Source organism: Pseudoalteromonas sp. Ps84H-4 (assembly GCF_024124645.1).
GTDB lineage: Bacteria > Pseudomonadota > Gammaproteobacteria > Enterobacterales > Alteromonadaceae > Pseudoalteromonas > Pseudoalteromonas lipolytica_C.
Genome location: NZ_JAMXSK010000014.1, coordinates 57,672 through 115,342 on the forward strand (window position 1 = coordinate 57,672; position 57,671 = coordinate 115,342).

The 57,671-nt window shown below is 40.1% G+C and carries 47 protein-coding genes (2 of these 47 cut by a window edge); 19 read left to right on the top strand and 28 right to left on the bottom strand.

The genetic code is table 11. The annotated features are described in order from the left end of the window. The 3 genes from rimM to ffh all read right to left on the bottom strand — a co-directional run. Positions 1-75, bottom strand: the beginning of a protein-coding gene (rimM, locus tag NH454_RS13180; protein ID WP_135925538.1) for a ribosome maturation factor RimM. Its footprint begins 459 nt before the window's first position; only the first 75 of its 534 coding nucleotides appear in the window; its start codon is at positions 73-75; its stop codon lies off the left edge, out of view. A gap of 17 nt (positions 76-92) precedes the next feature. Further along, on the bottom strand, positions 93-341 hold the full coding sequence (rpsP, locus tag NH454_RS13185; RefSeq protein WP_036967110.1) for a 30S ribosomal protein S16: 249 nt from the start codon (positions 339-341) through the stop codon (positions 93-95). A gap of 243 nt (positions 342-584) precedes the next feature. After that, a complete protein-coding gene (ffh, locus tag NH454_RS13190; RefSeq protein ID WP_135925540.1) occupies positions 585-1,961 on the bottom strand; it encodes a signal recognition particle protein in 1,377 nt (458 codons plus the stop codon). Between the two features lie 242 nt (positions 1,962-2,203). On the opposite strand from ffh, the gene ccsA reads away from it, so the two are divergent. From ccsA to NH454_RS13205, 3 genes are all read left to right on the top strand, one after another. Then, positions 2,204-3,007 (top strand): cytochrome c biogenesis protein CcsA, encoded by an 804-nt coding sequence (gene ccsA, locus NH454_RS13195; RefSeq protein ID WP_135925543.1) that lies wholly within the window; start codon positions 2,204-2,206, stop codon positions 3,005-3,007. 61 nt (positions 3,008-3,068) lie between these two features. Next, positions 3,069-4,337 carry a CNNM domain-containing protein gene (locus NH454_RS13200; protein WP_135925545.1) on the top strand — a complete coding sequence of 423 codons (1,269 nt, stop codon included), beginning with the start codon at positions 3,069-3,071 and terminating at the stop codon, positions 4,335-4,337. Positions 4,338-4,504: 167 nt separating this feature from the next. After that, on the top strand, positions 4,505-5,344 hold the full coding sequence (locus NH454_RS13205; RefSeq protein ID WP_135925547.1) for a mechanosensitive ion channel domain-containing protein: 840 nt from the start codon (positions 4,505-4,507) through the stop codon (positions 5,342-5,344). Positions 5,345-5,391: 47 nt separating this feature from the next. Here NH454_RS13205 and NH454_RS13210 read toward each other — a convergent pair whose 3' ends face one another. Both NH454_RS13210 and gshA read right to left on the bottom strand, forming a co-directional pair. Then, complete coding sequence (locus NH454_RS13210; protein ID WP_135925550.1) at positions 5,392-6,000, bottom strand: hypothetical protein; 609 nt, start codon at positions 5,998-6,000, stop codon at positions 5,392-5,394. 136 nt (positions 6,001-6,136) lie between these two features. Continuing rightward, on the bottom strand, positions 6,137-7,711 hold the full coding sequence (gene gshA / locus NH454_RS13215; protein ID WP_138556841.1) for a glutamate--cysteine ligase: 1,575 nt from the start codon (positions 7,709-7,711) through the stop codon (positions 6,137-6,139). A gap of 393 nt (positions 7,712-8,104) precedes the next feature. On the opposite strand from gshA, the gene NH454_RS13220 reads away from it, so the two are divergent. Next, positions 8,105-9,652 carry a PAS domain-containing methyl-accepting chemotaxis protein gene (locus NH454_RS13220; protein WP_135925554.1) on the top strand — a complete coding sequence of 516 codons (1,548 nt, stop codon included), beginning with the start codon at positions 8,105-8,107 and terminating at the stop codon, positions 9,650-9,652. 59 nt (positions 9,653-9,711) lie between these two features. Here NH454_RS13220 and clpB read toward each other — a convergent pair whose 3' ends face one another. From clpB to rluD, 3 genes are all read right to left on the bottom strand, one after another. After that, complete coding sequence (gene clpB / locus NH454_RS13225) at positions 9,712-12,288, bottom strand: ATP-dependent chaperone ClpB (protein WP_138556840.1); 2,577 nt, start codon at positions 12,286-12,288, stop codon at positions 9,712-9,714. A gap of 97 nt (positions 12,289-12,385) precedes the next feature. After that, positions 12,386-13,108: a peptidoglycan editing factor PgeF gene (pgeF, locus tag NH454_RS13230; RefSeq protein ID WP_138556839.1), complete on the bottom strand. Its 723-nt coding sequence runs from the start codon at positions 13,106-13,108 to the stop codon at positions 12,386-12,388. 5 nt (positions 13,109-13,113) lie between these two features. Then, entirely contained in the window at positions 13,114-14,091 is a 978-nt protein-coding gene (rluD, locus tag NH454_RS13235) for a 23S rRNA pseudouridine(1911/1915/1917) synthase RluD (protein ID WP_138556838.1), read from the bottom strand. A 138-nt stretch (positions 14,092-14,229) separates the two neighbouring features. On the opposite strand from rluD, the gene NH454_RS13240 reads away from it, so the two are divergent. Continuing rightward, on the top strand, positions 14,230-14,988 hold the full coding sequence (locus tag NH454_RS13240) for an outer membrane protein assembly factor BamD (protein WP_135925563.1): 759 nt from the start codon (positions 14,230-14,232) through the stop codon (positions 14,986-14,988). Between the two features lie 328 nt (positions 14,989-15,316). Here the strand turns inward: NH454_RS13240 and NH454_RS13245 are convergent, their stop codons facing one another. Beyond that, on the bottom strand, positions 15,317-15,655 hold the full coding sequence (locus NH454_RS13245; protein WP_135925568.1) for a P-II family nitrogen regulator: 339 nt from the start codon (positions 15,653-15,655) through the stop codon (positions 15,317-15,319). A 138-nt stretch (positions 15,656-15,793) separates the two neighbouring features. Between NH454_RS13245 and NH454_RS13250 the strand changes: the two genes are divergently transcribed. Together NH454_RS13250 and NH454_RS13255 are read left to right on the top strand one after the other, a co-directional pair. After that, a complete protein-coding gene (locus tag NH454_RS13250) occupies positions 15,794-16,378 on the top strand; it encodes a GspH/FimT family pseudopilin (protein WP_253039323.1) in 585 nt (194 codons plus the stop codon). Between the two features lie 69 nt (positions 16,379-16,447). Continuing rightward, complete coding sequence (locus NH454_RS13255) at positions 16,448-16,984, top strand: GspH/FimT family pseudopilin (RefSeq protein ID WP_135926297.1); 537 nt, start codon at positions 16,448-16,450, stop codon at positions 16,982-16,984. A gap of 5 nt (positions 16,985-16,989) precedes the next feature. Here NH454_RS13255 and NH454_RS13260 read toward each other — a convergent pair whose 3' ends face one another. From NH454_RS13260 to murJ, 14 genes are all read right to left on the bottom strand, one after another. Further along, positions 16,990-17,439 carry a type IV pilin protein gene (locus NH454_RS13260; RefSeq protein WP_253039324.1) on the bottom strand — a complete coding sequence of 150 codons (450 nt, stop codon included), beginning with the start codon at positions 17,437-17,439 and terminating at the stop codon, positions 16,990-16,992. Positions 17,440-17,605: 166 nt separating this feature from the next. After that, positions 17,606-20,779, bottom strand: a complete 3,174-nt coding sequence (locus tag NH454_RS13265) for a PilC/PilY family type IV pilus protein (protein ID WP_253039325.1) — start codon at positions 20,777-20,779, stop codon at positions 17,606-17,608. 518 nt (positions 20,780-21,297) lie between these two features. Further along, the gene (locus tag NH454_RS13270) at positions 21,298-24,354 is read right to left on the bottom strand and encodes a PilC/PilY family type IV pilus protein (protein ID WP_253039326.1); all 3,057 of its coding nucleotides are present in this window, start codon (positions 24,352-24,354) and stop codon (positions 21,298-21,300) included. A 13-nt stretch (positions 24,355-24,367) separates the two neighbouring features. Beyond that, entirely contained in the window at positions 24,368-24,850 is a 483-nt protein-coding gene (locus NH454_RS13275) for a pilus assembly PilX N-terminal domain-containing protein (protein ID WP_253039328.1), read from the bottom strand. After that, complete coding sequence (locus NH454_RS13280; RefSeq protein WP_253039330.1) at positions 24,838-25,833, bottom strand: PilW family protein; 996 nt, start codon at positions 25,831-25,833, stop codon at positions 24,838-24,840. Before NH454_RS13280 ends, NH454_RS13275 begins: the two co-directional genes overlap by 13 nt. Before the next feature lies 1 nt (position 25,834). Beyond that, positions 25,835-26,389 carry a type IV pilus modification protein PilV gene (gene pilV / locus NH454_RS13285; RefSeq protein WP_253039332.1) on the bottom strand — a complete coding sequence of 185 codons (555 nt, stop codon included), beginning with the start codon at positions 26,387-26,389 and terminating at the stop codon, positions 25,835-25,837. Positions 26,390-26,506: 117 nt separating this feature from the next. Next, positions 26,507-27,217, bottom strand: coding sequence for a LytTR family DNA-binding domain-containing protein (locus tag NH454_RS13290; protein ID WP_268842577.1), 711 nt, complete (start codon positions 27,215-27,217; stop codon positions 26,507-26,509). Then, entirely contained in the window at positions 27,214-28,239 is a 1,026-nt protein-coding gene (locus NH454_RS13295; protein ID WP_135925589.1) for a histidine kinase, read from the bottom strand. Before NH454_RS13295 ends, NH454_RS13290 begins: the two co-directional genes overlap by 4 nt. A gap of 38 nt (positions 28,240-28,277) precedes the next feature. Continuing rightward, entirely contained in the window at positions 28,278-29,207 is a 930-nt protein-coding gene (gene ispH / locus NH454_RS13300; RefSeq protein WP_138556832.1) for a 4-hydroxy-3-methylbut-2-enyl diphosphate reductase, read from the bottom strand. Continuing rightward, positions 29,207-29,647: an FKBP-type peptidyl-prolyl cis-trans isomerase gene (gene fkpB / locus NH454_RS13305; protein ID WP_135925593.1), complete on the bottom strand. Its 441-nt coding sequence runs from the start codon at positions 29,645-29,647 to the stop codon at positions 29,207-29,209. The genes ispH and fkpB overlap by 1 nt, the downstream gene beginning before the upstream one ends. Continuing rightward, complete coding sequence (gene lspA / locus NH454_RS13310; protein ID WP_135925595.1) at positions 29,644-30,144, bottom strand: signal peptidase II; 501 nt, start codon at positions 30,142-30,144, stop codon at positions 29,644-29,646. The genes fkpB and lspA overlap by 4 nt, the downstream gene beginning before the upstream one ends. Before the next feature lie 9 nt (positions 30,145-30,153). Next, a complete protein-coding gene (gene ileS / locus NH454_RS13315; protein WP_253039333.1) occupies positions 30,154-32,979 on the bottom strand; it encodes an isoleucine--tRNA ligase in 2,826 nt (941 codons plus the stop codon). Positions 32,980-33,004: 25 nt separating this feature from the next. Continuing rightward, positions 33,005-33,931 (bottom strand): bifunctional riboflavin kinase/FAD synthetase, encoded by a 927-nt coding sequence (gene ribF, locus NH454_RS13320; protein WP_135925600.1) that lies wholly within the window; start codon positions 33,929-33,931, stop codon positions 33,005-33,007. 73 nt (positions 33,932-34,004) lie between these two features. Beyond that, entirely contained in the window at positions 34,005-35,585 is a 1,581-nt protein-coding gene (murJ, locus tag NH454_RS13325; RefSeq protein WP_328256168.1) for a murein biosynthesis integral membrane protein MurJ, read from the bottom strand. Between the two features lie 243 nt (positions 35,586-35,828). On the opposite strand from murJ, the gene rpsT reads away from it, so the two are divergent. Further along, the gene (gene rpsT, locus NH454_RS13330) at positions 35,829-36,089 is read left to right on the top strand and encodes a 30S ribosomal protein S20 (RefSeq protein ID WP_036967030.1); all 261 of its coding nucleotides are present in this window, start codon (positions 35,829-35,831) and stop codon (positions 36,087-36,089) included. A 72-nt stretch (positions 36,090-36,161) separates the two neighbouring features. Here the strand turns inward: rpsT and NH454_RS13335 are convergent, their stop codons facing one another. Further along, positions 36,162-36,545, bottom strand: coding sequence for a response regulator (locus NH454_RS13335; RefSeq protein WP_135925605.1), 384 nt, complete (start codon positions 36,543-36,545; stop codon positions 36,162-36,164). 149 nt (positions 36,546-36,694) lie between these two features. On the opposite strand from NH454_RS13335, the gene NH454_RS13340 reads away from it, so the two are divergent. From NH454_RS13340 to smrA, 3 genes are all read left to right on the top strand, one after another. Continuing rightward, positions 36,695-37,138: a hypothetical protein gene (locus NH454_RS13340; RefSeq protein ID WP_135925608.1), complete on the top strand. Its 444-nt coding sequence runs from the start codon at positions 36,695-36,697 to the stop codon at positions 37,136-37,138. 100 nt (positions 37,139-37,238) lie between these two features. Then, complete coding sequence (locus tag NH454_RS13345; protein WP_135925610.1) at positions 37,239-37,484, top strand: hypothetical protein; 246 nt, start codon at positions 37,239-37,241, stop codon at positions 37,482-37,484. A 148-nt stretch (positions 37,485-37,632) separates the two neighbouring features. Then, the gene (gene smrA, locus NH454_RS13350) at positions 37,633-38,214 is read left to right on the top strand and encodes a DNA endonuclease SmrA (protein ID WP_253039334.1); all 582 of its coding nucleotides are present in this window, start codon (positions 37,633-37,635) and stop codon (positions 38,212-38,214) included. Positions 38,215-38,276: 62 nt separating this feature from the next. On the opposite strand, the gene NH454_RS22365 is transcribed toward smrA, so the two are convergent. Both NH454_RS22365 and NH454_RS13355 read right to left on the bottom strand, forming a co-directional pair. Further along, on the bottom strand, positions 38,277-38,411 hold the full coding sequence (locus NH454_RS22365; protein WP_290442620.1) for a hypothetical protein: 135 nt from the start codon (positions 38,409-38,411) through the stop codon (positions 38,277-38,279). Positions 38,412-38,508: 97 nt separating this feature from the next. Then, positions 38,509-39,429: a glyoxylate/hydroxypyruvate reductase A gene (locus NH454_RS13355; protein WP_253039335.1), complete on the bottom strand. Its 921-nt coding sequence runs from the start codon at positions 39,427-39,429 to the stop codon at positions 38,509-38,511. Positions 39,430-39,552: 123 nt separating this feature from the next. Here NH454_RS13355 and NH454_RS13360 point away from each other — a divergent pair, with 123 nt between their 5' ends. After that, on the top strand, positions 39,553-41,268 hold the full coding sequence (locus NH454_RS13360) for a lysophospholipid acyltransferase family protein (protein WP_253039336.1): 1,716 nt from the start codon (positions 39,553-39,555) through the stop codon (positions 41,266-41,268). Between the two features lie 45 nt (positions 41,269-41,313). Here the strand turns inward: NH454_RS13360 and dapE are convergent, their stop codons facing one another. Both dapE and NH454_RS13370 read right to left on the bottom strand, forming a co-directional pair. Beyond that, positions 41,314-42,492, bottom strand: coding sequence for a succinyl-diaminopimelate desuccinylase (gene dapE, locus NH454_RS13365; RefSeq protein WP_253039337.1), 1,179 nt, complete (start codon positions 42,490-42,492; stop codon positions 41,314-41,316). 70 nt (positions 42,493-42,562) lie between these two features. Continuing rightward, the gene (locus tag NH454_RS13370) at positions 42,563-43,981 is read right to left on the bottom strand and encodes an MATE family efflux transporter (RefSeq protein ID WP_253039338.1); all 1,419 of its coding nucleotides are present in this window, start codon (positions 43,979-43,981) and stop codon (positions 42,563-42,565) included. Between the two features lie 234 nt (positions 43,982-44,215). Between NH454_RS13370 and NH454_RS13375 the strand changes: the two genes are divergently transcribed. The 7 genes from NH454_RS13375 to NH454_RS13405 all read left to right on the top strand — a co-directional run. After that, a complete protein-coding gene (locus NH454_RS13375; protein WP_135925623.1) occupies positions 44,216-44,869 on the top strand; it encodes an OmpW family outer membrane protein in 654 nt (217 codons plus the stop codon). A 330-nt stretch (positions 44,870-45,199) separates the two neighbouring features. Continuing rightward, entirely contained in the window at positions 45,200-47,413 is a 2,214-nt protein-coding gene (locus tag NH454_RS13380; RefSeq protein WP_253039339.1) for a CapA family protein, read from the top strand. Positions 47,414-47,422: 9 nt separating this feature from the next. Continuing rightward, positions 47,423-49,318 carry a hypothetical protein gene (locus NH454_RS13385; RefSeq protein WP_253039341.1) on the top strand — a complete coding sequence of 632 codons (1,896 nt, stop codon included), beginning with the start codon at positions 47,423-47,425 and terminating at the stop codon, positions 49,316-49,318. Then, positions 49,318-52,431 carry a poly-gamma-glutamate biosynthesis protein PgsC/CapC gene (locus NH454_RS13390; protein WP_253039343.1) on the top strand — a complete coding sequence of 1,038 codons (3,114 nt, stop codon included), beginning with the start codon at positions 49,318-49,320 and terminating at the stop codon, positions 52,429-52,431. Before NH454_RS13385 ends, NH454_RS13390 begins: the two co-directional genes overlap by 1 nt. Continuing rightward, a complete protein-coding gene (locus tag NH454_RS13395; protein WP_253039345.1) occupies positions 52,418-54,691 on the top strand; it encodes a hypothetical protein in 2,274 nt (757 codons plus the stop codon). The genes NH454_RS13390 and NH454_RS13395 overlap by 14 nt, the downstream gene beginning before the upstream one ends. Next, entirely contained in the window at positions 54,681-55,424 is a 744-nt protein-coding gene (locus NH454_RS13400) for a hypothetical protein (protein WP_199526997.1), read from the top strand. Before NH454_RS13395 ends, NH454_RS13400 begins: the two co-directional genes overlap by 11 nt. After that, on the top strand, positions 55,409-57,671 hold the 5' portion of the coding sequence (locus tag NH454_RS13405; protein WP_253039347.1) for a hypothetical protein. The gene runs 2,012 nt beyond the window's last position; the window shows 2,263 of its 4,275 coding nt (coding positions 1-2,263); the start codon lies at positions 55,409-55,411; its stop codon lies off the right edge, out of view. The genes NH454_RS13400 and NH454_RS13405 overlap by 16 nt, the downstream gene beginning before the upstream one ends.

The following is a 57,671-nucleotide window of genomic DNA, read 5'->3' on the forward strand; positions in this document are numbered from 1 at the left end:
CTTAAGCCAGCCCTTTATACCATACGGGGCACCGAGCTTTCCTACTGTAATATACGAGGTGTTCTCTTGACTCATGGTTACTCTTACGCCTATTAAGCCGCTTTACGAGCGTCTTTAACTAATTTAGCTACGCGATCTGAAAGAGATGCACCTTGACCTACCCAGTGTTCAACACGAGATAAATCTAAACGTACTTTTTCTTCCTGACCAGAAGCGATTGGGTTAAAGAAACCTACTTTCTCGATGAAGCGACCGTCACGCGAGAAACGGCTATCCGCAACCACAATTTGATAGAAAGGGCGTTTTTTAGCGCCACCACGTTGCAAACGAATAGTTACCATACCGTCCTCTACATTAGATTGACTGTTTTCATTAATAAGATTTACTCCCCAGTACGGGAAGCTGGGGAATTGTACGAGTTTTTTGCAACATTGCAAGTAAGAACTGCTGCAAAATGTAAGTTTAGTTGATTAAACACTGATCTGGGCTTTAAATCTTACACTCAGCTAACAACTACGCATAATTTATCTACAAAAAAAGGAGCTATATGCCCCTTTTTTGTACACGCTCAATGATAAGCTCAATTAAAATTTTGGACCGCCACCCATCATACCCGGTGGTAACATACCTTTCATACCGCGCATCATTTTCTTCATGCCGCCCTTGCCTTTCATCTTCTTCATCATTTTTTGCATTTGCGTAAATTGCTTAAGCAGTTTATTGATCTCTTGTACTTGGGTACCAGAACCAGCAGCAATACGTTTTTTACGAGAGCCTTTAATGATTTCAGGACGTGCACGCTCTTTTGGTGTCATTGAGTTAATGATCGCTTCCATTTGCACGAAAGTTTTATCGCCCATTTGACCTTTTACAGCATCTGGAAGGTTTTGCATACCCGGCAGCTTATCAAGCATCGACATCATGCCGCCCATGTTCTTCATCTGACGAAGTTGCTCTGCAAAATCATCTAATGTGAAACCGTCACCTTTAAATACTTTCTCGGCAACTTTAGCAGCTTTCTCTTTATCTACTTTCATCTCGACTTCTTCGATTAATGAAAGTACATCACCCATACCTAGGATACGAGAAGCAATTCGGTCAGGGTGGAATGGTTCAAGTGCATCTGTACGCTCACCCACACCCATAAACTTAATTGGTTTACCGGTAATATGACGAATCGATAAGGCAGCACCACCACGAGCATCACCATCGGTCTTGGTTAAGATCACACCACTTAAAGGCAGTGCTTCATCAAATGCTTTTGCAGTATTTGCCGCATCTTGACCTGTCATCGCATCAACAACGAATAAGGTTTCAATTGGATTAATTGCACTATGAAGTGCTTTGATCTCGTCCATCATGTCGTTATCGACGTGTAAACGACCCGCGGTATCAACTAATACCACATCAATGAATTTCTTCTTCGCGTGCGAAATAGCGCTGTTGGCAATATCTACAGGCTTTTGTGAAATGTCACTTGGGAAGAACTCAACACCCACTTCATCAGCCAGTGTTTCAAGCTGTTTGATTGCTGCCGGACGATAAACGTCGGCACTCACAACTAATACAGATTTCTTTTTACGCTCTTTTAAGAATTTAGCTAGTTTACCAACACTGGTTGTTTTACCCGCACCTTGCAAGCCTGCCATCATCACTACTGCTGGCGGCTGTGCATTAAGGCTAAGCTCTTCGTTGGCTTCGCCCATGGCTTTTTCAAGTTCTTCACGAACAATCTTAATAAAGACTTGGCCTGGGCTTAAGCTTTTCGTTACTTCAACACCAACGGCACGTTCTTTAACTTGCTTAACGAACTCACGAACAACAGGTAAGGCAACGTCCGCTTCCAAAAATGCCATACGGACTTCGCGTAATGTATCTTTAATATTGTCTTCAGTTAGGCGTCCGCGGCCACTGATATTTTTTAAGGTTTTACCTAAGCGTTCTTGGAGATTCTCAAACATGTAAAGTTTCCGATAAAACGAGTTTCACCTAAATTGCTTGTAAAACGTACAGTTTATTCGGCAATAAAGGCAATATTAAAATTTAATTCCTAGCAGTATACCGTAAATGATGGCCGACAATACAGTATTCAAGTGCGCTGTTTGAGTTTCTTTTTACAAACTCTATGCTTTTGCCTTGCTATAAAATACAATGGCATCAATGAGACAAGGATTTATCGAATAAATTAAGTGGCCATAATACGATGATTATTAGTTTAACAATTATTGCTAGTTTGTTTTATGTGTTAGCGACATCGCATGTGCTTTCACGCCTTTTTCACAAACAAGGTCCAAGCCAGAAACTCACCGTGATTTTGAGCACCGTTGCTATTCTTGCTCATATGCTACTGTTGGTGAACTCTGTTTTTCGCGCTGATGGCCAAGACCTAAGCATTGTAAACGTTGCCTTATTGACCTGCTGGGTCATTGTGGTGTCGGTAACGGCCGTGTCACTTAAATTTCCTGCGACCCTTTTATTACCTGTAGTCTACGGTTTTGCAGCCATACTAACGCTCGCCAGCTTATTTATTCCACATCACGTTATTTTACAATCAATAAATGTTGAGCTCGGCTTGGTAACACATATTTCGTTATCTCTATTAGCTTACTGTGTACTAATCATCGCCACTTTATATGCTGTGCAGTTTTATTTTATCGACAAGCGTTTAAAACGCAAAGACTTGGCGATTGTACATAGCCATCTTCCCCCATTAATGGTGGTTGAGCGTCAGCTGTACCAGTTACTGACGTTAGGCACTATCTTACTTACCTTTGCACTGCTTTCTGGGTTTATCTTCTTAGAGGGGATGTTTGCAAGTGAGTTTATCCATAAAACAGTGTTATCGTTAGTAGCCTGGTTGATTTTTACTGTGGTCACTGTTGGACATTTGCGTAAAGGCTGGCGTGGTAAGCCTGTTGTGTTTTCGATCATGATAGCCGCATTTGTCTTGTCACTTGCTTATTTTGGCAGCCGTTTCATTCAAGAAGTGATTCTAAATAAGTTTTAACTTGACTCAGCAAGCTGTCTCTAGCTTAATATGCACTGATTTATAAAAAAAGGATCCATCGTTGGACGACATATCGACTAGTACCCTGTTTATTGTATTGGGATTATTGATACTTATTTCTGCTTATTTTTCTGGTTCTGAAACTGGGATTATGTCAATTAACCGCATTCGCCTGCGTCATCTTGCTAAAGAAGATCACCGTGCAGCGAAGCGCGTCAGCAAACTGTTAAGTCGCCCTGACAGACTTATTGGTCTGATCTTGATTGGTAACAACTTAGTTAATATTGCCGCAGCACAGGTTGCAACAATCATTGGTATTCGCCTGTATGGTGATCTTGGTATCGCAATAGCTACCGGCGCGCTAACGCTGGTTGTTTTAATCTTTGCCGAAGTAACACCAAAGACACTTGCCGCGCTTTATCCAGAGAAAGTCGCTTTTCCAAGCTCAATCGTGCTCAAAGGGCTGTTAAAAATACTTTTCCCATTTGTGGTTATCGTTAACTGGATGACCAACGGCATGTTGCGTTTGTTTGGTATTACCACAGCACAAATTGAAGAACATAGCCTAAGTAAAGAAGAATTAAAAACCGTGGTGAACGAATCAGGTGCTCTTTTACCTGCCCGCCACCAAAGCATGCTAACTTCAATTTTAGATTTAGAACAAGTTACGGTTGAAGATATCATGATCCCACGCAACGAAATCGTTGCGATTGATATTAATGACGATTGGAAACTTATCAGCCGCCAGCTTACTCATGCACAGCACACACGCGTACTGTTATATCGTGACCAAATTGATGATGCTGTTGGCTTTATTCACTCACGTGATGCACTGCGCCTATTAACTAAAGAACAATTTGATAAACCGTCATTGTTACGTGCAGTTCGTGAAATTTACTTCATTCCTGAAGGCACATCACTAAACACGCAACTACTTAAGTTCCAGCAATCGAAAGAACGTATTGGTTTAGTGGTTGATGAATATGGCGATATTCAAGGCTTAGTAACACTTGAAGATATCTTAGAAGAAGTAGTGGGTGATTTCACAACAACGCAAACGCGTACACCAAGTGAGGAAGTCACCGAGCAAGATGATGGCTCAGTACTTGTAGATGGCGGTGCTAATATTCGCGATTTAAATAAAGAAATGGGTTGGGAGCTACCAATTGATGGGCCGAAGACCCTGAGTGGTTTAATAGTTGAATATTTAGAAGATATCCCAGACTCAAACCTCAGTTTGCGTATTGCTGGCTATCCAATCGAAGTTCTCGAAGTTAAAGAAAACATGGTTAAACTTGTTAAAGTACTGCCAAGTAAGCGTACTACTTAATCATCATTAATTTTCAACAAAAAGGAGTGGTCATCCACTCCTTTTTTGTATCTAAATTCTTATTTCCTTTCTGAAGTTTCATATTTACAACGTACGCTCCCGCAAACCGCTAGTGTTTCGGCTACTATTAGTAGCTATTTAACTGCCGCATTTAATAAGGAGCAATCATGGACGAAATATCGATCGAAAACATTTATAATCAAGCAATTGAGCTACTGCTACTCTATGGACCTAAATTCATTCTCGCTATTGTTGTTTTAATAGTTGGGTGGTGGCTTATCGGTCGTATCTCAAATATGGCTGAAAAATCAATGACCAAGGTTAAGTTTGAAGTGGGACTTACACACTTTTTGGTGTCATTTATTTCGGTCATTTTAAAAGTACTTCTGCTAATTTCAGTTGCGTCAATGATAGGAATTGAAACGACTTCATTTATTGCAATGCTTGGTGCAGCCGGTTTGGCCGTTGGAATGGCCTTACAAGGCAGTCTTGCTAACTTTGCAGGTGGTGTGCTTATCCTGTTCTTTAAGCCTTTTAAAGTGGGTGATGTTATTGAAGCCCAAGGCTATATGGGCACAGTAGTTGAAATTCAAATTTTTGTTACCGTTTTACTTACCTATGATAATGAAAAAATTATTATTCCTAATGGCACTCTTTCAAATGGTTGCGTTAAGAATAAGTTCTCAGAGCCATTACACCGGGTTGCGATTGAATTTGGTATCAGCTACGGCGATGACGTACATAAAGCCCGTGATGTGTTAATGAAGGTATTAAATGACTATGATCTAGTTTTGAAAAATATCGAAGAGAAAAAGCCGGTTGTACATGTCAGTCAACATGGTGAGAGCCATATTGGTATGCTCGTTTGGGCTTGGGTTGAAACAGACAATTATTGGCCAGTCTATTTTGGTTTATACGAACGTGTGAAAATAGCATTTGATGCTGAAGATATTACCATTCCGTTCCCACAACGCGATGTGCATATACACCAGTTCCCTGGTAAATAACCATTAAAAAGCCCGCATATTGATGCGGGCTTTTTAATATGAAAACCTTAACTAAATAAGCGTTCAAACCAGTTTTTATCTAGATCAGCTTCGCACTTTTTAAGTTGTGCGCCATACCGGCTAGCTCGGTGTTTTACTTTATTGGCAACACTCATCAACCACTTTTTACTTTTATAAGTACCGCGTTTATAGCCGCCCCACCCTTCATGGTAATTCAAGTACTGCGCGTAGGCGTCCCATTTTGATATTCCGTTTACTTTATGAGTTTTATAAACAAACCAAGCCATAAAGTCTATCGCATCATCAAAATCGTCTCTGTCTGCCCCACTATTACCAGTTTCGCGAATGTAATCTGACCAAGTTGGCGTTTTTGCTTGCGAGTATCCATACGCTGAACTGGCTCGGCCAATAGGAATGACCCATAAGAAATATTCCATAGGTGGCGCTGCATCATGACGAAATGAGCTTTCTTGATACATCATACTCATGAGTACGTGTTTAGGTGAGCCCCACTTTTCTTGCGCATCACGCGCATCGTAGTACCAGTCAGGCTTTTCCTCAAAAATCTTACAAATATCATGAGGTTGCTCTGGAGGAGCCGTTGCGCAACCCGCCATTAAAGCGGCCAGCGATAAAATAATTAAACTTTTTTTCATTTTTTTATGTATCTCGCTGAACTTTTTCTCATCAGGTCAGTCTGAACTTATGAATGCAGCAGTATAGCATTGTTTCATCCCTGAAGAATCTTTGACGCAGCCTCCCTAGGCTGCGTTTTTTTATGTACTCACCTTATTAAGCTTTAGCAAAATAATCATCTAAAAACGCAGTAAAAGATAGCTTGTCTGCTGCTTTTACTTCTCGCTCTTTAAGCACTGAATCAGATGCCTGTTTAGTCAAAAATGCATGATCATAAAATTGATAATCAGCCTCGACATGGTTTTGCTTATATTTTTGCGCAAGTGTTAAGGCAAAAAGACCATTATCTTGATTTTCTTTTGCAAGTGCACTGACATATCGACCAGAGAAAGTTTTATTAGGGTTTTTGACCCAACTTGCAAGCTCTGCGATTGTTTCGCTGTAATAGCTCACACCATATGCGTTATCCATATAGTTAGCCACAGCAGCTAGATTAGTAAATATAGATTCAGCCCAGTCAACAAGCAGAACCTTTTCACCTTGCTTATTCAACGTAAGCTCAGGGTCTCGGCCTTCATTTACAACCGCATCAAGATTAGCTGTACTTAACTTTTGTTCCTGCCAATCCATTTCTGGAGACTCAGACAATAAACAATAGGTCAAAAATACGTCTAAAAAGCGAATTTGCTGTAAATCAATACCGGTTTCACTGAATGGGTTAACATCTAGCGCGCGTACTTCTATATACTCGATCCCACCTCGTAACAAGGCATCAGTAGGTGTTTCTCCTGAGGCTGCATTACGTTTAGGACGTATCGGTGAGTAAAATTCATTTTCAATTTGTAGAATATTTTTGTTCAGTTGTTTTGGCTGCTCACTACGGTAGTCATCAAGGTGACCATATAGGTCTGATGGCGTATGAATCGCTTCTTTTAAACCTGCTACATATTCTTCTAATGAATTGTACATAACTCGTAAAGACGATTGTGCGCTATTAGTATAACCAAGGTTGCCTAATCGCAGTGCCGTACCGACTTCTAAATAAAGTGTGCCTTTACCTAGTTTCTTAAACGGTAAGTCTGTTTGACGACCCTGCAAGAAAGAATTACACAACGCAGGCGAAGCGCCAAATAAGAAACTAATTAACCATAACTCGCGCTTAAAGTTGCGAATGAGCCCTAAGTAACCATTCGAAATTGAATCTGCAAGTGTGCCTTGGCTGCCGTTTAAACTATACAGGCTTTGCCATAAGCTTTCAGGAAAGGAAATATTGAAATGAACACCCGCAATCGCTTGCATCATACTACCATAGCGATTTTTCAACCCTTCTCGGTAAAGAGTTTTCATACGGCCGATATTTGAATCACCAAACTGAGCTAGTACGATATCATCTTGGTGCTCAATAAAGCATGGCATACTAATCGGCCACAGTAGTTCGTCACCCATTTGAGATAAGGTGAACTTTTGTAAGTCTTTAAGTTGAGCTAGGGTTTCCTCAGCTGAGGTGCTCACTGGAGTAATAAATTCTAATAACGATTCTGAAAAGTCAGTGGTGACATGATCATTGGTTAAAGCGCTACCAACGCCTTGTGGATGACCTTGCCCTGAGATAACACCATTTGGTTTGATCCTTAATGCTTCTCGCTCGATACCACGTTTAATCCCATTAATTGCGTTAGGAAATTGTGCCGTTAACGCTTCTAGCGTTTTATTTAAATCATGTTTTATCAAAAATGCTTCCTCGAGCCGCGTGGCTGTAATCCTAAGGGTATGGGGGCAAAAAATAATTACTCAAGTGCGAAAAATAACATTCAATTACCACCTCACCACTTGAAGCACAATCTTGCCATTGTGAATAGCATTATACAATTGCTTTAGTGGCACTTAATTAATGCTAAATCTATTCATCTGTATAATTTTTATCACTAACTTGTGAACATTAGACCTTTTGCCTAATATGAAAAGGTGAGGCTAAACACAATAATTCTCGCAAGATATTGTTTTAGATCAAGGGAAAGGTGAAATTTTTAAAACTTTAACAGTTATCAATATGTTCCCCCTTCCCTTACATTTTTCTGAGACTATAATCCGCACACCATAAAAAAGTACATTTCAAGGACTCATATGCGTCGTGGGCAAGAAATAATCAATCAAGAAGTGACATACTCCGAACATCAAGAGCTTGTCTCTACAACAGATTTACGCGGCATCATCACATACGTAAATAAGGAATTTTGTACCATTGCTGGTTATACCGAAGAGGAGTTACTCGGGAAAAACCACAATATAGTACGCCACCCAGATATGCCAAAAGCGGCATTTAAAGAGATGTGGGAAAAACTAAAGCAAGGCCATTCATGGCGTGGCATGGTAAAAAACCTCTGTAAAGATGGTCGCTACTATTGGGTTGATGCGTTTGTAACACCTATATACGAACACGGTCAGCTCGTTGGCTATCAGTCAGTGCGAACAAAACCATCTGAACAGTTAAAAACTCGTGCAATGGCGCTTTACACTAAAATTAATAATGGCAAGTCTGTCGCGTCATTTCGTGAAAATATTTCGCTAAGACAAACATTTTCTACGGTATTATTAGTTGCTGGCATTGTTGCTTTAGCGCTTACTACGTCATGGATTGTTGCCTTAGCTGCAGCTGCCCTCATTGCAGCACTTTTTGCACTCAATTATGACGAACTCATTGTAACGCCTAGCCATTTAAAACAGCAGCGTGCTGAGTTTGACTCGGTATCTCGTTATGTGTATTCGGGCTCCCACCCATTTAGTATTGCGACTTATAATCAGCAAATGTTATTTGCTAAGCTACGTACCGTACTTGGCCGTGTTAAAGACTCTACTTACTCATTTAAAGATATTGCCACCAACCTAGATAAGCAATCATCGCTAACAGAGCAAGGAATTGCTGCACAGGGTCATCGTTTAAGTGATATTGCCGCTGCGATGAGTCAGATGAGTACAACTATTGGTGAAATATCTGCAAACACTCACCACACTGCTGAGAAAGTCAATACAACGTACCAAAGCTGTAATGATATAAAACTTCACATTGAAGAAAATAGCTCTATGGTGTCTGATCTGGCTAACCAAGTTGAGCAAGCAGCGAGCACCGCTAACTCTCTTGCCAGCGAAGCAGACAAAATTGGCCAAGTAATGAGTGAGATTGAAGGTATTGCTGAACAAACAAATTTATTAGCGCTCAACGCAGCAATTGAAGCAGCTCGCGCCGGTGAACATGGTCGTGGTTTTGCGGTTGTAGCTGATGAGGTACGTGCGCTTTCATCACGCACTCAAAATGCTACATCACAAATTCACAGCTCAATAAAAGAAATTCAAGATACCTTGTTTAGCTGGTCGAAAGTAATGCAGTCAACTAAAACGCAAGCTGATAGTTGTGTTAATACAACGGCCCATACTAAAACTGAGTTAGCGAGTATTTTTGCGCAAATAAATGAAATTTCAGGTCTTGCTGCAGAAATTTCGACAGCAGCTGAAGAGCAACAAGTTGTGAGCGCTGATATTCGCGAAAATGTCGACAGCATCAAAGAACACAGTGAGGAAAACTTAAAACTTAGCTACAACGTCGCTAAAGACGCTGCAGGGCTGGTTGAAGGTTCACGCAAAGTAAATGATATGCTGTTAACGTTTAAGGTTTAAACTTAGTTAATACAAAAAAGCCGCATTGTATTAATGCGGCTTTTTGCTTTTAAAGCATATTAACGACTTGAGAAAACAAGGCCATTTTCATCGGCGTCAATATGAATAATGGCACCAGGTTGATAATCGCCCCCTAACAAGCGCTGTGCTAATGGGTTTTCAATGGTGTGTTGAATAGCACGTTTTAGCGGTCTTGCACCATAAACAGGATCAAAGCCACTTTCAGCGATACGATCTAATGCTGCATCCGTTACTTCAAGAATGTAGCCTTTTTCTGTTAAGCGCTCGCGTAGCTTGCTTAATTGAATATCGGCGATTTCTTTAATATGCTCATTAGCAAGCGGGTGGAATACCACAGTTTCGTCGATTCGGTTAATAAACTCAGGACGGAACTGACTCACCAATACGCCCATTACTTTTTCTTTTAACGTCGCATAATCATTTGAACCGGCTTGCTCTTGAATAATATCTGAGCCTAAGTTAGAGGTCATAATGATCACCGTATTTTTAAAATCAACGGTACGACCCTGACCATCCGTTAAGCGACCATCATCAAGGACTTGCAGCAAAATGTTAAATACATCTGGGTGCGCTTTTTCGACCTCATCCAATAAAATAACTGAATACGGACGACGGCGTACAGCTTCAGTTAAATAGCCACCCTCTTCGTAGCCGACATAACCAGGAGGCGCACCCACTAAACGTGCAACCGAGTGCTTTTCCATAAACTCCGACATATCAATGCGCACCATGGCATCTTCGGTGTCAAACATAAAGCTAGCAAGAGCTTTAGTCAGCTCTGTTTTACCCACCCCTGTTGGACCTAAGAATAAGAATGAACCGATTGGGCGATTTGGATCAGCAAGTCCTGCGCGAGAGCGACGTATTGCATTAGCAACAGCCACAACGGCTTCATCTTGACCAATCACTTTGTGGTGTAATTGATCTTCCATTTGCAGTAGCTTTTCGCGTTCACCTTGCAGCATTTTCGATACTGGAATACCTGTCCAACGCGATAAAATTTCCGCAATTTCATCTTCACCGACTTGATTTTTAAGCAAACTCATTTCTTGCATTTCGGCTTGTGAAGCAAGGTCAAGTTTGCGTTCAAGCTCAGGGATACGACCATATTGCAGCTCAGACATGCGTTGTAAGTCGCTGGCACGACGTGCCACTTCTAAATCAAGACGCGCCTGTTCAAGCTCAGCTTTGATTACTTGCGTGCCTTGCAATGAGGCCTTCTCAGCATTCCACACTTCGTCTAATTCACGGTATTGAGCTTCAAGTTCAGTGATCAACTCTTGCATTTCGGTGCGGCGTTTTTGGCTCGCTTCATCTTTTTCTTTCGCCAACGCATTGTCTTCAAGCTTTAACTGAATAATACGTCGCTCAAGTTTATCTAAAGACTCTGGTTTTGAGTCAATTTGCAAACGAATTGAAGAACCCGCTTCATCAATTAAATCAATCGCCTTATCTGGTAATTGGCGATCGCTGATGTAACGATGCGACAGCTGCGCCGCAGCAACAATAGCGGGATCGGTAATATCAACTGAATGATGCAGCTCATAACGCTCCTTTAAACCACGTAAAATTGCGATGGTGTCTTCAACCGACGGTTCATCAACAAATACTTTTTGGAAGCGGCGTTCAAGTGCAGCATCTTTTTCGATGTATTGACGATACTCATCAAGTGTTGTGGCACCAACGCAATGTAACTCACCACGGGCAAGTGCAGGCTTTAACATATTACCCGCATCCATCGCGCCATCTGTTTTCCCAGCGCCTACCATAGTATGGATTTCATCGATAAAGAGGATGACTTGGCCTTCTTCTTTGGCAAGTTCATTCAAAACTGATTTTAAACGCTCTTCAAATTCACCACGGTATTTAGCACCGGCAACCAACGCACCTAAATCGAGCGATAATACTCGCTTGTTTTTTAAGCCCTCAGGTACTTCACCGTTGATAATTCGCTGCGCAAGACCTTCAGCAATCGCCGTTTTACCTACACCCGGCTCACCAATTAACACCGGATTATTTTTAGTGCGGCGTTGTAATACTTGAATAGTGCGACGAATTTCGTCATCACGGCCAATAACAGGGTCAAGCTTGCCTTGCTCTGCTCGCTCAGTTAAATCGATGGTGAACTTTTTTAATGCCTGACGGGTTTCTTCAGCATTGGGATCATCAACTTTTTGGCCACCACGAATAGCTTCGATTGCGGCTTCAATTTTGCTAGAAGTAATATTCAGTGCTTTGAAAATATCCCCAAGTGGACCTTTATCGTCACACGCAGCAAGGACAAATAACTCACTCGAAATGAATTTATCTTTGCGCTTTTGGGCATATTTATCACACAAGTTGATTAACGAAATCAGGTTATTTGACAGCTGAACATCACCACCAATACCTTCAACTTTAAACAGCTTCTCAATTTCTTGGGATAACTTGGTGTTTAACTCATCAGCACTCACACCTGCTTGCGCAAGTAGTGCACGCACACTTGAACCATTTTGCTGAAGCAATGAATACATTAAATGCACAGGCTCAATAAATTGATGATCGCGCCCAAGTGCTAATGACTGCGCATCTGAAAGCGCAGATTGAAATTTACTTGTAAATCTATCTAAACGCATGAGGGTTTACCTATTAAAAAATCTAATTGCTTAATTAATGGGTATGCTTAGTGATTTGTTCAAGTAAAGAAGAAAATTTAATCGCAAAAAAGGCGTATTAATTGCGCCAGATCAAGCTAGCCATGCGGCCAGTTTGCCCGTCGCGGCGATAAGAGAAAAACTGTGATTTATCAGTGACGGTACAATGCTCACCACCGTAAACGTTTATTACACCTAATTGTGTTAATTGTTGACGTGCGAGCAGGTAAATATCCGCTAAATACTTATTGCCCTTAACTTTAAATGCGCTTTGATGCTCAGGATTCAATTCACAAAAGCATTCTTTTACTTCTGGGCCCACTTCAAATTGTGATGGGCCAATAGCAGGGCCAAGCCAAACAATTATCTCGCTTGGTTTTGCTTTAAAATGTGCCACTGTGTTAGCTAAAATGCCCTGAGCTAAGCCTCGCCATCCGCCGTGTGCTGCAGCAACTTCATTACCCGAAGCCGAGCAAAATAGTACGGGTAAGCAATCTGCGGTCATTATCGCAAGCGGTTGTTTTACTAAACGAGTATAAAGTGCGTCAGCAGAGCGCAACTCACTTAGCTCAGACCTTTCATCAATCACCACCACTTCGCTGCTATGTGTTTGGTTCAACCACACAGCAGGGTTTGGCAGCTGATTTGTAAGTAACGCGCGATTTGCAAGTACGGCTTGCTCATCATCACCAACATGTAAACCCATATTAAAACTATCAAAGGGTGCAACGGATACACCGCCCTGTCGGGTGGTACTCAGTGCGCTAACAGTTTTTGGGGCTGTCCATGCTGGTGTGATCATAATGCTTAAAACTCGATATTTGGGTTTGCTTTAGTATCAGCACGAAGAGCTTCTGTCATCGCTGCCATATCATCTGGAATTGGCGCTTGCCATGTCATTAACTCACCCGTTATAGGATGCGCGATAGAAAGCTTAACTGCATGTAATGCTTGGCGTTTAAAGTCGCGTAGCATTTGGAACAGTTCAGGTGTTGCGCCCTTAGGCGGACGCGGACGACCACCATAAAGTTGATCGCCAACTAATGGGTGATTCAAATAAGCCATGTGCACACGAATTTGGTGAGTACGACCTGTTTCTAAGCGTAAACGTAAGCGCGTGTGAGCACGGAATTTTTCTGCAACACGGTAGTGCGTTATCGCTGGTTTGCCCATTTCATGAACAGCCATATGAGTACGCTTTGTTGCATGACGGCCAATTGGTTTTTCAACCATACCACCTGCAGTCATAGTGCCATTACAAATTGCTTCGTATTCACGGGTAAAGTTTTCGCGCTTTTGCAATGCCGTCACTAAATGTGTTTGCGCGGGAATAGTTTTAGCAACCACCATTAAACCTGTGGTGTCTTTATCTAGACGATGGACAATACCGGCACGTGGCACATTGATAATGTCTGGGTAATGATGAAGTAAAGCATTTAAAACAGTACCATCAGGGTTACCTGCACCAGGGTGAACAACTAGCCCCATCGGTTTATTTATAACTAATATATCATCGTCTTCATAAACGATGTTTAATTTGATATTTTGTGCCTCATATTCTCGAGGAGCCTCAATGGTTGTTTCTACACTGACCATTTCGCCACCGAGTAATTTTTCGCGAGGCGTGTTCAATATTTCGCCGTTTACCGTGATTTTGTCATCCAAAATCCATGTTTTTATCCGTGAACGCGAATAATCAGGGAACAATTGCGCCAATACTTGGTCTAGACGTTTACCGCCAAGGTCTATTGGAACCTCGGCTTGGAGAGAAATTTGCTCTGACATTAGTAACTTTACCCAATTTACCAGTGCAAGCTGTGCTCGACTGGGTTAGAATCGCTTTATTAAGCATTGTATAATACGTATAGTTTACTCGGTTTTCCTCTGTTGGCCTAGCCGAAGACATCGAAGGTAATAAATAAAATGATAAATAAAATAGGGAAACGTGCGTTCGCCATTGTTTTTTCAGTTACAGTACTTGGTTTAGGGGCTTGCTCGTCAGCACCAGATCAAGAAGATATCCAACGCGTTCCTAATAAATCTGCGCAAGCTTTATATGAAGATGCGAAACAAACATTAGATTCAGGCTTATACGCTCGAGCAATTGAGTTGTTGAGTGCTATTGACTCTCGCTATCCTTTTGGTCCGCTATCAAAGCAAGTACAAATGGACCTAGTGTATGCTCACTATCAAGCAGGTAATACTGAACAAGCACTTGCAACTATTGACCGCTTTATTCGCTTGAACCCAAACCACAAAGATTTAGATTACATGTACTACATGCGTGGCTTAGTGAACATTAAAGCAGACCAAAATGCTTTCCAAGAGTATTTTGGCGTAGACCGTGCGGATAGAGATGCAAATCGTACCCGTGTTGCTTTCACTGACTTATCAACATTATTAAAACGCTATCCTAATAGCGCTTATGCGCCAGAAGCAAAAAAACGTTTAGTGTGGCTTCTCAACAAAATGGCGCGCTACGAGTTAAAAGTGGCTGAATATTACTATGAACGCGAAGCATATCTTGCTGCCGCTAACCGTGGCAAATATGTAGTTGAGCATTACTCACAAAGCAGCTACTTAGATCAAGCTTTAGAAATCATGGAAAAAAGTTACGACAAACTCGGCTTACCTGAGCTAAGCGCGCATGCTAAAGCAACGCGTGAAGCGAATAAACGTTAATCCATCACATTTACATTAAAAAAGGCGCCATAGGCGCCTTTTTTAATGTTTGCGATCGAATATACCCAAACCACCTCAAGGTGCGAGTTTCAGTTGGAGTTAAAAGCGATTTAGGCAAGGCATTGATTGCAAGTAATAGTGGTTCTATTGTTAAAATCAATAACGCAGTATAAATCGCTTTTAAACCAACCCTTTGGGCGCTCACAGGCACTTACTCTCATCGTTGTTACTTCTTAAAAGGGACTACCATTCTTGCAAAGTAACGCCTTGATATTAAGCACCTGTGAATCGCTGAATTCTGCATCTTGAGGTGGCTTGGGTATACTAATTAAATCGCATCTTCATCTTCTTCGGCGGTACGAATACGTACTACACGTTCCACATCAGTGACAAAGATTTTACCATCGCCAATTTTACCTGTTTGCGATGTTTTAACGATCACTTCAATCGCTCTATCAACATCTTCATCGCTAAGTACAATATCAAGTTTAACTTTCGGTAAAAAATCAACCATGTACTCAGCACCGCGGTAAAGCTCAGTGTGCCCCTTTTGACGGCCAAAGCCCTTAACTTCGCTAACCGTCATTCCTGTGATACCCACATCTGACAACGCTTCACGAACATCATCAAGCTTAAAGGGTTTTATAATTGCTTCTATTTTTTTCATAGTAACCAGTTAGTTTAAAACATATTTGCCTCGATTTTAGACAATCCATGTCAGCATAGCAAACAAACTGAACAAATAGGTGCACTATAAACAAAGCGTGATATTATTATTAAACTACTTGTAAGTGAGGTACAAGCAATGAAAAACAACAGGAAACATAAAGGCTTCACGCTTTTAGAATTAATGATAGCAGTTGCGATTGTCGGCATTGTTGCCACAATTGCGTTATGGGACAGCTCAGATACATTAGAAAGAAATAGAGCAGAAAATTACTTACTCGACTTGCAGCGGATAATTAGTTTTGCCCGGGCTAAAGCTGTTAGTACAGATACCCAAGTAACTGTATGTAAGGGCTGGGAAAGCCGCATAAAAAGCGACCAAGTGAGTATCTGCCACCCTCTGTCAAAAAATAACGCACAAGAACAAGTTATCTTTATGTTTAGTAACGATAAAGAAAGATTTCCACGTAATGTAATTCAATGGTACGAACCTTATTATGGTGACGAGGTCTACAGGATGCTTCCTCCGCCTAGCAATAAGGATGTGATCACTTATAATGGTGGCGAACAAATTATTTTCGATACCAGTGGTAGTATACTTACTCAAGTGGGAACTTTTGTATACTGTCCAAATCCTAATAATAATGACAATAATAAAGCCCTTCTAATAAACAAATCAGGTAGTGCGTTTTATCTTGGTGATACAAACCTCAAATGTAATTAAATAAGCACTTGACATGATTTTAGGTACATCTATATTTAAATAAAATATATCAATAGGGAGTCTTCAAGGATGAAGACACATCTCTTTTATCGTCGAGTACTTGGCGCAACACTCATTGAGGTTTTAATAGTGGTATCGATCATTTCGATACTTTTAAACCTTGCATTGTTCGATTTAAAACCTTTCTTAGCGCAAAACCGTCTAGATAATCAAATACATCTTATTAAACGCGCAGTCGCTATTAGCCGCTTAAATGCACAAGCAAACAATGCGTATGTCACGTTTTGTGCATTACACAATAACCAGTGTAACTATCAATTCTGGCATAAAAAACTCACTGTCTTTATCGATCATGGACAGATTGGCGTGTTTGATAGTAATGACACTAAAATAGTACAGTTTGAGGCAATCAATAAGCTTGATATGCTCACTTATAACAAACGCAATGCACTAACCTTTTTACCTAATGGAAGACTGATGGGACTCAATAATGGGACTTTTGTTTATTGTCCTGAATACAAAGAAGCAAGCCTAAGTGGGCTTGCTATATCGGTAAATAATGTTGGCAGGGTGAAAGTAATAGATACTGATAAATGTCAGCAATAAGCTAATTAGCGACCCCAGCAAACATCAGTAGACGCTGCAGAGCCTCCATGACGCTGAATACCACGGTCGTCTATTATTAATCTTGTACATTCAGTATCTTTGGCAGGGGGGCCTGCAATTGCAATAGCTGATGCATAGAAAACTGCGCGGCCGACAGTGTTATTAACTTCCAGCCTTAACCGGTAATAACCATTTTCCGTGGTATCGTTTAAGCCAAGTTGATCAAATGTGGTAGCGTATTGACGATTATCCGCAAAGTATTGCTCCTGCTTATTTGCTATATCTAATAAAGCAGTAACAGCTTCACTTCTTGCTACACGCTTAACATATTCGAAATAATTAGGTAGCGCAATACTTGCTATAATTCCTAAAATAGCAACCGTAATCATTAGTTCAATTAAGGTAAAACCTAACTGCTTATTTTTCTTTCTTGATCTTATATATTTTATACCCATCAAATATTTCTCAAAGACTCGCTATACATTTGATTATAATAGGTTCAGTTTTTTATGATTGCAATTAACTTTATTTTTATACCTTTCTAAAAGGTAAAAAAATGTAGCAATAAAACCATAATCAAACTTTAGCACTGCAGCGAATAATCAAATTAATTAATTTTTACTAGTAAGTTAGATCACGTTTTTCTTGTTTATAAATATACATCTGTTGGGTTTTAAAACCAAAACCAATTGGCACTTTATCACTAACAAGTTTTATTTTACCGTTTTCAATTGTTAACCCAGGGCCTAAGATTTCTTGTACTTTGAATGGGTTTTGAGCGCCCTTAACTCCAGGTCCAATCGATAAAAACTGGCTTTGTTCTCTCACTTTTTCGCTAGTATTGTCATCACAAAAACCATCGCTATTTCCATCGACACAACTATCACCAACGCCAAAATAAAGTTGAGGCGTGTCTGGAACATCGTTCGAAGTTGTGAATTTTAAACTGTCATAGACTTTGGTGCCATAATGTAAATGAAAAGCATAAAGACCGCCAGACCCACCAGTCAGTGAACATTGATTTGCAGTGGCTGTCGCAGGAGAAAAGCTAGTAAAATAAGCTACACCACCAATAACCGTACTTGCAGCTAGTGACTTTTCTCCCGAAGCCGGCAAGTTATAGTACCAACCTTTAAACTCCCCGAGCGTTACTTCTAGTTCTGTGAATTTTTCGACATCGTCAATAGCTTTGCCAAAAGGATCCGAATCTACATTCATTAAGTCTGCTTGAGTGATCACGTCAGGTACATCAGCACCTTTAAATGATTTTGTCACGGTATTAATATCACGGATCATAAAAAGTTGATCGTTGGCTGTCGAAGAAAGAGGCTTAGCGCGGTTTCCGCTACCAATTAATACTGCGTCAAATGGCGTATCAATTCGCGTTTTAATCGTTTTCCCTTCAAAAGTGGTTTCTGATACTTTGCTGAACATTGTACGAGCAATCATTGGTTTATAGAAAAAACGACGATCTTGAGTAGACAAAGCACCACCTAGGCTCGCTAATTTAAAATGCGTCCATGGTTTTTGTGAATCATTAGGGTTATTTGAGGGCATATCAACACGCCATATATCTCCACCTGTATCCGCTGCATACAATCTATCTACATAGCCATCATAATCTGAATCAAGAATGCTAATATCAGAAGCAATGCTGTGCTTTCCTAAAAAGCCATTTTCAGTTGGAGTCAGAGCCCAAACTTTCTTACCTGTTTGCGCATCAACAATAAATATACCCCGCCCTTTACTATCATTGGAGCGCGAAACATTATCTTTATTTGTGTCATATCCGCCCCCAAAAACTAATACAGGGCGGTCCTCATAACCTGCTAAATTAATGTAGGTTACGATTGGCTTTGACCAGGTTTGACCAAGCTCTAAAAAGTCACCAGCCCCCCCTTTGATAGGCTCATCCCACAATAATTTAGGAGAATTAGGATTTGTAATATCAAGGCCATAATAATAATTACCGCCTCGTCTTAAACCAAAGAATGCCCAAACACGATCACTATCATTAACAACACCGTCTCCATTTTTATCATCAAAGAAAACAGAGATAGGTCCGTCTACACCATAGACTTTTGTGTCTGCTTGATTATCACGTAGCGGCTTAATAATTTTATATAGACTTCTAGGTATAAATGCCCAACTTTCGCTTAATACATCATTTTTATCTTGGAACATATGCAAGTACCCAGCATTAGTGCCAATTAAAATTCGGATATCATCATTACCGTAATCAATCGTTACAGGTTTTGAATGCAATGGATCACCGAATATGTCATTACGCGAATCACTGGTAGATCCATCTTTATCTTCATCATCTACATCTACACCACGCGACCAGAAAGCAAGATCATACAACTCTTGTCTGGTTGCCCCACTAACACCGAATGCTTCAGCTGCCTTTTCAACACTACCGTAGTAATCTATTGCATTCCAACCAGAAAAATGACGTAGTAGATTCCCTTTTAGATTTGATAATATAACCCGCCTTCCCTGTGCATAAGGAACGCTATCTTGAAGTGCCAAATATGCATTCACCCCACCGAGTTCTACTGAGCTACCATCTGCTCCTTCGCCACTTGGTAACCAAAATGTTTTCGCATTTTTATCAATTAGGCCATCTTCATTTAAAGCAGGTTTTCCATCTTTATCAGTGATTTTGTCGCCAGACACTTTTAATTTTTTCAAATTTCCGCGCCAACGAGCCCCAGTTTTAGGATAAAACATCGCATAATAAATCGACTCTCTGCTACGTGTTTGGTCAACATTGTTACTCGCAACAGAAGGAGAGGTAAAACTATCGTTCACTTCCCTAATTTGAGTTATCGTATTTTTTAGTGCATCAGAAAGCTGATCAGCAGTATTTGCGTGAAGGTATTTCCCCCCCCCTAACTTTGCTGTCTCAGACAGTAAACGCTTACCGTTTTCGCTCATACCACTTCCAAATCCGATAGTATAAACGCGGCCTGTCTCATGGATCTCACTAGTCGAAGGAAATAAGTCAACTTTAACATTTTCCGAGCCATGAATTATTTGCGCAAGCTTGTGGAGGTATACACCCGCGATACGATCTGAGTCGCCTAAATAGCGGCCAAAATACGATTGATACAGATTACTGATAGTGCCATCTTGTTCATTATCCGAACCTGAGCTAGGATCGCCATCAGTCATGTAGATGACATTTACAGAATGGTCACAGCGTTTAACTTCTTCTGTATTATCAAAGGGAGAGATGTATGAATAGGTATAGTAACGATTCCACCATGGACCTGAAACCGTTTTGTTCTCAATTGAATTATCACGTAGCGCCTCAGCCACCTTTGCACCGTAGTAAAGGCTTTTCCCAGTGATATACAAATAAGCTTCCCAGAGTGTTTCGGTTAAGGGCGTCCCTCCATTAGCAGGTAATGTAGCAATCGTTTGCTTTAGAAAAGAGTTAGAAGAACCGATACCCGCAAGAACATATCCCCCATCAAGTCCATTAAAACGCATTAAGCCAAAATCTATATCGTCATTTCCATCAATTAAATTAGTTATAGCATCTTGAGCGATACCTAACCGGCTATCAGGGCAAAGAATATATCGCCCATACGAAAAACCACAGTTAAAACCTGAGCTTGTTGAGAATGCCATACTACCTGAGGTATCGAAAACTATCAGAACACGGGGTTTCTCATCGAGCTTTACATTATGATTAACGTACAGTTCAATGTCTTCAGCATGGGCCATTGAGCTGAAAATAACAGCACTACCAAGCAAGATTTTGCTGATTAATTTTCCTATATTCATTACAACCCCCACTAAACACCAACGTTCAAAACCAATAACCTAATTGAAAAAAGTTATCTCGAAAGCCCAAGAGTAAGTTACCTTCTAACAACACGATGACTAAATACTTGTAGCTGACGTAATGCAAATAAATTTAAAATTGATACAAGTTAAATTATAACTAATTATTTTGAATTAAAACATAAGTGCTACAAATAAATTAATTATTTGCACCATTTTTTCTTAGAATTTCACTAAAAATAACTAGAGCTTTGGCTATTCACTGAATTCAATACATATTTTGCAGTGTATTGCTTTAACTATTAACAAAAATAATAAAAAAGAGCCAACTTTAAAAGAAAGGTAAGCGAAAGGGATTACTTTCTACGAAGTAAAGTAACACATTGAATCTTAATGGAAATTTATGGACTTGCAATTATAAAAAGGACACCGCTTTAAAATTGGCGCCCTTATTACAGCTGCATTATACAAGTATAAAGCTGCGACTAAATAATATGATAAAAACATTGCATATACTATTATTGAGTTCGGTCATACTTCTCTTGTTTATATATATAAGTTTGTTGAACTTTAAATCCAAGAACCTCATCACTCAGTAATTTAATTTTACCATTTACGGTATGTAAGCCAGGGCCCAATACCCCTTTGGCAACAAACGGATCTTTTTGGCCAACAATCCCGGTACCAATCAACATAAACTGACTTTCACCTTTATCCGATTCACCAAAGAATAATTGCGGAGTATCAGGTACATCATTCCCTGTTTGGAACTTAAGTTCATCATATACTTTGGTTCCATAATGTAGGTGAAAAGCATAAAGACCACCAGTACCGCTACCTAGACTACACTGGTCGACAACATTGGTTGTCGAGCCTGGTGCAAAACTTGTAAAGTAAGCAACACCTCCTACAACGGTACTCGCAGCTAATGATTTCTCACCTTGAAGCGGCAAGTTATAGTACCAACCATTAAAGCGCGCTAATTCAACCTCAAGCTTGACAAAGCCATCAACATTATCAAGTTTCTTAGCAAAAGGATCAGAACTTACATTCATCAAATCTGATTGTGTGATAGTGTTCGGGACTTTACTCCCTGTAAAAGACTTAGTCACAGTATTTATATCGCGGATCATAAATAACTGATCATTCACCGCTGATGAAAGCGGATTTGCTCTATTCCCGCTGCCAACTAATACGGCATCAAACGGAGTATCAACGCGAGTTACTGTGGATTTACCATTTACAACAACTTCAGATACTTTGCTATATACACTTCTCGCAATAGTCGGTTTATAAAAAAAGCGCCGGTCATTGTTAGCCCGAGCGCCCCCGAGACTAGCAAGTTTAAAGTGCGTCCAGTTTCGTGAGTTTTGCGTAGGCATGTCCACTCGCCAAACATCACCACCTGTATCAGTGGCATACAAACGATCTATATACCCGTCGTAATCAGAGTCTAAAAGAGCAATATCAGATGCGATACTGTGTTTACCTTGAAAACCATTTTCAGAAGGAGTCAATGCCCAGACTTTTTTACCTGTCTCAGCATCAACAATGTAAATTCCTCGCCCCTTAGAGTCATTAGTTCGTCGACTATTATCTTTATTAGTATCATAGCCAGCTCCAAAGATAAGCACAGGGCGATCTTTATATCCAGCTAAATTAATATAGGATACTTGTGCTTTTGACCAGCTTTGTGCCAACTCTTTGAAATCACCTGAGCCACCAACGATAGGTGCTACCCACAATAATTTGGGTGAATTAGGGTTAGTAATATCTAAAGCGTAATACTCATTTCCACCACGTCTTAAGCCAAAAAATGCCCAAACCCTGTCTTTTCCTGCATCTACAACACCATTTTTGTTTTTATCGTCAAAGAAGATAGAAATAGGTCCATCAACACCATAGACTTTTGTATTTTTCTGATTATCTCTTAATGGTTTGATAATCTTATATAAACTTCTGGGTATGAATGCCCAACTCTCTTTTAGTACGTCATTTTTATCTTGAAACATATGCAGGTAGCCTGCATTTGTACCTATTAAAATGCGAACATCATCATTACCGTAATCGATAGTTACCGGTTTTGAATGAAGAGGGTCGCCGAAAACATCCTCGCGCGTATCTTCAGTAGATCCATCTTCGTTTTGGTCATCAACATCACGTCCACGTGACCAATCTATTAGATCAAATACTTCATCTGGATCTGATTCAAATGCAACAGCCGCATTATATTTGTTACCATAATGAAAGATGACTCGGTAATCTGTAAAAGGTAACATCCGGCCATTGACATTTGTTTGCACTTTTCTATCTTTATTGGGAATGCTTGATTGTTTTGAGAGGTAAAGGTTTACGCCCCCTAGCTTAACATCATTGCCATCTGGTTTTTCGTTGTCAGCTGCCCAGAAAGTATGAACATTAGAGGCAATGTTTCCGTTATCATCTAAAGCAGAAACCCCGCCTAAACCAACTATCTTATCACCAGATACCTTAAGTTTTTTTAAATTACCTCGCCAACGAGCACTTGTGCTAGGATAAAACATCGTATTATACAGTGCATCTCTACTACGAGTTTGATCAGTATTGTTTGATGCAATAGAAGGTGAAGCAAAGGATCCTGCTTCTTCTCTTAGAGCAGCAAAGGCAAGCTTTAATGCATCGGAGAGCTCTTTTGGATTACTTGCCAAAATGTAACTCCCTCCCCCCTCTTTTGCAGTTTTCTTCAATATAGCCTGTCCTCTCTCAGTAAGACCATTACCAAAGCCAATAGTATTTATGATTGCTTCATCAGGAATTTTTTTAGTTTTAGGGTACAAATCTATATCAACATCTTCTGTACCATGCATTACCCTTGCTAAAACTGACAAATAGATACTATTACCATAATCATCTAGTAAAGCATTGGCTGGTTCAGAAAAGTAACTTTGATGTAATTGCTCAATCTGGAGGTTTCTGTCGTAATCATTTTGAGGTGAGCCATCTGTAATCAAGAGAATATGTACTTTATTGTCGCACCTAGCATTTTTTGTAATACTTGAATCAAAAGGAGAAATATAATTTAATCCCTTTTCTGCGCTAGTATCACGAGATATAGGCGGGATCAAAAGTGCAAAATCAACATTTTTCCCAGTTAGGTATTGGTAAGCCTCCCACAAGGTCTCGGTTACAGGTGTTGAGCCACCTGCATTTGTTTCGCTGATCAGAGATATAAGCGTTTCATGATCGGTTCCAATTTTTGCTTTTAAATATCCACCTTGACTCGGTGCAAAACGAATAAAGCCAAAGGCCATATCTGGATTATTATTAATTGTATCTATAATAGTGGCCTTTGCTACCTCCATGCGACTATCAGGACAAGGAATCCAATACCCAAGCTCTGGATGGAAACATTTTGCGCCCGTGTTGGCTGATTGCATCATACTTCCTGATGTATCAAGTATGAATAAAACCCGCGTTTTCTCGTGAAGCTCTTTATCGTAATCCACAAACAATTCGGTATCATCAGCATTTGCAGCGGTTAAAAATCCAAGCATGCAAACATATATAAATACACATTTAAAGTTAACGACCTTCATTGCAATTCCCTCTCTAGCCACCCGTGTTTAAACTTGCCATTTCTTGAGCGACGCCCGTTTTAACAGTTAATGTATGAATACTTTTTTTACCATAGGTAATTGTGGTATTAACTTCGACCATGTTGCATGACACACCAGAGGTGAAGTTGTACTTGCGTGGACATGGCAAATCCAATTCGCCATTATTTAAATTACTCATTTTATTCGTGGAGTCACCGATCGCGCCCAAATCGAAGCCACCCTCAGGTATTTGCTCAGGCTTTTTAAAAAAAGCACTATTTCTTCCAGCAGCGGCTTGATTTGCAATCACCTTAAGCACTGTGCCCATAACTTCATTTTCAGCAACTTCTCGCTCTTGTACCGCGGCTGTTATTTTGGCATCAATACTACTGCTATTCATTAAAGTTACTGCAATCCCTGTTACTGCAACAACCATAATTAGAGCAAGGATCAATACTATGCCCTGTTGCTTTTTAGGAGGGTTTAAATGCGCCACAAATTTGCTCCTACATTGTTTAATCTAATGGTGGTTGTAAAAATTGCGCGTCGATATTTATCATTGAATGTAAGTGTTCTACCACTAGCCCCTTCTCCTAGCTCATAGGTTTGATTTTTAATTTGTAAGTCGCCATCTGGCATCAGAGATCTAGCAAGTAAAAATACTTGTACTGTCAAAATTCCACGCCTATTCTCCCAATCAGTAGCCGTCATTTGATTAATACTTTTATAGGTATCAACTCGACTATCATTAGTGGTGTCTAAGCCAAAAACAAACCGCATATTTTCAACTCCCTCCATAACAGTTTCTGTATACATACCGCTTCCTGGGGTCAGTCGTTTTCGTTTCAGAACAGGAATAACAACACGTTTTTTATTGATATAAATAGTTTCTTTAGAAACATAATAAACATTATGGCGGTAGCGCCACACCGTTGCGTTGACATTTATTGTTGCTGCATTCACAGGCCCAAGAGTAAACAATGCAAATTCTTGCTCTGCAACAAAATAATAAGAATTATTGCTTGTGTACTTAGGCTCATTTTGAAATCCTTCTAAAAACTTTAATTGTAATACATCCGTATTTGCTGCAGCGTCACGAATACAGCCCAGCGCGGAGGAGCCTGCAGCCTGCACTGCATAAATTGAACGAAAATTAGTACTAGAAGCTAGGTCAGGGAAACTACCGTTATTTAAACCAGCAGAGCAGTCAGGACTTGGATTTGCAACTAGACTAAGTTTCGTATTAGCAGCAGAAAAGGAATCCTCGTAAAAAGTGCCCCAAAAACCAACTTGCTCAATATCCCGCTGTAGTATATTGAGGGCTAATCTGCCAGTTTCTTGCAGCTCGCCAATCATCATCGTGTCTTTAGTTGTGGCTTTCATACTTACATAAGTAAACATTACACCACCTAAAACAATACCACCTATGAATAAGGCAACCATCATTTCAATTAATGTAAAACCTTTATACTTATTCATCTTACGACCTTAAATAAATATAGCTGTCAAGAACGACAAGGCGACGACGGTCATTTACTGAACCACATCCGGTTTTTAAGTTTTCTGCGCTTGCTTTAAACTCTTGTCGACCACGCCAACTAACAATCACTTCAATATTATACTCATTTGGAAGGCCCCCTGAGACTGCAGTGGCTTTAATGCACACCCTTGCTTCATCCAGAGCTCCGGTGTTTTCACGTGCCTGAATTGCTCGCACCCATTGCTGTTTATCAAGTGCAGCGATTTGCTGTGGAGAGCATGTAGCCTGATAACAGCTAGAGACTTTACCTAATGCTGTTTGGCTATGAAACTGCCCACTATATAGCGCTGAAAAAGTAGCCGTATCATTTGCTCTCATGCGGTGGATAATATCATTCCCTAACGCAATTGCAGCCGAGCGCTGCATAGCATCAAAACTTGTTTGCTTTGCTTTCGCTTGAAGCGCGATAGCACCTAATAAACCAAGGCTCAATATAATAAATGCAATGAGCACCTCGATTAAGGTAAAGCCCTGTTGATGAGAGTTATTTTTCATAATGAACGTGGCTAATAAATTGACATACCTTAAGCATAAGAAGCCTAAAAAGAATAGCAATAGGTGTATGTATAAACGGTCAATATGTTAGATGAACGGTCAGTGAAACTCTCGCTCCTAGTTACCCAATGCAGCTTTTACCGCTTTTAATTCCCGACGACTAACAGTTAAAGGCTCTTCTAGTTGGTTCATAATTAAAGTATGCCCACCAGGCTGTCGGCTGTTTAAACTATAAATATGTTGCTTATTTACAAGGGTATTACGATGTATTCGCAATAATTGTAAAGGGAAAGTACGCTCGAGTTGTTTAAGGCTCTGTTCAATGATTGCTTCGCCCCCTTCAAATACGACACGAGTATATTTTTGTTCCGCAATGCAACAAATCACATTCTCAATATTTACTCTGCGCAATACACCACCGAGCTGATAACTTATGTAGCTTTTAGCAGAGTCACTTAATTGAGTTCGATTAAGCTTGCTAAGTTGCGATAATGTTTGATTAAGCGAAGACTCAGAAACTGGTTTTACTAAATAACCATCAGCACAGAGTTGGAATGCCTCTAGTGCGTGCTCAGGGTGAGCTGTAAGAAATACGATGGCAGGTGGTATAGTTAATTGCTTTAATGTCGCAGCAACCTCCAGTCCATTAAGCTTGGGCATATTAATATCGAGTAGCACGACATCAGGCTGTAACTGTTTACAATATTCAATTGCCTGTTCGCCATTACAGGCATCACCAATCACTGTATAATTACTATGCTCTGACAATAATCGTGAAATACGTGCTCGAGCTAGCGGTTCATCATCAACAATTAATACTTTTATCATGCTGTTTTCTGCCTTGGTAATACAAGTTTTACCCTAAATATTCCATCGCGATGAGTGGTTGTTATTGTTGCCTTTCGTTGATAAAACAGTGATAAGCGTTCACGAATATTATCAAGTGCCATACCATTACCCGACCTTTCATTCATGATGTTCTTCACTACTGGGTTAGTAATAATGAATGTGTAAGTTTTATCAGACTGGTGCATTTCGACATTTATTTCACCGTGCTCTGCTGTCTCGATCCCATAAAATACTGCATTCTCAATAAGAGGTTGGAGAGTCAAACATGGGATATCGATATCAGGTAGTTTATCAAGTAACTGCCAGTTTACTGTTAGCCGTTCTCCGTAACGCCAACGCTCTAGTGCTATATATTGTTGACATAGTGTTATTTCATCGGTAAGTAAAATAGCTTTACCACTTTTCATAGCAGCCTGAGAGAGTGCAGCTAATGCAAGAATAGCTTGTTCTGCCGCCACCACATCATAGTGGGTTAGCTCAGCAGCAGTATTCAAACTATTAAATAGGAAATGAGGACGAATGCGGGCTTGAAGCGCATCTAATTTGGCTTTAGCCAGAGCTTTTGTTTGCTGCTCCTTTTGATTATGCATCAGCAAAAATTGAACAAAAAGCACTGTAACCAAAAAAATTATCAGCAGATTACTCACAATAAAGTGCGTCTTAGATACCATTTCAAAGATATCTGCGAATACGTTTAGCACTGCAAAGCTATACAAGTATGTAAAAATCAGTAAAACAATTACTAAGATAGATAACTGTACTGCCTGAGATAATTTAGTAAGCACAGACCGTGAGAGATAAAGACAAGAAAGACTAGATAAGAAAATAAGGTGCAAAAAGAAACTAAAAATGGCCAGACGTAACCAGACATCACCAAAACTTAACGGTGAAAACGCCAATAAAACAGCAATAACTTGACTGACGATAAGTATGGCGAGTACACCACGGGATTGGAAAAGAGCCGCAATCAGCAAGCCGTGTGAATTTGGCTGTTTGCTCATGGGCTCCTCTTTTAACTGTTGACTACTATTTGCTTAGATTAGCGTAGCTCAACAGGAACGGCAAATACTATGTTCTCTTCTTCACCAGGATTTTCAACAACTTGATTACCACCTAGTTCTTTTAAACGAGTAATAACCTGTTGAACTAAAACTTCTGGCGCAGATGCCCCAGCAGTCACGCCTACGGCATTTACATTGTTAAACCAATCCGCCTCAACATTACTTGCATCATCAATTAAATAAGCAGTGGTGCCCATTTTGTCAGCAAGCTCACGTAAACGATTTGAGTTAGAACTATTTTTAGCCCCTACTACAAGCAGTACATCCACTTTATCAGCTAAGTCACGAACCGCATCTTGACGGTTTTGCGTAGCATAACAAATGTCGTCTTTACGCGGACCATCAATGGCCGGAAACTTAGTACGTAGTGCATCAATCACATCTGCCGTATCATCAACAGATAACGTGGTCTGGCTACAGTAAAAAAGGTTTTCAGGATTTTTAACAGATAAAACGGCAACATCTTCAGGGGTTTCTACTAAGTAAATACCGCCCGCTTCGTTGTCGTACTGACCCATAGTACCTTCAACCTCAGGATGGCCATGGTGACCAATCAATACACACTCAATACCTTTACGGCTGGCTCGTGTTACTTCCATATGTACTTTTGTTACCAGTGGGCAGGTTGCATCGAACACTTTAAGGTCGCGACGTTTTGCTTCACTTCGAACGGCTTGCGATACACCATGCGCACTGAAGATAACAATACTATCGTCAGGAACCTGATCTAGCTCTTCAACAAAAACTGCACCGCGATTTTTTAAGCCATCAACAACATATCGATTGTGAACCACTTCATGACGCACATAGATTGGCTTTTCAAAGATATCGAGTGCGCGCTCCACAATACTAATTGCACGGTCGACACCAGCGCAAAAACCACGTGGATTCGCTAATAAAATATCCATTAACCTGTTACCTCTAAAATATCGACTTCAAAGGTTAAGCGCTGCCCTGCAAGTGGGTGATTAAAGTCAATTGTGACCGATTCACCTTGAACTTCACGAACAAGACCGGGTAACTCAGTGCCATCAGGCTGAGTAAAGGCAATAATGTTACCTACTTCAGCAGGGGTATCTGCACCAAACTTACTGCGATCCACATAATAAATGTTATCTGGATTTGGCTGGCCAAATGCATCTTCAGGCTCTAATGCAAATGACTTGCTGTCACCGGCGGCTAAACCTAGTAAACATTTTTCAAAGTTTTCTGTCAGGCTACCATCACCCATTCGCAATTTTGCAGGTTTATTATGTACCTTAGTTGAGTCGGCTGCAGAGCCATCTTCTAACTTAATTGAGAAATGAAAGATCACTTCAGAGTTTTCACCAATTACAGCTTGGCTCATGCTTGTTGCTCCTTCGGACTTTCGCCTGTGAAGGCATCAAATAATAGTAATGCGGCACCGATACAAATTGCGCAATCGGCAATATTGAAAACAGGAAAGTGCCAGTTTTCGTAATATACATGCAAAAAATCAATAACATAGCCATAAGCAATGCGGTCATACAAATTGCCAATTGCACCGGCTAATACTAACGCATATGCAGAACATAATACCTTGTTCGTCGCGGGTAAGCGTTTAAGCCACCATACTAAAAGTACACTGATCGTTACCGCTATTATGCTAAAAAACCAACGCTGCCAACCACCTGAATCACTTAAAAAGCTAAATGCCGCACCATAGTTATGTACGTATGTAAAATTAAAGAAAGGCAGAATATCTATCGACTCTTTGTAGGCCATGGTATTAACAACAAGTGTTTTTGTCGCATGGTCTACTACTAAAAGTAGTAGACTCAGCCATAGCCAAACTAAGCCACTTTTTCCGGCTAGTTTGCTCACAAACAACTCCTACGCGAACTGACGCTGTTCACCATCGCCGTCAACATTGCTAACACAACGACCACAGATTTCAGGGTGCGCTGGCTCTGCACCAACATCATCACAGTAATGCCAACAACGCTCACATTTTTCAGCGGTTGTTGCAGCAACTTTAATGAATAAACCATCAATTTCTGTAGCTTGGGTACCTTCAGGTTGTGTTGTCACAGTTTCAACAGTTACGCCCGAAGTTAATAGCACAAAGCGCAACTCATCACCTAACGCCGCTAATTTCGAACTTAGCTCTTCACCTGCGTAAATACTTACGTTTGCTTGTAATGTTGCACCAATGATTTCTTCTTTACGAGCCGCTTCTAGTACACGGTTTACTTCATCACGAACATTAAGGATTGTTAACCAATCATCGTTGCTGAACTTACCTTGTGAAGAGGCTTGTAAACCATCATACCAAACTGAAGTGAACACAAAATTATCACGTTCGCCTGGTAATGCTTCCCAAATTTCTTGTGCAGTAAAGCTTAAAATCGGTGCCATCCAACGCGTCATTGCTTCAGCAATGTGGTAAAGCGCAGTTTGACATGAACGACGGGCATGGCTATCGCTTTTCGCTGTGTATTGACGATCTTTGATTACGTCTAAGTAGAACGAACCAAGTTCACCAGTACAGAAGTTCATTAGCTTTTGCGTTACAAGCAGCATTTGATACTTATCGTAAGCCGCTAAGATTTCATCTTGAAGCTCAGCTGCACGGCCCACAATCCAACGATCAAGCTCAACCATGTCTTCAATCGCAACTTTATCAGTTTTTGGATCAAAACCATTAAGGTTCGCAAGTAAGTAACGGCTTGTGTTACGAATACGACGGTAACGGTCAGCAGAACGTTTAAAGATTTCATCAGATACAGTCATTTCTGCTGTAAAGTCAGTTGATGCAACCCATAAACGTAAGATGTCAGCACCTAGTTTGTTCATCACGTTTTGTGGCGAAATTACATTGCCTAATGATTTAGACATTTTGCGGCCGTTTTCATCAACTGTGAAACCATGTGTTAACACTTGCTTATATGGCGCATGACCATTGATAGCAACCGAAGTCATCATTGACGACATGAACCAACCACGGTGTTGATCTGAGCCTTCTAAGTAAAGATCAGCAGGACCGGTTAAATCTTCACGTGCATCAACCACACATGCGTGAGTCACACCTGAGTCAAACCACACATCTAACGTATCTTGTACTTTCATGTATTGCTCAGCGTCATCGCCAAGTAAAGTTGCTGGGTCTAAGTCATACCAAGCTTGAATACCTGATTTTTCAACCAATTTCGCAGCTTCTTCGATAAGCTCTTGTGTATTCGGGTGAAGCGCACCAGTATCTTTATCAACGAATAATGCAATTGGCACACCCCATGTACGTTGACGTGAAATACACCAATCAGGACGGCCTTCAACCATGTTTGCAATGCGGCTCTCGCCCCACTCAGGTAACCACTCAGTCTTTTTGATTTCGCTTAATGAATCTTGACGAAGGTTAGCTTGGTCCATACTTACGAACCACTGTGGCGTAGCACGGAAGATAATAGGTGTTTTATGACGCCAGCAATGTGGGTAGCTGTGCGTAAGCGCATGATGATGCAGTAACGCATTGTTTTCAGTTAATACGTCAATAACGCTCGCATTCGCTTTAAATACGTGCTGACCTGCAAACATTGGTGTATCAGGTAAATAAACACCGTTTGCACCAACAGGGTTAGCAACTTCTAAACCATAAGCAAGACCTGCCGCGAAATCCTCTTGACCGTGACCAGGCGCAGTATGAACAACACCAGTACCAGAATCAGTCGTTACGTGATCAGCAACAATTACAGGCACTGTGAAGTCATAGAACGGGTGAGCAACCTGTAAATTCTCAAGTGCCACACCTTTTACATAACCTAGTACATGGTAATGTTTGAAGCCATAACGGTCCATTGCATCTTTTACTAGCTCTGAACCTAAAATTAAACGCTGCTGTGCGCCTTCGTCATCAACTTGAACTAGGGCATATTCAAGCTTTTCGTGAACTGCTACTGCACGGTTAGCTGGTAATGTCCAAGGTGTAGTTGTCCAGATAACAGTACTAACTGCACCGCTACCTTCATGGCCTTCGGCAAGTTCAAACGCATTGATTACTGCCTCTTGATCAGCAAATTCAAAACGCACATCGATTGCTGGTGACTGTTTATCTTGGTATTCAACCTCTGCTTCAGCAAGTGCTGAGCCACAATCTGTACACCAGTGAACAGGCTTAGCACCTTTATGTAAGTGACCATTTTTAATGATGCGACCAAGTACGCGAATAGCATTCGCTTCAAAGTCAAAGTTCATTGTTAGGTAAGGCTTGTCCCAATCACCAAACACACCAAGACGTTTGAAGTCTGTTTTTTGACCTTCAACTTGTTTCTTAGCGTATTCGCGACACTTTTCACGGAACTCAGCAGCAGACACTTTCACACCTGGCTTGCCTACCTTCTTCTCAACCATTAACTCAATTGGTAAGCCGTGACAGTCCCAACCAGGCACATAAGGTGCATCAAAGTCAGACAAGGTTTTTGACTTAACAATAATATCTTTAAGAATTTTGTTTACCGAGTGGCCTAAATGGATATCACCGTTTGCATACGGAGGGCCGTCATGCAAAATGAAGGTTTTTTTACCTTTTTTAGCGCTGCGAATTTGACCATAAAGATCGTCTTCATACCATGTCTTAAGCATCTTTGGTTCACGTTGAGCCAAATTGCCGCGCATTGGAAACGCTGTTTCCGGTAAATTCAAAGTATGTTTGTAGTCGCTCATTAATCCTACTTTCCGTATCGGCTACCTAATTTAAACCAAAACACTGCTTAGCGGCGGTCACATCATCTGCAATCTGCGCCGTCAGTTGTGTTAATGTCTCGAATTTTTTCTCATCGCGAAGCTTTTTAATTAGCTCCACGTGCATAAATTGTCCATAAATGTCTTGCGCAAAGTCGAACAGATGAACCTCTAACAAAGCGCGTGTTCCATTAAATGTGGGTTTGTTGCCAATATTTGCAACCCCAAATAATTCTTTTTCGCCAACTTTTGCTCGTACCGCGAACACCCCATTTACAGGGCATACTTGGCGTTTTAATGCTATATTGGCCGTTCTGAACCCTAATTCACGACCTTTTGCCCAGCCATGAATAACACGTCCAGAAATTGCATAACCATGACCTAACATGGTTTTTGCGTCTTCTAATTGCCCTGCAGCAAGTGCCTGGCGAATAAGAGTACTGCTCACTCTATCATTGAGCCTGCGAAAACTCGCAGTACTTTTCACATCCATGTTTAACTCAGCACCCATGGCTTTAAGCAACGCAAAATCACCACGGCGCCGCTTTCCAAAGCAAAAGTCATCGCCTACAGTCAGAGCTTTTACACCTAACTTATCAACCAATACTTGGCTTACAAACTGCTCTGCTTCCATATTGGCAAATTGTTGATTGAAGCTAATGCAAATCACTCGCTCCACTCCCAATTTAGCAAGTAAGCTAAGCTTATCACGTAGTCGAGTTAAACGCGCTGGAGCATTATCTTTAGCAAAAAATTCTTGTGGCTGAGGCTCAAATAACATCACGGTACTTGGCAATTGATGCTTTTCTGCGTCTTGCAGCAAGCCTTTAATCACTTCTGCATGACCTAAGTGCACACCATCAAAATTACCAATGGTCAACACACAGCCATAATGCTGTGCGCGAATATTGTGAATACCTCTAATTAACTCCATGCCACCTTTTTGCCTTTATCAGCGAGCCCAAAACATTGATATCGGGCTTGAAGCGCCGATTATAATCTTTTTTTTAGTTTGATTCAGTAGTTGCAACACTTTTTATCGTATTTAGTCGCACGCCTAAAATGAATAAGGCTGCAAAATATACAAAAACCGCCAACACTAATAACCCGCCCAACAACAACACTTGCTCAGTAAAGTGCCAAGCTTGCCATATAAATTGCTGGCCTACGTACCACACAGACGCAGCCATTAATAAACTTGAAAACAAACACTTAAAGGTAAAACCAAGGCTCATCGCAGAAAACTGATAGACCCCTTCTTTACGTAATTGATGATACAACAAATAAGCATTACAACTAGCCGACATTGATGTGGCCAAAGCCAGACCTAAATAACCAATAAATGGTGCCAACATAATGTTAAACACCATGTTTAAAACCAGAGTTTTAATACCAATTTTAACGGGGGTTTTTGTATCTTGACGCGAATAAAAGCCTGGCGCTAACACTTTGATTAGCATAAAACTAACTAATCCCACTGAATAAGCCATCACACCGTAGCTCACCGCTTGGACATGATCAATTTCACCGTCCTGAAACGCACCGTGGTCAAATAAAACCGTAATAATGAGCGGGCTAATTACCATTAAACCAAACATGGCAGGCAAGCCTAAGAAAATGACAAACCTTACCCCCCAATCAAGGGTCAGCTGAAAATCTTTTGTACTTTTTGTGCTATGCAATTTTGACAATGCAGGCAATATGACCGTTGCGATACCAATACCAAATAAGCCTAGAGGAAACTCAATCAATCGGTCTGAGTAATAAAGCCAAGCGATAGAGCCTGTCATTAACATAGAGGCAATCATGGTATCGAGTAACAAGTTTATTTGGCTTATCGAAACGCCAAACAAGGCAGGTAGCATGAGCTTTCTAACTTTTTTGACGTTTTCATCTTGCCACCCCCATTTAGGGCGGCTCAGCATGCGGGCACGATACAAAAACGGCAACTGGAACAGTAACTGAATTAGACCACCCACAAATACGCCTATGGCAAGCGCATACGCCCCCACCGAAAACTTATCATGTAGAAAAATAGCGCAAGTAATAATTGATACGTTTAAAAGTACGGGTGTAAAAGCGGCAACGGCAAAGCGATTATATACGTTCATAACCGCACCGCTGAGGGCTACCAGACTCACAAAAAATAAATACGGGAAAGTCAGTTTTAACAGCGCACTAGCAAGAACGAACTTTTCGGCATTTTCGCCGCCTTGCCACCAATCAATAAACCAGCCAGTACCAAATAATGCAGCAATGACAGGCGAGGCAACCACACCAAATAGAGTAACCGCTAATAAAATGGTACCCAAAGTACCGGCAGCTTGAGCAACAAACAACCTGACCTTATCATCGCCTTGCTGTTCTTTTATCTCAGATAGAACAGGTACAAATGCTTGTGCAAAAGCGCCTTCTGCAAATAAGCGACGTAAAAAATTAGGAATTCGATTGGCAAACAAAAACACATCCGCTGCGGCACTTGCCCCCAGTAAATTAGCCACTACAGCATCTCGCACCAATCCTAAAATACGCGAAATCATTGTCATAGCACTGACTATCATTCCGGAACGAAATAATCCTTTTGCCACCTTAAACCCGTTATCAAAAATCTTATAAGATGGGCGATTATGCCTAAAATATCTTTAAAGCACTAGGCTCGAACCCGACCCTTTGTTACAATAGCGATATTAACTGCTAAAGCGGCAAATTGATGTTCGTTATAAGGAGCAGTTTTTCTTGAGATGTCAAAATTTCGTTGACATTCATGATAAAAACAGGCATATTCCACGGCCTTTAAATTAAGCTTATTTTAAGATTGTTAGGAGCAAACCTTGGCTAACATCAAGTCTGCAAAAAAACGCGCTATTACGAGCGAAAAAAATCGTCAACATAACGCAAGCCGTCGTTCAATGATGCGCACTTACTTCAAAAAAGTAGTTGCTGCAATTGAAGCGGGCGACAAAGAAGCTGCACAAGCGGCATTCGCTGTTGCAACACCTATCCTAGACCGTTACGCAACTAAAGGTCTAATCCACAAGAACAAAGCAGCTCGTCACAAGAGCCGTTTAGCAGCTAAAATCAAAGCGCTATAATTTGTTTTTGATGAATATAAAAAAACCGGCTTTTGCCGGTTTTTTTTTATCTTAATGTTTTTCAGATAACTGCTATGCAATCTCTAAATCGGGGTAAAACTTTTTCAGCATTGCCGCGATCTTCTTTGGGGTAAAAGGCTTTACAACGAAACCTTTGGCGCCCTTTTCAATCGCTTCTTTAACATTTTCCACTGTTGAATGTGCAGACACCATAACAACATTTGCTTCAGGTGAAATATCATTTATCTGTGAGATGATTTCCTTACCGTCACCATCAGGTAGTTCAATATCTAAAAAGATAATATTAAACTCCTTCTCTTTGCACGCGCTCAAACACTGCGCTGCTGTGGATGCCTCTCGAACATTATCGATACCTAGGTGCATAAGCGTTTGGTTTAAAAAGCTACGCACGGTGCCAACATCGTCCACGATAAGAATTGAAAGCTGCGTGTCCATACTATTCCTCTAATCTTTAAAGATAACACTTATTGCTAATACAATATTAACTTAAATAAATAATTTACGCTTTGAATTTGACTATTATATCAAAAACTTCGTTATAATCTCATTATAGAGAGCTATATATAAAAGGCCAGATAAGCTTTATGTCTAATAAAATAAAAAAACAATCTTTGCTTGGTAAAACACCTGAACGAAAAAAACCAACACAAGCAAAGCGACAAAGACCAGTAAACCAACAACAAGCACGCGCACAAGCCGCGCAACAAAGCATTCCTGAAATCGAGCTTAAAAAAAGTAAAGCACGTTGGTATACACTCGCAGCGGTTGTATTAATTCTACTAATTACACCAAAACCTATTTTAATCACCTATGAAAAGCTTGGTATGGTATCTCAGAGTGTGTTCTGGCCAGGCATTTTTGGCTATGGAGCAAACTTATTTGATTCAACCCTCAGTCCCCGTGCAGACCTAAGTCGTAACGTTATTTATCTTTGCCAAGATAAGCGTAAACCAGACACTTGCCAGAAGTACCGTGTGACAGATAAAAGTGGTTTCTTCGCAGCAATGAAAAAACTAACAATAGATTAAAAAAACTAATCTGAAAATTAAAAATTACTTGGTTGAAAGCTGTGTAAAAGATCACCATAATGGCGCTCCTTTTTCAACACAGATATGAATTGATACGACCATGGTAAACGAGCTAGATTGGCTTTTAAACTTAACGCTACTTGCCCTAGGATTAGGTGCATTTTTTATTAACCAGCTGACATTACTACGTTTTGCAGCGATCAGCGCGTGTAGTTTATTGTTTCTATCATTTAGCTTAGATCTAATGTCGTCAAGCGTTATCTCGAATATGAGCTTAGTGTTGATCAATACATTTTATTTATTCAAGGTCTATACATTTGGCCAACTGAATATCAATCAAGGTTAATCTTCTCCTAAGATAAATTGATAGAATGGGCTATCCCATCTATCATCTTTTCTGCCCAAGCAGCATTCTGTTTGGGCTTTTTTTTGCTTACAATATGACTGAACTGAGATACCATATTAGTCGTATATAAATAATTTGGAGGTGCACTGTGTCATTTAACGACTTCGACTTATTTCTTTCGTCAATGGAAGACGTAAAACCTCTTAAGCATGACACTGTTCAATTTGATTCCACGAAACAAGGCCCTTCACTAGCGCAACAAGAAAAACGTAAAGCAGCTGAGTGTGATTTAGCAATTGATGAAAACTATTTACGCAGTGAGTTTGTTGAGCTGTTAGATCCCCATGCCATATTGGCATTTAAAAAAAATGGTGTACAAGGCCAAGTATATAAAAATCTGCGTTTAGCTAAATATCAACTTGATGCCACGCTTGATTTGCATGGTCAGCCTCTTCAACGAGCTCGCAGCACGCTTTTAAATTTTATTGATGACTGCCACAAACGAAATATTCGTGTCGTGCTTATACGCCACGGCATTGGTATCAAAAATAAATCACAACCAGGTATTTTAAAAAGCTATACCAATAAGTGGCTGCAAGAAATTCCAGCAGTTTTAGCGTTTCATAGTGCCCTTAAGCATCATGGTGGTAGCGGTGCAACGTATGTGATGATTAAAAAGTCAGACGAGAAGAAACACGAGAATAGAGAAATCCATTCAAAAAGAAGTTAATAGAAAAAGCGATTGAAGTGCAGCATTAAAACATGCTGCACATACTTACTGAGATTGGTAGGTTATGATTGGCTAACTTCAGTGGCCTGAGCTGACTGGTCCGATGCATTAGCTTGATTAAACCATGCTGAAACACCAAGAACGATTACTGACACTACGACTAGACTAAATTTAGCTCCACCTTGATTAGATTTCATAACGCCTCTTTTTTATTGTTGTTTTTTTATTGAGCAACAACAGAATAACAAAGTTACAGATGTTAACAAGGTGTTTATTAAACTAATTTGTAATTTGTCAATAACCTTTTGTTCTATCAATCTGATTCATTAGGTTTTTACCTTCGATCAGTCTCTTTACATTATCTGAAATTTGCAAAGTAACTGATTCTATATCTGACAATGCAGCACAGTGTGGGGTTAAGGTCACTTTGTCATGAGACCAATAAGGGTGTGTTTTAGGCAAAGGCTCTTCGCTAAACACATCTAGCGTAGCGCCACGTAATTGCTCATTATCAAGTGCCTCGAGTAAATCTTCATCAACGACATGTTTGCCTCTGGCAACATTAATTAGTACCGTATGGCTTTGCAGTTTGCTAATGAGTGATTTATTAATAATGCCTTGAGTGTGCTGATTAAGTGGTAGTAAGCAAACGAGATAATCAATTTGACCAAGCATGTCATCTAATCCATGCTGTGTGTAATACGTGTCCACCTCAGAATCATGTTTTTCACTATTAGACCAAGCGCTCACTTTAAAGCCATTTGCGAGTAAACGCTTAGCACAAGCTTTGCCTAGTTCACCATAACCTAAAATACCCACATGTTGCTGTGAATACGCTCGCTTTGGCTTCCAACTGCCGGCTGATTGTTTTAAATAATACTCTTTAAGCCTAAGCTTGTGTGCCAATACATGGGTCAACACATACTCTGCCATATCATTAGCCAGGTTATCATCAACAATTCTAACAACGGGAACATGTGCAGCTATCTTCGTTAAATCAATGCTATCAACACCCGCACCAAAAGAAGAAACGGCTTTTAAATTTACTAATTTTGGCCATAAATCAGCGGGCGCATTCCAAGCAAGCACAAATTCAACCGCTTCGTAATCAGTACACTCTGACCAAAGCTGTACCTTGACCTCTGGTAATAAAGCTTGCAGCTTAGTAATTAATTGGCTGCAATCTCGGCCTGTTATAGCCACAAGTAAAATCATTGTCTTCTCCATTTTGCCTCTTACTCAAAGCGCTCATTAAAAAGTCACACAACTGCAACCTAACTGTCACAGCAAACTCTTAACCTAATTTCATCGCTGAATGCGTTTATGTTTGAGGTTTGTATGATCAGTGTTGATAAAGTAATAGAAGCAAATTTACCACAGTTAGAAAATTCACCAAAAGTAAAAGGCTTAGTAAAGAAAGGTTTGGGTTATTTATTACATGAGCAAGAGTTTGTTACCTTTGGTGATGCATACCCACACTTACAAGGACTTGAATTTGTAGAGCAGGTGCTCGAAGAGCTAGACTTTGACACACGCTACAAGCCAAAGCAAATGGAGCATATTCCTAGTGAAGGCAATATTATTATTGTGGCAAACCATCCTATTGGTTCACTCGATGCATTAGCGCTAATAAAAGTCTTATCAACTGTGCGCCCTGACTTAAAGGTTGTTGCAAACCGCATGCTAATGTCTATCACCCCAATGCACTCGTTGCTACTACCCGTTGATAACCTCTCTGGTACGAGTAAAAAGAAAGAACTTGCTAATATCCAACAGCACTTAAAATCAGACGGTGCGTTATTAATTTTCCCTGCAGGTGAGGTATCGCGATTAAGTCCAACGGGAATTAAAGACTGTAAATGGAACAGTGGTTTTTTACGTATGGCAAAAAAAGCTAACGCGCCTATTTTACCTATTTACATCAAAGCGAAAAACAGCCCGCTATTTTACGGCACCTCAATGATTTATAAACCATTAGCCAGTTTGTTATTGGTCAAAGAGATGTTTAAACAACGACAAAAATCATTAGAGTTTGAAATTGGTGCATCTATCCCACCTGAGTCATATTTAATCGAGAATTTAAAAGATAAAGAAATAGCTCAGCTGATAAGAAAGCAACTGTATCGACTTATTACTAAAAAACCTCTGCCGTTAAAAACACAAACCCCCATAGCCAGCCCAGAAGCGACTAAAGACCTTAAAAAAGCCATTGAGGAGTGTGAATTATTAGGTGAAACCTCTGATGGAATGAAAATTTACTTATATCAATACTGTGGCAGCTCGCCGATTTTTCGTGAGCTAGGCCGACTGCGTGAAATTGCGTTTCGCGCAGTCGGTGAAGGCAGTGGTAAACGCCGAGATATAGATAAATACGACATGGATTATCAACACCTTGTACTATGGGATGCCAAACAACTTGAACTAGTTGGCGCATATCGACTTGCCTGCGCACAAGACATCATAGAAAAACATGGCCGCAAAGGTTTATATACCGATAGCCTATTTAGCTACAGCGATGATATGGCACCGTATTTAGAAAAAGGTATAGAGCTTGGTCGAAGCTTCGTGCAACCCAAATACTGGGGCAGAAAGAGCCTAGATTATTTGTGGTTTGGCATCGGCGCATTCGTTAACCGTTACCCGCAATACCGCTATTTGTTTGGCGCGGTTAGTGTGTCAAACGCACTACCCGAGCAAGCTAAATCGCTATTAGTTCATTATTACCAACATTATTATGGCGCTAAACAAGTGTTAGCAATCCCAAACAATGAATATCGTCATACAGAATCACAAAAAGCACAATGTGCTCAGTTATTTTCTGGTAATGATATTAAAGAAGACTTTGTTGAACTTAAACATGTGCTTGCCAATATCGGCGCACAGGTCCCAACCCTATTCAAACAATACACTGAACTTTGCGAGCCAGGCGGCGTACAGTTTTTAAGTTTTAGCATCGACCCTGAGTTTAATAATTGCATTGATGGATTAGTACTTGTCGACTTAGATAAAGTAAAAGCCAGTAAAGCCAAAAGGTATTTGGGACAGACACGCTAATAGTCATTAAAAAATAAGTCGGCATGTTCGCCGACTTTTTCTTTTTTAACTAAATATATTTCTAAGCGCAGCTAAATATATTTGCTCAATAGTTTTTAAGTCTACTATGGGTACGTGTTCATTAACTTGATGAATGGTATGGTTTCGCACGCCACATTCAATCACTTGCGTGTGCTCATTGGCAAAAAAACGACCATCGGATGTGCCACCACTTGTACTAAGCATTGGAAAGCTGCCAGTTACTTCGTGCACAGCTTGTTCAAGCTGCTGCAACAAGCAATTACTTGCTTGATGCAGGGTATAAAATGATTCACACGGACGCTCCCAAACAAGCGTTAGCTGCGATGCTAAATCAGCCAATGCAAATTGAATTTCTTCTTTAACATCTTTGCTCTTATAGCCATGACTATAACGCACGTTAAAGGTGAGCTCACACTGAGCAGGAACAAGGTTATCGACCACATTGGCAATATTAATTCCGGTTACTTGCAGTGTTGTTGCCGAGCTAGCTTCATCTTTGTGCCAGCTAATTGCCATTAAGCGCTTTACAACCTCGGCACTTAAATGTGCTGCGTTTATGGTGTTTTCTGGATAGGCAACATGCCCTGCTTTACCTTGAATAGATAATCGTGCAGACAGCGCACCCCGCCTGCCATTTTTTATGGTATCACCCACATGCTGATGGCTTGTTGGCTCACCAACTAGGCAACCATCAAGCACAATACCTTGTTTGGCAAGACGCTCAGCAATCAGTAAAGAGCCGTATTCAGCCTCGCCCTCTTCATCTGAGGTAATTAACCAGTAAAATGTGCCGCGTTTATTGCTATTTTGCGCTAAAAACCGTTTGGTTGCGCAAAGCATAGCGGCAACGCCGCCTTTCATATCTGCTGCGCCACGGCCATAGACACTGCCATCCACTATCTCGCCACTAAATGGATCAACTCGCCAATCACCTTGCGCTGCAGGTACCACATCAATATGACCTGAAAAAGCAACGATAGGGCCTTCACCAAAAGTGATTTTAGCAATTAAATTAGTAACATGATTAAAGCTAAATACCTCACAATCAAAGCCGAGCTGGCTTAAATTACTTTCAAGCCAATCAATTGCACCCGCTTGAGCAGGTGTGACCGATTTAAATCGGAGCAAGGTTTGTAATGTTTCAACCACCTCAGATTGCACCGACAGGTGCGTTGCTAACTCTGCATTTGATATCAAACTCATAATAACCCTAGTCAGTTAGAAAGCTTGGGTTATTACAACGAGAGTTTATGACCGCAGTGTGAAACTTAAATTAATGATTTCCTTCTTCAATGAGGGTTTCTTGGGTCACCTTAGCAATGTCTTTGTCTTCTTTGGTTAATTGTGTTCGTTGCCAACGACCTGCTGCGAACCATAAATAAGTAATAATTGCCACAAGTACATTAGTAATAGCAAACGAATACCATATGCCCTGTGGTCCCAGTGAGGTATGTTTAGACAAAATATACGCCGCTGGAAATTGAATAACACATTGCGAAAGCAGTGACACAATCATCGCATTGAGCATATTTCCTGAAGCCCTAAATGCAGCAACAACACAAAGCTGCACGCCTATTCCGCCCCAAGTTAAGCACATGACGCGAATGAACTCTGCGCCACCAGCAATAACAGACTCATCATCAGGAATGAAAAAAGCCACCAAGTATTCAGCAAATACATAAGCTAAAACGCCCACTAATGTCAGGCCTAACAGCCCCCAAAGCGCGGCTAAACGTGTTATTTGTGCTGCACGCTGCGGGTTTCCTGCTCCCATGTTTTGACCTACCAAGGTAGAAACGGCCGTTGAAAGACCCATTGCCGGGATCATCACCATTTGCAAAATATTAGAGCCAACACCATAAGAGGCAATGGTGTGCGTACCAAAGCTGGCAACCAAAAACGACATAATAATTAACCCAAAGGCTCTTGCAGAGAGTTCAACCGAGCCAGGAGCCCCTAAAAAGAACGCTTGTTTCATATATTGCCAATCTGGTTTGAAGCTAGAGAGTTTAAGTTGAATGCCGTGACGGCCTCGCAAAAATACCCAAACGCCAATTAATGCCGCTAAACTTTGCGTAATGAGAGTGGCTAATGCCGCCCCCATTACGCCAAAACCAGAGAAATCACCAAATCCAAAAATCAGTAAAGGGTCGAGTACAAAATTGAGTAAAACAGTACCGCTAACAATATACAGTGGCACCTTAGTTTGCCCGATGCCACGCATTAAGGCCTGAAACATGGCATAAATAAACACAAACACAACACCAATGAAAGACACATGCATAAACTTAAGCGCATCACCAAACACTTGCTCTTCAACGCCTAATAAAGTCAAAAAGTAAGGCGATAACACATAACCTATTAAACCAAGTATGGTTGCGGTAATTGTCACCATTAACATGGTTTGAGCAGCAACATGGTTTACCTTATCTTGCTGGCCAGCTCCCATATATTGAGCAGATAAAATGGCTCCCGCCATTGCCAACCCTGAGCCAATAGCAATCACTAAAAAAGTAACCGGCATACTGACAGAAACGGCAGCTACTTGCTCTGCCCCCAAGCGCCCTACCCAAAAAGCATCGGTTAACTGATAAGCAGACTGCAAAATATTAATTAAGATGATCGGGATACCTAATTTAAGTAACGCTTTTGAAATCGAGCCATGAAGAAATAAATGCTGGGGAGCAGCCATGAAACACACCTAATAAACTAATAACATCGTTAGTTTAACAGCCGCAACTGAATATAAAGTCAATGAGAGTCAATCTTTTTTTCGCTGTACCCGTTTAAAAACTTAATCTAAATCAATAAATGGCTTCACTTAGTTCAAACATTTTTGAAACTTTGATCTAGAACAGGTTTTGTCCCCTCCAACTTAGTAATAATAGCCTCAACCAAATAAGACAAGTAGTTCGCGGAGAACAACATGAAAACCAAATTAAGCATTGCATTACTTACTTCACTATTAGCACTCTCTCCTGTTGCAAACGCAAACTTAAGCGTGAACGTGGGTGCTATTAACGTAAACCCTGACAACGATAGCTCAAAAATCAATGAGGCTCCGGCACTAGGCTTACGCGCAGATGATGACACGCAATTAGGTATTACTATAGATTATGCACTAGACGATAACTGGGTGCTTGAGTTAGTTGCTGCAACGCCATTTAGTCATGATGTTCAAGGTGCTGGTGGCTTAGCTGGTAATAAGATTGCTAAAATTAAACACTTACCACCAACTTTCTTAGCACAATATCACTTTTTTGATGCAACCTATAAATTCCGTCCATTTGTAGGTGTAGGCGTAAACTATACAGTTTTCTTTGATGAAGAGCCTTCAGCTGCACTAAAAGCAACATTAGGTACTGACGATGTAGAAGTCAAACTAGACGACTCATTTGGCTTTGCAGCTCAAGCTGGTTTCAACTACATGATGAGTGAAAACTGGGGTCTACATGGCATGGTTTCACTTATTGATATCGATACAGATGCAACTGTATATGCTGGCGGCTCGAAAGCACTAACATCAACAGTAGAAATTGACCCTGTCGTTGCTATGTTTGGTATTAAATACAAATTCTAACTTTCATTTTGTGAAAGCCCATACGCACAAAAAGGCCATTAAATGGCCTTTTTTATTTGTTCCCACTCTAGAAAAACCTGCAACACGAACTTGATTCTCGCTCAGGTTCAACCAACTAATCAATTTAGACTACACTATAAAAATAACCCATTTCTTTTTACTGGTTTTTATTTTTTGTTTATTTAACCGTTACTTATTTTACTGTTTTTCATTGCAATATCTGAATTTTCAGAGCCAAAGACGTGTTGTTCCTATTTGCTCGCGATTATAAAATGGTTGTAATAATTTTGACCTATCTAAAATAAATTAGGTGGCAGCTCGAGGTGTTAATTGAAAGTAATTGTCAATTCGTTAGTGTTGATTCTTTGCACAGCTCTAATCTCGTGCAAAGTAAAAGATCCTAGTGAAGATAAACCGCAACAACAAAAGCAAGATACAATTAGTGATCGTGAAGCGCTAATTGCGGGCACCGCTGACATCGTATTTACTATTACCAATGAAAATCAAACACCTCTCAACAATGTGAGCGTTGACGTTGCAGGTCAAGAGTACCTATCCGATGAAAATGGACGTGTTTCTATTAGCAACCTCTCTTTTGGTAATCACGCTGTTTTTATTGCACAATCAGGTTATTTCCCAAAGGCAGGTATTTTAGTAAACCAACCTAACTCTGTAACCTCACACATCCAATTAGAAACACAATCAGCAAATTCAAAAAGCTTGTTATTTGCTGGTGATACAATGTTTGGTCGACGCTTCCTAGACCCTAATTTAGAGACAATGGGTACATCTGTACCTAATGTTAACACTGCGCTCATTCGACCTGACTCAGCACGCGAAGATAGTATCGCCATAACCACAGAAGTTGCAGCGCTTTTTAAAGCTGCTGACTTTTCATCGGTTAATCTTGAGTCACCTATTACGACGATGCCAACAACAGTTCATCCGACTAAAGAATTCAGCTTTTTCTCTTTGCCTGAATCACTGCAAAGCCTAACTGAAATTGGTATTGATTATGTTGGCCTTGGTAATAATCACATCTATGACTATTTGCAGAATGGCCTTGAAGATACACTCCTTGAAGTGTCAAATGCAGGGTTCTTAAATAGCGGTGCGGGTTTAAGTGAAACTGACGCTTTTAAAACTGTCGAGCATAACCTTGATAATGTTAATTTAGTGCTCTTTGCTGCAACTTCAATTACCGGAAAAGAACATCAATATACCTACGTTGCTGACACCAATAAAGGTGGGGCTGCTGATTTAACAAATTCAGCGGCAGTCAAAGCTGCACTTGAACAGTTAGATCCTACTGACTTTGTCATTGCACAAATGCATGGTGGTGATGAATACTCGTATACTCCATCACCTTATATAGGTAGCCGATTTGAAGTTCTTTCTTCACAAAATACTGATCTACTAATTGGCCATCACCCACACATTGCCCAAGGCTTTGCTGTATTTAATGAAATACCAGCCATATTGGGCTTGGGTAACTTTGTATTTGACCAACCCAGACTTGATACCTTATTAGGCCTTGCAGTTATGCTGGACCTTGATACGCAAAACCAAAAAATCACTCGTGGTTTTGCTTATCCTATTTATTTAGAAGACTATAAACCTCGATTCACCACTGGTTTTTTAAGTCACTATTTATTGAGAAGAATCGCTGAACTTTCTGATGACAATATTACGCTTGTTCCCCGAGAAAGCTACGCTGAAATATATTTTGCTGCAAATCAAGCAACAAAAAATACTCAGCAAGTGACTATCAACATTGATGCCACCACTGACATCATAGACTTGAGACAATATTCACCATCATCTGCTGCTTACGTTTCATCCATAGACGTTAATAGTGGTTCTTTAGATACGCTTTTAGTGGGCCGAGATATTATGGTCTTTGGCGATTTTGAAGATTGGGATAACGACGCAGACACCTTTGAAGTTAGTCGATGGGATCATAGCAGTGAAAGTGTGTTGCCTTGCACTGATAAGCCATTCAATGGTTTGCAAGCTCTGTGCTCAACCCGAGATAAGTTTGACAACACTCCTTCTATTATTCCATTTAGACACACTATGCGGGTTATGGAGTTAACCGACGAAACAGGTGCACTAGAGTTAAGTAAAGACTTTTCGTTACTGACCTATTTGCAATCTGAAAATGGTGGTCAGCTTGAGGCCTTGCTTACTTATACAACAGAAATTGATGACCTTACCTTCGCAGAAAACCAAATTCCCGTTAGCGAAGGAGGTAATCAACCATGGCATGTTTTTAGCCATGACTTTAGTTTACCTTCTGATGAGTTAACACTTGGGCCTAAAAAATTACCACCTCGTGGCGTAAAACTACAATTTAGGCACTATCCACCCAATACAGGAGAAGCGATCACACGTCTAGATGATGTCGCAATGATCAGTTGGCAACAAAGTATCAACCTAGAAAACGGACAATGGAAGACCGATAAAATGCACGGTTTTGACTTTTTAAAAGTCAATTCAAGTAGTGAAGTGAGCTTAACGCTGACATTCACTGTACTTGATTAAGGAGGAATTGTGGTTGTATTACAACAATTGTTGCGATTAACGCAACAAAGAGCCTTTTGGTTTACTGTTTGCTTATTTGCAATTGTGATTATCAGTAACCTGCTGAATTTATTTCAAGCAAGTAATGCCTTTTTATATAAAAAAATAGAATCTCTCAGTAGCACTCAGCAAACAAATGTAGTGCTTATCACCAGTCAAAACCTTAGTGCTAACCATTCACAATTAGTCACCCAGCTTACAGAGTACCAGCCAAAAGCAATCATTGTTTTAGCAGATGAACCTTTAGCACCTGTAGACAATGAGCGTGTTTTCTACCCTTATTCGCAAAGTAAGTACTGTGTGCCAAATGTAGAGATTTGGGCAACATATCAAATGCGTATTCCAGCAGCGACTAACCTTGAGTGTGAAAGTGTGTGGCAAGCTGTTTTTGGTTATAAGCACGAAAAATCAAGACTGATTAACTTTAAATTGGCAGTTTCTGCGCTACCTAAATTTACAGCTAAGCGAGTTCTTGGCTTTGATGTGATGAGTGAGCAACTCGAAAATAAAGTGATTATTGTCGGTCAGCAATCAGCTGAATTTAATGTGCTGATACATGCCCCTAAATTAGAAGGGCTTAATGACCCCTTACTTCTTTTTGCTTATATCGCTGATAGTCTAGAAAAAAACAGCACAATAAATGAGCTTAATTTTGTTATCTCGATAGTACTTGCGCTGATACTGGTATTTGTCCTACTGTTTTTCTTTCAAAAAATGTCGATTAGTTATTCATTTCTAGTCGCACTAAGCATAACTATCATTTGGTGTTGCGCTGGCTATTTTTTAGTGAACTTTGCAAAGTTATTTATCCCTATCGGCCAATACATCATTCTGACCTTTGTCACATTATTTTGGGTTGTGGTGGCGAGGAAGATTTCTGAAGATAAAGAGCTTACAACTGATGTAAATAACATTCAGCAAATGATGATGGGCCGTTATATTCCGCAAAGCTTTATAGAGCACCCTTCTCCATGGGATCCCATAATACAATTAATTAGCCAACAGTTAGATCTAGAAAAATCAATTTTTTTAGCTCGAAAAGAAGACGACCATCGCGTCGTTGAAATTCGGGCTATCAACTGCCAACTTGATGATATTCAAGAAATGAGACGTGACTATCAGCGAACGCCTTATAGTAATGCGTTAAAGTCATTGGGTATTGTAAAGATCAACCGTCCATTTTTTAAGCAAATCATTGACGGTGAAATCGAGTTTATCGCACCACTGGTATATGCCGGAGATGTCCGTGGGTTTTGGGCTTTATCAATTATTCCTAATCTTAACTTTAACCAACAAGCCTTTGAGCAAAACGTTAATAAATTTGCAGCTCAGGTTGCTGAACTACTATTCCATTACCATATTTTCAAAACAACACAGGCTAAAAACCGTACCTTATTAAACAGGCTACTCACCTTTAAGCTGCACGAGCCTATTAGCCAAAAGGTAAAAAGCTCCCTGAACGAAATGGAGCAAAAGCTTACTACCTTAGAGATGGTTTTTAACCACACAAGCCCAGCAACTGTGCTTTTTAATCTGTTTGGTCAAGTTATTCAAACCAATGCATCTTTAGAGCGTTTTGCTAAGCAGCATCAAATAGCTATTTTTGAAACCACTGCGCTTGATTTGCTGTGTAAAAGTTGTGAGCTTGATATTGAGATTGCAAAGGGTAAATTACGTTACATTACTCTTAATAAAGCGACCGTTGAGCTTCCTGCTAAACTTGGTGCACATCATTACACTCTAATTATTAGAGCGCTTCATTCAGATAACTCGCAAACTGCATCAGGTGCACCTTTTCAAGTATCTGGAATTTTATTTGAGTTTATAGCAAATACTCCTGAAATAACTTCGGAGGCTAAACTTTAATGGATTTCGTTTTAGCGCTTTTTCCTGCAGGTAGTGGACTGGGCCAATCAGTAATAACAACTGTTTGGGTCGGCACGGCTGTAGTATGCCTACTGAATTTGCGCTTTGGTTTTCCACTCACAGGCCTTGTTGTACCTGGTTACATTGTGCCACTTTTGATAATAAGCCCCACCTCTGCCGCGGTGATTATCATAGAAGCAATTGTTGTGTTTGGGGTTATGCGCTTCAGTGCAAATTACTTGATGGAGCGTTTTGGCTACAGTGAAATGTTTGGCAGGGACCGTTTTTTTGCCATCATCCTAATTAGTATTTTAGTTCGTGTTTGTATGGATACCCTGTTTTGGCCAATTATTGCAGATCAGTTGAGCCAATGGGATATCACTTTCGATTATGCATCACAACTTTATTCTTTGGGTCTTATCATCATCGCACTAACTGCCAATGTAATGTGGAATGGTGGCTTTAAGTACGGCCTGAAAGTAACTTTCATTCAGTTGTTCATTACCTATATTTTAGTACGATTTGTACTCATGCCATTTACCAATTTTAGTATCGCTAACTTAGGTATTATGTATGAAGCTGTTGCCGCATCAATCATTGCAGCACCAAAAGCCTATATTATTTTAGTTATTACCGCTTTTTTAGCTTCCAGAGCAAATTTAAAATATGGTTGGGAATTCAATGGTATCATGCTACCAGCCCTATTAGCTTTGCAGCTTACCCAACCAAGTAAGATTTTAACCTCATTCATTGAAACAGCTGTTATCTTAGCCGTTGGCGGCTCTCTCATTCATTTCACTCGCCTAAAACATGCACATATCGAAGGTGCTAGATTATTGATGTTATTTTTTACTATAGGCTTTATCTTTAAGCTTATTTTAAACTATATCGTCGTTTGGTTTTTTCCAACGGTAAAAGTAACCGACACTTTTGCATTTGGTTACATGCTAGCCACCTTACTTGCCCTAAAGATCTATCAAAAAAATGCGTTAGGCCTTGTGCTCAGAGCCACTTTTCAAACATCTGTTGTAGGTGGAAGCCTTGCTATTATTGTTGGCTTTTTAGTAATGCTTATCCCATCTTTACTAACAAAACAAAATATTGACCCTGAAGCAGAACAGTTGCAAGTCATCACGCTCAATCAGCAAGTGAGTCAATACAAAAGCTACTTATATACTACTCGTTCTAATAAGGTAACCGTAAGTAGCTACAAAGCCAGTCAGGCAGTCTCTGATTTCAAATATGCGGTTTATCAGTTAAATGAAGCGATTAAAAGTAAGCAAAAAATAGGTCATCTAAGCGCTTTATTTAACTCTATCGGGTTTAAACTTGTTAGTGATGAAAACTATGTATACCTAATAGATATTGTTGAGAATCAGCAACGCGGTTTATTTGTGATTAACAAAACGCCACAAACGCCACTCATGATCACAGTTCCGTATCCTATCACTGAAAATCTTGCTAGCGACTCAGCAGCCCTTATTTTTCAGCATCTAAAAAGTAAAGCTTTAGTGTTTGGGGCAACAAAAACGCCTCAAATAACATTAGCAAAGGAAAACCAGCAAAGCCCTTTTTACCAAGCATTTATTAACGCATTAGAGGCGCAAGAATTATTGCAAGTTCGTGAATCTAACCGCTACACCGCAGCTTTACTAAAAAGCACGCCTGCTGAAGTTAAAAGCCAGTATTGGATCTTTAATCGACTTCCGCCCTCTATAAGCCAACGCGAAATGCATGAGTTTATCGGCAGTGAAGCAACTTATTTTGGTAAGGCAACAGCGAGTAGCTTACCTTCGAGTAGTTTTAAAGGGTCTATGCTAGAAGTCTTTCTTAATGGAGATAATTACACCAACATATTGGCGTATATATACCGTGAAAATTACCGTTATAGCAATTTAAAACTTAACATAATCAATGAAGAAATGGTCAAAATTGTCGAAGATTTCTCATCGTATATAAGTAGTAAAGGCAGTCTCAATTATCAACCACTGACACACAGCCAAGTTGCGCTTTGGGAATTTGAAGTACTGACACCACTATATAGATTGATACAGCAAATCGGCAATGCCTCACTGAACGAGGATATTTTAAATCACCTGAAGCAGATAAATGGCACTGCAGAGTTACTTAACTATCAGTTACAACTAGTACAGAATAATAGTGGCCGATATTTACTATTAAGTCCCTTACAAAATAATGAAGCAATGGATCTTGGCCAAGGCCTGTATGCGTTTACGCTTAGCAAACATGAAGCAATAAGTTTAAGCGTGCCAAGACCTGTTTTTGAAGGAAATACTCTTAGTTTTGCCAGCCAACTTTTTACGACTTCAAATGCCGCTAACTTATTAATTGCAGGAGCACACCCATATGCTCACCCGAAGGCTAATGTACTTGCTGCAGACAACGTCGATTCATTATTCAATATCGTCCATCAAAGCTATTCGCGTTTTAAAGCACAACAACCGAGCTTAAATATCCAAATTCGCAGCCATAGTGCTCCGTCATGGATCCGCCCTAATGCAATTGCATTTTCAAATACTCAGGTAAGTGACATTGCTGCCCCTTTAATGGAAAAACTAACCAAAGACTTAAGCATTTTAGGTGTTAATTACCAAGTAGTAACGGGCCAAAAAGCCACTCGGGGTCTTGAGATTGGTAGCTCACCGCAATATGGCTATCAACAGTTTAATGCAAACAGCGAGCTCGCTACTTTATGGATAGCCTCTGACTTTAAAGAACAGTTTTCAATGGATCAAGATAGTTTGCTTATGCGCCTTCTTGCGATTTCTACTTATCCAACAGTCACCACTATTAACCTAGCCACTTTATCTCCTTCTAACTGGTTAACGTTACCTGACAGCGATAAACAAATTATCTTTAGAAAAATTAATCAATATACCGCCGATAAGCAAATTGCTGTACTGAAAACAATATGTTCAGAGCTTAATGAGTGCGTATTACAAACCATAAAATTAGAAAATTTAGATAAATTCGCACTGATGATCAAGCAGCACAATAGTCTAGTCGCTATATATAATCCGGCGAGCAATCAATTGATCGATGTGGATGTTTTCAACAAAATGATGGGGGGAGGCTTTGATGTATCTAATTAAACGCTTCTTCGCTATCTCAGTTCTTATAATTGTATTGTTAACAGCATTATTTGCTTGGAATAGTTTTTTAATTTGGCTAGATTCTGCTGAGCCAGTTAACCCCCAAACCAGTAAAGAAACTCGCTCAAAAGTACAGTGGCTTAGTAGCACAAAACCACTGACTTATACATTTTCAAATCAGCGAACACACTCACTTAGGATCTTATCAAACGCCGTATTTGATCAATCTGTCACTCTTGAACAGCCGGTAAATTACGCCATCAAATACACTCTTTATAATGACAAGAAAGAGGTGATTGTAGATAAAGTTTATCACCACGCTTCAAAGTTAGTTAATAACAGTCAAGATCAACAAATTAAGCAAATCATTGAAAATAAACAGTCTTTGAATGTGGCTTCTGGGCAATCATTTTACCTACCCATTAAACATTACCCACAAGCGAAAAGCTTAGCACTTACACTTATTCCTGAAGAAAAGACAATTCAAGGAGTGGTAGTTCGAGTGCATGCTAAAACACCTGACCAAAACGTTGATCCACTCAATAGTTGGCTAAAACGCCCCGTCGATAGACGTAAACGTGCAACTGATTACCTCACGATGGGTGAAAATACCTTAACAAATACTGAAATAACGAATGCAATGGCGTTTTGGTGGCAAAAAATAGCGCCACAAGGTATTCCTGGAATCGACTTTAAATCAGATATTCTTTATGAAAGCTTACCGTATAATGTACTAACCTATGATTTTAGTCAGCAACAGCATAGTCTTGCTGCTTACTATACCAAACATGGTTTATGCGCCAGTATCACATTAGACAATAGTGATCGTTTAAATTTCACTGTTAGTAATGGTAATGACCAAGAGACTCCGTCATTAATCTGGTATGACAAACTTCAGTTTGAAGCACCAAAAGTTATAAATTACACGCTAACAGATAAAGAAAACACATATCAAACTCAGCCTCTTGAGCCGGGATTAATTACAATTTGCAGTGAGCAAGAGCTGCTAACCCAATGGCGAACTGAATCTGGTACCGCTATTTTAACAAGTTATGCTGGTAGTTACCTGATTAATGCGCAAGAGCACGTAGAGTTCGATGTTGTGCCATTAAGCCATTTGAACCTTGAGCTCAGGGCTCTCGAAACGAGTCAATTAAATATTTCTCTATACGATGAAAACCAAATCCAAATAGATCGTTACTCTATTACGATCAAAGGTGAAATTTCTGGCTTTGATCGATTAATAGCAGACAACACTCAAAGACAAGCAGTAGGTATGCTGACCCCCTACTACCTTCGTACTGGGAAAGAGACAAAATATGTAAAAATTACGGCTAATAACGATGTGTATGTGCGATTGAAATCAAGACTCGCGAGTTTTCATTATCAACGCCGAATTGCACACCAGCCAATTCTTACTGAGTCTACTAATGGCTTTTATGATATTGCAGCATGGTATGAACAAAAAGCACGTAATCACTATGACTTATCGCAACGCGATCTGTTTGTAAATATTCGTACATTTGCTCCGCCTCCAGATGTTGAGCAAACTACAACTTATTACCAATCTAAAGAGCTTTTCAATCTGTTACCACTATCAAATGTGGCTCTTGGGTTAAGCCCGAACCGTTATTATGAGGAACAGCAACCTGCAGAGGAGTTTAATTTTGGACTCTATGATAAAAATCAGGCTATTCCCTCTGCTAGCTCAAATGATAACCGCTTAATCTCTCGATTAAATAGTAACAGTGCAAAAGAGCTTAAAACTGATGACATCTCATTTGCTGATCAACAGCAGTTAGTTAACGAAGCCAGTGTAATTTATCAAAATTGGTATGGTCATCGCCCATGGGTAAAACAGCGCCTTTATCAATTGGTTAAAAATAAGCCAGTGAAGCTATCATATGATAAAAAGAAACGTCCAATTAGCATTGTTTTTAAAGTATTTCGTGCCCAAAGCAATGAACCTGTAACTTTAAACATTTCGCATTCTGCAAAATACAAGCTTGGGCTTACAAGTGAATACAGTATTTCGAAGCAAAGTTTCCAACTTCACAACTCTAAATTATTAAAGTCTTTTTTGATCCACCCTAAAAAAAGTCAAATAACGAGTTATCCGAGCGTTACACTCAATCTAGCTAATGATATAGAGACACTGCAGTATGTGACTTTAAGTTCTTCAGAAACAATTTGGTTGTCTATACTTGAAGAGTACCCAATGCAGGAGCAAAAAGTAAGGTGGTGGAATAATGAACTTTAACTTTATTATTGTTTTTGCATTATTATTTACTCCGTTAACAAGTGTTGAGAGTGATTTTGAGCAACTCACATTAACCTTGCATGCTTGGCTCAATAACCAAGATGAAGTCCCTAAGCACTTTACTTTTAGCGAGGGTGTGTTGTATGCCAAGAAATCTTTAATTTCAGGTGGCGAAATACATTTTAAGCCAAAAGGTAAACCCTGTATTTCTTATGCACCGCATAGATATTTTGACAAGCATACTTTACTAATTGCTAAAGCTCTGTTTAGTGAGTGCCAAGTTTTGTTGACGAATACTAAGCATAGAAGCAGCCGCGACCTCCAAGGTAAAATTATAGACTTTAGTCAATACCAAAATAGCAGTAGTAATGCCTTCATTCTGGCATACGGTAAAATCGTTGAAACATTTTCAATTTATCAAATCCATGGATTTGCAAAGGAAAAGCGCACTACAGAGCAAGGGCGAAAAGCAGATATCATCATCAGCGAAGGCCATTTACATGCATCGCAACGCAGCTTACACATCTCTAAATGCCTGAATTCTAAACTTGATGTAAATGCCCTAGTTTATGGGCAGGATGTATATGAACTAGGAGGTACACAAAACATTCTTAATTCGCTAGGTCCTGTGAATAGTCACTTTTTCCATATCGAGTTAAGTCGCGAACTACGAGAGCGCTTAATTACCAATAACTTACTTTTAAAGCAGTTTAGCCAATGCCTTATTTCATAATCGCTTTTATAACACTTACGCTGCTAGCCTTCAAACCTGCTCATGCTGAACAGCAAGAGCATGCAGTACTTCAGCCGCCGATTTGGTTAAAAACTTCACCTAAATTAGATGTGCTGGCAACGACACAAAAGATACAAGTTGATTCTTTTGAACACCAATATTTATGGCTACCTGAAGGGCATTGGTTGGAGATCAACTCAGAACTGTTAGATAAGTTCATTATGAGTGTAGGCAACACACAATATATTCAGCAACGGATACAACTGGAACGAGACTTACTGTGTTCTAATAAACGCTGCCAACTTCCGGCCTTAGGCCACAACCGTATTGTGGCAATTCAAAATCGTCAGGATGAACAGGCTGAGTTTTCAGCTTTAGTTGGCCACTATCAAACAAAAATTGATAGCTTTAAACGCGCATTAAAACTTGCCAAACCTTCAATATTACTCTCTTCAAGGCAAGGCAGTGAACGTTTTTATAAATTCGATAAAGGCGAAGAAGTTACTCTTTACTTCCCTGATGCTAAAAAAATTAAGCTTTCTGTTAGAAAGAATATGCAATCACTGGAGCGCCACGGCGCTGTGTATGCCTATGTTGATGAAGTACTCACAGCAAAAGTAAACATCATTAATAACCAAGCTCTTGAATATCAAGATCAACAAGTAGGTCTGGTAAATAGTGACTATTTAGCCATTAATGCAGGGCAATATTTAACGATAAGAAGCCACACAGATGCTTACGTAAAAATAACACAAAGCCATCGAGCTATATTCGATGACACAACAGCTAACAAAACCAAGGAAAAGTTGCTGCTACCTTACTGGTTAAAAACCGCTAATGACGCGATGGAATCAGTTTACAATAAATATTCCCTCAACGTTTTTAGTGATGACGTATTTACGCACAATGAGCCTTTGGCTGTAAAACGCCATTATGACTTGCTTTCTTTAATGTCTACTCAGACTCTACTAAAAGGCAGCAGCGTAGTGCATGCCTCTACATCATCAAAAAGTGTTCTAATCACTGAGCTTGAAGAACAACGATTAGTTGATGATCAGTTTTATCCTCGCATTAATAAGCAAGTTAGGGATATTACATCACTTTCTCAAGTCCCCCTTCGTTATGACTTATCGAGTCAAAAACGTGCGACCCCTTGGCTTACATTTGTAGCTCGAAGCGATGAAGATAGTCAGTTAAAACTGACAGCTGGTGGCATGAGCTGGTTAATAAATATCAAGGCAACACAACATTACCAAACGATTAGTGTGTCAGTTCCTGTAAACCACAAAACCATGACAATTCAAAAAACTACTGACGACGTTCCCGTTATTGAGTTTGCAGTTTATGCTCGAACACTCACTGATTTTCCTAGTAACGAAGTACTCTACTTACAACCTGGAGCTCTTGATCAGAACAGCCCTATCACAGCTCAACTGGTAACTAACCACTTAAGAAAGTTATATAGTGACTATCTTGCGATGATACAGCCCTATGCGCCAGCAAGGAGAAAAGTTAAGTTACTAAATTGGCAGCAATCTATGCTAACCGCTAAGGATTTAGCTAAATCGGCACCATTAGATGCACTTGCCTTTTTAAAACCATTAACGCAAAACCCCGATCCATCAGTCGCAGAGCAAGCATGGCAAGTTAAAATAGATATTTTACGTGAACAACACCAGTTTCATCTTGCTACGAGTTATTTAGAAGGACTATATAAAAGTACGCAACAAAAGGAATTGCAACAGTTTGCATTAAGATCGCTATTAGAAACTTATCAAGCCGAACAGCAAGAGCTTAAACTGTTTGCTCTATGTGCTGGTAACCTAAATATATTAAGCGAGTGCAGAAATATACTGATCGAACTTGCAACTAAGCAACAGAAAAACCGACTTGCGCTTTGGCTTGCACATCAAGCAGAAGAAACTCAGATTGCCGAACAAAGTTATACGGCTCTAAACTACCATAGTTTGAGCTCTACGATAAAAGCCGAAAATAAACAGTATGAATTACTTTCGGGTGCGCAAGAAACGTTAATAAATTCACAAGGGAAGTTGCAAAACACCGTACTCTCTCAACATATGCCTTGGCAATATACAGCATTAGAACCAGTCCACCTGAGCATAAGTGCACGGACTGAAGCCAAGCAAAATGGCGAGTATCAAACCGCATGGTTAATGGCTGATAGTGAATACCAGCATAAATTAATACCAATCTTTAGTGATATACCTTCAAACACATTGGTCGTTG

Excerpts from the sequence above, each read along its gene's own strand:
- NH454_RS13355 (WP_253039335.1), bottom strand. The coding sequence starts at position 39,429 with ATGATTTTACTTGTGGCTATAACAGGCCGAGATTGCAGCCAATTAATT.
- NH454_RS13210 (WP_135925550.1), bottom strand. The coding sequence starts at position 6,000 with ATGAAAAAAAGTTTAATTATTTTATCGCTGGCCGCTTTAATGGCGGGT.
- NH454_RS13390 (WP_253039343.1), top strand. The coding sequence starts at position 49,318 with ATGGATTTCGTTTTAGCGCTTTTTCCTGCAGGTAGTGGACTGGGCCAA.
- NH454_RS13345 (WP_135925610.1), top strand. The coding sequence starts at position 37,239 with ATGGTAAACGAGCTAGATTGGCTTTTAAACTTAACGCTACTTGCCCTA.
- ffh (WP_135925540.1), bottom strand. The coding sequence starts at position 1,961 with ATGTTTGAGAATCTCCAAGAACGCTTAGGTAAAACCTTAAAAAATATC.
- fkpB (WP_135925593.1), bottom strand. The coding sequence starts at position 29,647 with ATGAGCCAAGCTGTAATTGGTGAAAACTCTGAAGTGATCTTTCATTTC.
- NH454_RS13290 (WP_268842577.1), bottom strand. The coding sequence starts at position 27,217 with ATGATAAAAGTATTAATTGTTGATGATGAACCGCTAGCTCGAGCACGT.
- clpB (WP_138556840.1), bottom strand. The coding sequence starts at position 12,288 with ATGCGTTTAGATAGATTTACAAGTAAATTTCAATCTGCGCTTTCAGAT.
- NH454_RS22365 (WP_290442620.1), bottom strand. The coding sequence starts at position 38,411 with ATGAAATCTAATCAAGGTGGAGCTAAATTTAGTCTAGTCGTAGTGTCA.
- dapE (WP_253039337.1), bottom strand. The coding sequence starts at position 42,492 with ATGAGTTTGATATCAAATGCAGAGTTAGCAACGCACCTGTCGGTGCAA.
- NH454_RS13240 (WP_135925563.1), top strand. The coding sequence starts at position 14,230 with ATGATAAATAAAATAGGGAAACGTGCGTTCGCCATTGTTTTTTCAGTT.
- pgeF (WP_138556839.1), bottom strand. The coding sequence starts at position 13,108 with ATGATCACACCAGCATGGACAGCCCCAAAAACTGTTAGCGCACTGAGT.
- NH454_RS13260 (WP_253039324.1), bottom strand. The coding sequence starts at position 17,439 with ATGGGTATAAAATATATAAGATCAAGAAAGAAAAATAAGCAGTTAGGT.
- ribF (WP_135925600.1), bottom strand. The coding sequence starts at position 33,931 with ATGGAGTTAATTAGAGGTATTCACAATATTCGCGCACAGCATTATGGC.
- NH454_RS13335 (WP_135925605.1), bottom strand. The coding sequence starts at position 36,545 with ATGGACACGCAGCTTTCAATTCTTATCGTGGACGATGTTGGCACCGTG.
- NH454_RS13360 (WP_253039336.1), top strand. The coding sequence starts at position 39,553 with ATGATCAGTGTTGATAAAGTAATAGAAGCAAATTTACCACAGTTAGAA.
- NH454_RS13395 (WP_253039345.1), top strand. The coding sequence starts at position 52,418 with ATGTATCTAATTAAACGCTTCTTCGCTATCTCAGTTCTTATAATTGTA.
- NH454_RS13375 (WP_135925623.1), top strand. The coding sequence starts at position 44,216 with ATGAAAACCAAATTAAGCATTGCATTACTTACTTCACTATTAGCACTC.
- NH454_RS13295 (WP_135925589.1), bottom strand. The coding sequence starts at position 28,239 with ATGAGCAAACAGCCAAATTCACACGGCTTGCTGATTGCGGCTCTTTTC.
- NH454_RS13265 (WP_253039325.1), bottom strand. The coding sequence starts at position 20,779 with ATGAATATAGGAAAATTAATCAGCAAAATCTTGCTTGGTAGTGCTGTT.
- NH454_RS13250 (WP_253039323.1), top strand. The coding sequence starts at position 15,794 with ATGAAAAACAACAGGAAACATAAAGGCTTCACGCTTTTAGAATTAATG.
- NH454_RS13370 (WP_253039338.1), bottom strand. The coding sequence starts at position 43,981 with ATGGCTGCTCCCCAGCATTTATTTCTTCATGGCTCGATTTCAAAAGCG.
- ileS (WP_253039333.1), bottom strand. The coding sequence starts at position 32,979 with ATGAGCGACTACAAACATACTTTGAATTTACCGGAAACAGCGTTTCCA.
- NH454_RS13245 (WP_135925568.1), bottom strand. The coding sequence starts at position 15,655 with ATGAAAAAAATAGAAGCAATTATAAAACCCTTTAAGCTTGATGATGTT.
- rpsP (WP_036967110.1), bottom strand. The coding sequence starts at position 341 with ATGGTAACTATTCGTTTGCAACGTGGTGGCGCTAAAAAACGCCCTTTC.
- pilV (WP_253039332.1), bottom strand. The coding sequence starts at position 26,389 with ATGAAAAATAACTCTCATCAACAGGGCTTTACCTTAATCGAGGTGCTC.
- NH454_RS13400 (WP_199526997.1), top strand. The coding sequence starts at position 54,681 with ATGAACTTTAACTTTATTATTGTTTTTGCATTATTATTTACTCCGTTA.
- ispH (WP_138556832.1), bottom strand. The coding sequence starts at position 29,207 with ATGGATATTTTATTAGCGAATCCACGTGGTTTTTGCGCTGGTGTCGAC.
- NH454_RS13270 (WP_253039326.1), bottom strand. The coding sequence starts at position 24,354 with ATGAAGGTCGTTAACTTTAAATGTGTATTTATATATGTTTGCATGCTT.
- rluD (WP_138556838.1), bottom strand. The coding sequence starts at position 14,091 with ATGTCAGAGCAAATTTCTCTCCAAGCCGAGGTTCCAATAGACCTTGGC.
- NH454_RS13205 (WP_135925547.1), top strand. The coding sequence starts at position 4,505 with ATGGACGAAATATCGATCGAAAACATTTATAATCAAGCAATTGAGCTA.
- NH454_RS13220 (WP_135925554.1), top strand. The coding sequence starts at position 8,105 with ATGCGTCGTGGGCAAGAAATAATCAATCAAGAAGTGACATACTCCGAA.
- NH454_RS13340 (WP_135925608.1), top strand. The coding sequence starts at position 36,695 with ATGTCTAATAAAATAAAAAAACAATCTTTGCTTGGTAAAACACCTGAA.
- ccsA (WP_135925543.1), top strand. The coding sequence starts at position 2,204 with ATGATTATTAGTTTAACAATTATTGCTAGTTTGTTTTATGTGTTAGCG.
- NH454_RS13255 (WP_135926297.1), top strand. The coding sequence starts at position 16,448 with ATGAAGACACATCTCTTTTATCGTCGAGTACTTGGCGCAACACTCATT.
- NH454_RS13280 (WP_253039330.1), bottom strand. The coding sequence starts at position 25,833 with ATGAATAAGTATAAAGGTTTTACATTAATTGAAATGATGGTTGCCTTA.